The organism is Cryobacterium roopkundense, assembly GCF_014200405.1.
In the GTDB taxonomy this organism is placed as follows: domain Bacteria; phylum Actinomycetota; class Actinomycetes; order Actinomycetales; family Microbacteriaceae; genus Cryobacterium; species Cryobacterium roopkundense.
On sequence record NZ_JACHBQ010000001.1, the window covers coordinates 1,026,638 to 1,084,308 of the forward strand.

The window sequence follows — 57,671 nt, forward strand, 5'->3', positions numbered from 1 at the left end:
GAGGGCCTGGGCGTTTTGCCGTTTCAGGTCTGTCGTGAGGCTGGCGGCCCAGCTGTGCATGGACGCGACTTCGGCGATGCTGAAGGGGCGCCGACGATTGGCATGGGGCGTGGGGAAGCGTGTGATGGTGTTTTCAGCGAGGGCTTCGGCGATGGTGCCGAGTTGGCGTGCAACGCCCCAGCGGTGAGTTTCGGAGTGTTTGGGAAGGCGTTCCTGCAGGTAGCGATACACGTTGTTCTGCGTGTACACGCGCTCGACGGTGAGTGTTGTTCCGGCGGTCGCCCACACCCAGGCGTTGAAGCGGCCAGTCATCGTCATCATCCGCCGCACGGTCTCGAACGTGCGCGGCTTCATGTTGATGGCAGTGATGATCGTGAACTCGCGCACGGCATCCCACTGCTGGGCAGAGAGCTGCGGCCGGAATCGGATGATCACTTCCCAGACGTGGTCGGGAAGTTCGGGGTCCGCAGTGCGCAGGTGGGCGTACGTGCGGGAGTCGGCGCGGGAGATGTCGTTGAGTCGGTCTTTTCGGGTCATGCAGAGTGTGTGTGCGGCGGAATTTTGGAGCCTGGCTCAAAATCCGCCCAATTGCCCTATCCTCGATGATCACGGCGCACCAAAGCCCTGATCAGACCTTGTTAATATTTCTTTGAGAAATCTTTGGGCGAACCGCCGTTCCGGGCACGAAGACGGCCAGTTTGTCGAGGGCTGCCAGATTCTTGAGGCCGGAGATTCGCAGGAGTTCCCGGGGTGGTGTGCCGTCGCGGAGGTGCTCCACGAGCCATGTCGCGCGCATTCGACTGGGTCGAACGTCCAGGTCGGTGCGGGCGCGCAGGAGAAAATCCGTGACTTGCCCAGAGGTTGCGCTGATCCGGCCGGGACGAAAGAGCCAGTCGTTGGGTTTGAGGTCTCCGAGGATCCGCCGGAGGGGCCGGTCCCATTGTGGGCTGAGGGGTACGACGCGTGGCCGGCTTTCCCGGACGATCACGTGGATGTCATCGGTTGTGGTGTCGAGGTCTCGGACGCGAACTCCGAGGATCTCTCTCGCTGCCAGGCCGGCCCCGAGTCCGAGGGCGAGGAGGGCAACCGCGTCGCGGCGCCGGTGTTCGGTTCCTTGGGAGGTGGCCCAGCTGTAGAGCGTGGCAACCTCCGACGACGAATACGGTTTCGTCGGCGCTGAACGGGCGATCGGCCGGTGCTCGGTCCTATCGGCTGGGTTCAGAGTGTCGACCATGAGCCAGAGTGTCGCCCGGTGCGTGGCTCTGCTGCCCTGGGCATATTTCTTCATCGCAAGGTGGATGAATTCTTCAACCGTGCTGCGGCGAAAGATGCGCTTACGTTCCAGAGGCGTGCCTCTGCTTTGCCAGCACCAGAGGACGAAGGCGACCGTTGCCGGGTAGAGGGAGCGTTCGTCGCGGTTCGTGGCTGTAGCGGTGTCGGCGACTGCAGAGGTGATGAAGTCTCCAATCGTGTTCCAATAGGGCAGCGCGTTGATGGGGCGGTAATCGTAGGGGTGAGCTGCGGTGGTGGTCATGACCAACCGCGGATTTCCGGTACCGGGTCGATGCGGATGATCGGGGTGGATTCGCGCGTGGTAATTAAGATGCCGGGCAGGTGCAGATTGATCAGGAGCAGCAGCGGCCGGCCTCGGCGGCACTCGACGATCTCTTCGAGGATGAGGTCTTCGCCGTCGCCCCGAAGCCGGAGCGCGGACTCGTTTTCCGGGCTGGGCACGCGGCGGACCAAGCGTCGGTCGCAGTGGATCCAGTACCGAGTGTCAGATTCTGTGCTGACGACGTAGCAGCCGACGGAGTCGTCGGTGAGGGCCTCCAGCGAGGGCTGTCCCTCTGGCACGTAGCGCATCGCTTCACCTCTCGGGGTCCGGTCGCGCGTTGATATCCCGGTCGGGACCATCGTCGACGATGGGGTCGATTGCCTGGATGGTGCTGGAGAGGTGCCAGTAATGCTTGACGTATTCCGACTCATCGGCCTCCGGACTCATGAGCCAGTAGCCTCGGGCTCCGACGGTGCAGTGCACGATCTCAATCAGGGGACGCGTTTGATCGTTCAGAGTTGCCGCAGCATCCGTGCCAGGGATACGGGTGACAGTCATCGCATCCAGATCAAATCTGTGGCTGGACGCGATGGTTGTGACAATCCAGCGGCCACCCTCGGCGCCAGTCAGCGTGTCGGTCATCATTCTGGGCTCTCCGTGTGAACTGCGGGGACCGGTTGAATGCTGACGACGCGGCTGGAGCGTTGCCAGTAGTGCTCGATGGTCTCGCGGTCGGCGCCTTCGGCTTCGAGGAGCCAGTAGCCGGTCTTTCCGACCCGGCACTGCACGAGTTCCTTGAGCGGGTGGCGGGGCCCGTTTTCCCTCGAAATGATGAGAGGGTCCGGGAATCGAAACCGGAAACGGTCGACGGTCATGGCATCCAGATCGATTCGATAGATGGAATCTTCTGTCGTGATTAGCCAGCATCCGCCTTCGATACCCCACAGGTAGTCCGGTCCCGCTTCCGGGTCCTCGCCTATTGGGTCGTGAGCCGTGTCAACCATTTCGCACCCCGATTCTTAGCGGTCGGGTGTCCCTCTGTTGGACCTCTCCGGCCTGGTGAAATCCCAATGTACGAAAGTTCCTATTTTCAAACCACCGACTCAACGACAAACTTGGCGTCGTTCCGCCGTGACGGGAGATCATCGAGTGTTCGGCGGTTACGGTCCATGTTGAAGAGGCAGACCGCCCGGAGAAAGGCGGATCATGACGACGTCAGAGTCAGCTGCGGAGCCGGACCAAGCCGCTGTTCCCAACGGAAGTAGTCGGCGACGCAAACCAGCGACGTCTCCGAGCGCCGACGTCATCTCGGATGAATTGGCGTCGAGTGTGCAGGCAACCCAGGATGCCTGGGTGCGCATTGAGGTGGAGTTCGGGTTGTTGACCAGCAGCCAGGTCGCAGAAGTCCTGGGAGCCAAACCGTCAAACCGCATGCTGGCGTCGAGGAAACACGCCGCGCATCTCATCGCTGGCCTCATAAGACGGAACGCTGTTCTTTATCCCGGATTCCAATTCGACCGGGTTCACGGAACTATCCTCCCGCTGATGGCGCGACTCATCGGGTTGGCAGTGGCGAACGGCTGGACTGAACACGACCTGTTGTTGTGGCTCTGTGGGCCGACGACATCCTTTGAGGAAGAAGACCGTCCCGTCGACCACTTTCACGATCCTGATTCTGTGATTGCCGCCGCCACGAACGAGTTCGAGACCCAATGGTGACGAGGCCGACCCAAGAAAGCCCGGAAGCGCACTGACGAAGAAGTGCAGGGCCCGCATCGCATTGTTCGCCATCTCGAGATATTGGACCTCCGGTGGGCTGATCCGGGCCGAGAGACCGACGCCGCCGAGCTTGCCGGGTTCTACTCCGCCAGGTGAGGTCGATGGGCTGGCAGGTGAGACTGTCGTCGCTCGCCCTTTGTAAACGGCCGCTTGACCGACAACCGCAGGAGACGGTGGCGATTCGATTCACCGAGCCACAGAAGAAGTACCGCGAGTAAGCGAAGAAGCACATGCGCCTCTGCCGCGCATGACCTCATCGAGGCCGCCACTCGGGTGGCCACGATTGGCCACTTATGCCCGGCACGAATCCGCACGACCACCTCGCTTCCAGAGCCGAAGTTCTCTGGCTCAAAGAACCCGATCCGGATCCACGCTCTGCGCGATACGCAGCAGCCGACAAGAATCGCGCCTACCGCGACTCCCCGCAGCCAGCGAACGCCAGGCGTCCTGCCAACTGGATCTCCGCCCTTTCCGGCTATGAAGAATTCTGGCGCGAAAACGGACGGACTCCACGGGAGAACACCCGTGATCTCGCAACTCTCCCCGCCGAGGAACGCCGAAAAGGCGGCTGGGCCGGCTATCAACGTAAGTTCGAGGAGAAGCTCTGCCGGTACCAGATCATCCGCCTCGACCTCTCGCCGGCCTTTGAATGGGATCCGCAGGAACACATCTGGCAGAAGAACTTCGCTGCGTACCGTCATCACCTGGAGCTGACGGGGACCCCGCCCTACCTCAACGGCGCAGACCCGGCCGAGTTCGCGCTGGCCCGATGGTTCAACCGCCAACTCCGGCAACTCCAAATAGGCGCGCAGCCCAAGGGCAGAGCCGACCAAATCGCCATACTTCTGGCACTTCGGAGCACAACGGGTGGATCCAACCACCCATGCTGAGAATGGGATCCACCAGAACCCCGACTCATCGACATCAGTCACCGCGGACGCTGCCAGCAGGAGAGCTCAACATAGTCTGATGACATGTGTCAGCTGGCTCTGAACCGATCCAAACCGAATTGTTCCGCGCTGGGTGATCACCGAGGGCGGAACAAGTCGGTGAGTGCCCTGTGACCGGGGAGACGCCGCGGGACACGCTGTCCGCGGCAAGTCGCATCGGATTCCTCGGCGACACCCACGGCGACATGCACCACATTCTGACCGTGGCACGCACTATGGCGGCCCGTGGCATCGAATACCTCGTGGTCTTGGGTGATTTCGGGTTTGTGTGGCCGGGGCACAACTGGAGCATCGACATCGACAAGCTCAGCAGGCGGCTGAAGACGACTGGCCAGACGCTCGCCTTCGTTGACGGCAATCACGAGGCCTTCGACCTCCTCTACAAGTTCCCGGTCACCGATGACGGGCTGCGCTGGCTTCGACCGAACATCGTGCACATCCCGCGCGGATCCAGAACCGCACTTGCCAGCGGCGCCACCCTCGCAGCTCTCGGCGGAGCAAACTCGGTGGATATCGGCCATCGAGTCCCCGGACGTTCCGTCTGGGCAGAAGAATCAATCACCGAGGCGGACCTGACGGTGCTCGGGCACGAAGAGGCCGACGTGCTCATCGGACACGATGCACCTTTGCACCTCCCGACTCTGGACGCGTGGCTGGCAGCAACGGACCACGGGTGGCCACCAGACGGCCTCAAGTACTCCGCTGAAGGACGGGCCATGTTTCATCGAGGGTTCCTGCAAGTGCGGCCCCGGCTCTACCTCGGTGGCCACTACCACCGGCACATCGATGAATCGGTCACCTACACGACCGGCGAAACGGAATTCCAGACACGCGTCGTGATCCTGGACGAAGGCGGCTCAGCCTCCGGGACCAGCCAAGGCATCCTCGACGTGCAGACCCTCGAATTGGAATTCATAACGCGGGACGGTGTCCAAGTCGGATCCGCGTAGACGAACACACACCTGGGCAAACCTCCTGCGCGAAAGTACCTCCACGTGATTTCGATGCCACTGGCAAATCCAGTCCTAGCGATTTCTCCTAGGAGCGTGTGTCAGTAACGCCTATTCGACCTTGGTGTGAGGAATTGCCGTTCAGGACCGTCTGTGCGGTCGGGGGTTTCTTGTCCGGTGGTTGAGTCGTTCGGGTTGGCGTTGTTCGTGTGCCGACTGAAAATAGGGCCAGTGCTGCGTTGACGGCGCAGGCCGGGGCCGTTGCCGCCCGCCGGGGCAGTCCCGCCTTGATGTTTAGGTGGCCGTTCGGGCTGTTAGGGCGCTTGGCGCGGCCAGCAGCGCTTTAGTTTGCATGGTGTGTAGCTTCATCAGGTTGTGGCAGGCCGCGATCAGGTCCCATTCGTGGGCGGCTTGCTCCAACCCGCGCAGCAACACGAATTTGCCTTGCCGAGTGTGGATCTGACCGAACACGGGCTCCACGATCGCTTTGCGCCGCGCATAAACGGCGCGGCCTTTCTTCGTCTTGAGCTTCCGCGCCATGCGTTCCCGCAGCGTCGCATTGGCCGGGATCCGGCCCCGAGGAACTTCAGGAACACGCTCGCCGTGCTTGACCCGGCCGGTCGCGATGAAAAACTCGGTCCGGCCGTCGCTGCCATCTTCAACAGTCTTCGCGTAGTCCAGATTTGTTGCGGAACAATACCCGGCATCCGCCAGGACCTGCCGGGGCAGGACGCCGGTCGTGGCGTGGAGTTTCTCGACCAGCGGCACGACCTGTTCAACATCCACGCCAATATTCGTCAGCGTCGTCGCGACGATGATCTGATGGTCGGCATCAACGATGGCCTGTGCGTTGTAGGCGTAGTGGAACGATCCGTCGGCGGTCTTCATGATCCGTGAATCCGGGTCGGTGAAGTTGCGTTGAGCCTTCGGAGCAACAACGGCGTTCTTCGCCGCGTCGTCACCCTTCTGCGCCACAGTATCGTCATCGTCGCCCTTGTCCCTGGCCTTCTTCTCCGCGTCTTTCCGCGCCCGCGCCGCTGCAGCTGCCTCCAAGCCAGCGCGCGCTTCGGCCAGTTTCACCAAGCGTGACTCCCGCCGGGCAAGCTCCGGCGGCAACTCATCACCGCGTTTGTCCTTTCCGAAACGAGCGTCCTCCGCGTCATCGATCGCGTCCGCCTCCGCCAGCAGCGCAGAGACTTCGTCGGCGAGGACTTTCTGCTTCTCCGTCAGGCGGGCGTAACTCATCGCCTTGCGCCGAGAGGCATTCGCGCGCACTTTCGTGCCGTCCAACGCGACCTGCCCGAGCGAGACCATTCCGGCCGCACGGCACAGTTCCAACGCCTGCAAGAACACGTTCCCCAGACTGGAGAGGTGGCGTTTTCGGAACCGGGCGATGGAACGAAAATCAGGTGCCTGCTGCGCCGCCAACCAGCGAAACGCGACCACGTCCACGCACACCCGCTCCAACTCCCGTGACGAGCGAACTCCGACACAATACCCGTAAAGGAGCACCCGGACCATCAACCGTGGGTCATAGGGCGGCTGCCCCTTCGACTTCGCGTAAGAGGCGTAGAACTTCTTCAGATCCAGCTGAGTTTCAACGATATCCGCGATGAACCGAGACAGGTGATTCTGCGGCAACCACTCATCCAACGACGGCGGCACCAACATCACCGCCGCCGGCTCAAATGCCCGGAACCGTTTGTTCACACCGGCCCCCGCCTCAACACCGTCATCCACGACCACGTCAACGTGCTCAAGTTCCGTCGCGGGGAAGAGGCCATCAGAATCGCTCATACGCAATTTTCCCAGACCAACACCCCAAGCCCGGGAAATCGACCGGCGTTTTAAACTTTGGTGTTACTGACCCACGCTCCTAGAGAATACGGTAGCTCGTGACCTCCATACGTTCGGAGCGTTCCTTGGGGACGCTGATGGCCATTGCCCGAACCAGAGTGGGTGCGGACAAGAAAACGGGAGCGACAACCCCACGCGGGATCCGCGCCCTGGCCGAGATCGCTGACGAGAGCTCGGTGACCGTGACAAGTGAGTCGCGTCTAGAAATGTTTGACGAAGAAAGGCCCGAGCTCTCGGATGACGTTTAGGAGCAACTGGATGTGCTCGGTCGGGCCGCCGGTCTAAAAACGGCGCTCCTGTCCCATGAATGTAGCTTGGGCACTCGGTCTAGTGCACTGGCGGCTCTGATAAGTAGGGCACGCGTGCTTTGAAGCCGTGCTCGCTTCGGCCCATATTCGAACCCGCTGGTCAGATCATGCGCCGGGATACGGCCTCAAACCACTTCGTCACGGCGATGAACCCTCTTCCGGCGCAAGTCCGACGCGGTCTGACACGGTGGTTGTCCCTTCGAGAGCGTCACGGCCTACGTTGAGAGCTCTACCAGAACCGACGAGATGTGCAACCTTTTGCCCTCCACACTGCTCAGGAGTGTCCCGTATGCCGTCGCTGCTGGCTTTCGAATGCGTACAGGCGCGGTTCGCTGTGCCTTTGCGGCCGCAACCTCCGGCCCGACAACAAGCCAGCGTCGCACGATGCCAATAGAGTCAAAGGTGGGCCGCTGCCCGCGACGCCAATTTCAGGGGACGCACGACCAATGCAAATGTCACAGCAGAACAATGCCAACTTCATCTGGTCGATCGCAGACCTCCTTCGCGGCCCGTACAAGCCGCACCAATACGGTGCCATTGTGCTGCCCTTCACCATCCTGCGCCGACTCGACGCCGTGCTCGAGCCGACCAAGCAGGCCGTGCTCGACGAGGCAACGAAGCGCGGCGACGCAGCCTCCGCGAGCGTGTTCCTAGCAAAGGCATCCGGCACCGGCTTCTACAACACGTCCGCCTTCACCTTGCAGGCGTTGATGGGTGACCCCGCCAGCATCAAGGCGAACATGGTCGATTACATTCACGGATTCTCCGAGAACGTGCGCGACATCTTCGACCGTTTCGAATTTGAGAAGCAGGTTGAAAAGCTCGATGCCGAGAACCTTCTTTACTTGGTGACCAAAGGGTTCGCGGCCGTCGATCTGCACCCGAACAAGGTCAGCAACATCGAGATGGGCCTCATGTTCGAGGAACTCATCCGCAAGTTCGCTGAGACTTCCAACGAAACCGCAGGCGAGCATTTCACCCCGCGCGAGGTCATCAGGCTCATGGTGAGCCTGCTCTTCATCGCCGATGATGAGGCTCTCAACCAGAAGGGCGTCGTGCGCTCGATCTATGACCCCACCGCTGGTACTGGCGGCATGCTCTCGGTCGCCGACGAATACCTGCTGGAACACAACCCAGATGCGCGGCTCGTCATGTACGGGCAGGAGATAAATGGCGAGTCCTACGCCGTCTGCAAGGCCGACCTCGTGATCAAGGGCCAGGACATCAATCACATCGTGCACGGCGATACCCTCACTGACGACGGCCTCACCGGGGAGACCTTCGACTACTGCCTCTCCAACCCGCCCTTTGGCGTCGACTGGAGCAAGCAGAAGCCCACCGTGCTCAAGGAGCATGAGCAGCAGGGATTCAATGGGCGCTTCGGCCCCGGCCTGCCCCGCGTCTCCGACGGCTCACTGCTCTTCCTGCTTCACCTAGTCAAGAAGCTGCGCCCGAAGGTAAAAGGCGGTGGTCGCGCAGGTATTGTTCTCAACGGCTCGCCAATGTTTACCGGAGGGGCAGGTTCGGGGGAGTCTGAGATTCGCCGCTACCTGCTCGAGAATGACTTGCTCGAGGCGATCGTCGCGCTGCCGACCGACATGTTCTATAACACCGGCATCGCCACATACGTGTGGATCATCGACAACGACAAGCGCCTCGAGCGCCGCGGCACCGTTCAGCTCATCGACGGTACCGGCTTCTCACGCAAGATGCGCAAGTCCCTCGGCTCCAAGCGCAAGGAACTCGGCGCCGACGACATCGCCCGAATCGTACAGCTCTATGGCGATGCCGATCAAACGGATGTCTCCAAAACGTTCAAAAATGAAGACTTCGGCTACCGCACCATCACGGTGGAGCGACCGCTGCGCCTGAACTGGGCTCTCACGTTTGAGAGGCTGAATTCCGCCGTTGAGCAGAAGACCATCGCCAAGCTGGGCATCGACTGGTACAGCTTTGCGTCAACGACCGTCGCGAACGACTACGTGCCGACCAGCGACATCAAACTATTCACCAAAGAGGTCGTGCAGCGTCTAGACAAGGCTGGCATCACTCTCACGGCGGCACAGCTAAAGACATTCATCGCCGGACTCTCGGATCGCGATGAGAACGCCCCCGTCGTCACTGATGCTAGGGGCAGGCCCCTGCCTGATAGCGACGCCCGTGACACCGAGAACGTGCCGCTCAGCGAGGACATACCAGAGTACGTTGCCCGCGAGGTGTTGCCGCATGCTCCGGATGCCTGGATCGATGAATCCAAGACCAAGGTCGGCTACGAGATCCCCTTTACTCGCCACTTCTACCAGTACGTGCCGCCGCGCCCGCTTGAAGAAATCGACGCCGACCTCAACAAGCTCGTCCGCGAAATCACGGAGCTGCTGAGCGAGGTCAAGGCGTGACGGTCTCGAAATACCCGAAGTACAAGGATTCGGGGACTACCTGGCTGGGCGCCGTGCCACACACATGGGCGGTCGAGCGGCTCAAGCGCGGCTTTGAACTCAAGAAACGCCCTGTTCTTTCAACCGACGGCAACGTGACTGCCTTCAGGGACGGACAAGTCACGCTTCGAGTGCACCGACGCATCGGAATTTGTCAAGGTGGATGAGGCCAGTGGGAGTTTAGGCGGCTAGTTCGAGCCCTTCATTCTCGATAGGTTTGGGGGCTGGTTTATTGATCCATGCCGTCTTGGGAATGGACAGGATCTGCGGCGCCTTGTTGGTGCTGAATCGCTCTGGGAAGCGTGCGCGTGCCGCGTCCAGCGTCGCTGCCCGTTCGATGGCCTTCGCCTCGGCGAGGCCGTAATGAACGTCTGCTGGCGTGTTGAGGCCGATCCCGGAGTGGCGATGCTCGTGGTTGTAGCCGTCGACGAACGAGGCCATGAACGTCTTCGCGTCGGCAAGGGAGCCGAAGCGTTCGGGGAACGTCGGAGCGAACTTCAGGGTCTTGAACCAGGCCTCGCTGTAGGGATTATCGTTACTCACCCGAGGCCTCGAGTGCGATTTGGTGACCTCCAAGTCAGACAACAGCGCCGCGACGGTCTTGGATGTCATCGACGTGCCGCGGTCGGCGTGAACGACCTGAGGGACGCCGTGAATGCCGAAGATCTCCTTCATCATCTCCACCGCCAGCTCGCCGGATTCCGACGCGTGAACATAGGCGCCGACGATGTAGCGGGAGTAAATATCGATCATCACGTAAGCATCGAAGTACTTGCCCTTGATCGGGCCGGCGAGTTTCGTAATATCCCAGCTGAGTACCTGGCCGGGTCCCGTCGCCGTCAGTTCCGGGATCGCCCGGGCAGGATGGCGCGCCTGGCGGCGGCGGTCCTTGACCTGCTGATTCTCGTTCAACACCCGATACATCGTTGATATGGAGCACAAGTACGTGTCCGCGTCGAGCAGTTGGGCGTAGATCTGGATCGGTGGCAGGTCAACGAACGGCTGTGAATTGACGACGTCAAGGATCTCGCGGCGGCCGGTGTCGCCGATCTTGTTCGCCGGAATCAGCGCCGGCCGGGCCACGGGAATGCGTCGTTTCCTTGTGGCTGTCGCTCGAGGGATCCCGACCAGGTCGGCCGCGACGCGAGTCGAGATCCCTCGACTGGCCAGTTCGCGGTACGCGGTCATTACGGCAACGCGCACGGTGTTTCGTCCCGCGAGCTCTTCGAAAGACTTTCGAGTAGCTCGTGCATTTTTGACATGATCTCCAACGCCACCCCCGTCGTTTCCAACCGCTGCTCGGTCTTGCTCAACTGGCGGCGCAGCCGGGCGATTTCAGCCTGCTCCGGAGTTAACCGGCCAATCTTCTCGCCGGGCTTCTTCCCCGCGAGGACGCCCGCGTCGCGCAGTTTTCGCCATTCCGTGATCTGCGAGGAGTAGAGCCCTTCGGTGCGCAGATAAGTGCCGCCCTCGTTGTTCTTGATGGCCGTGTCATACGCGGCGAGGTAGGCAAGCTTCTGCGCTGGGGTGAATGACCTTCTCGAGGTCGGGCCACCAGCTCGGGGTCCGGGACTACTCATATGACTATCGTCGCGCACTGCGCTCAAAGACGGACTGGACATGGTGATGATTCCTGATTCTCGCCCTACGTCAAACGGCGGACTTGCTCTGAGGTACTGGCCTCACCCAACCCTGACACGTAGGGAGCCCGTACCGTCGCACGAAGCCTACGCTCGCTTCTCAAGCAGTGACGGTAGTGAGACTTGGAAGACTTTGTACCAGGCGACTGGGCCAAACTTGAACTGCCTCTTGCCAGCGATCTGCGCATCGGAGAACATCAACAAGTCTGTGTCGGGATAGCAGATTTATGGAGGCCGGAAGTAGACATCTAATGCACACAGAGCGCCGCTGGATCGCCACATGTTTAATTGTGGGTTTCGCTGGCTGCATTCCGGTTTTTATTGCTGGGATTTTCGGAAGCTTTCAGATCTTCGGGTCTGCGGTTGCATCCGTTGTCGCTCTTGTTCTAATTCCCGCCCTGGTTACAGCTCCGCGCCTTGCTTTGATCCAAGGAGATCCAGAGCAAGGCGCGGATGCCCCAATAAGCGGCTCGTTTCCGTCGTCGGTGCTGTGCGCAGCCCTCATCGCGGGATGGGGCCTCGTGTTAGATGTAGTAGTTCCCGCGCAGTATTGGGTTGACGGAGTTGGCCTTCTGGTCGGGGGATCAGTGCTCGTTTTTTCTACATACGTAGTAAAGTGAATATTGGCTTCCGAGGGAGCCGGGGGTGGTGCCTGTGAAGGCCGCTGTACCAAACCATGAATCGTGTCGTTCAGAGCCACAGTTGGTGTTGTTGAGAGCCACCTGAAAAGCTCCTTCCATCACGTGAGGGCCACGTGGTGGAAGGAGTACCGGTAATGGTACGGAAGATCAAGGCGAAACTCGTCTTGCAGTTACGCAACCAAGGCTTGTCGGGCAGAGCGATCGCGTCGGCGCAGGGCATCGCCCGCAATAGCGTCCAGACCGTGCTCGAGACGGCGGACAGGCTCGGCCTCGGCTGGGACGACGTCGAGGAGATGCCGGAGGCCGAGGTCTATACGGTGTTGTTTCCCGGCCGTGGAGTGCACGAGTCCGTGTTCGCGCAGCCGGATTGGGGGCGGGTGCACACCGAACTAGCCCGGGTCGGGGTGACGTTGAAGCTGCTGCACCAAGAGTACGTCGACACATCGGGTCAGGCGCAGGCGGTGATGAGCTATGACCGGTTCTGTCGGCTCTATGGCGACTTCGCTGCCGTCTCGGGCGCGACGTCGCGCGTGGGTCACAAGGCCGGCCGCAGCATCGAGGTTGACTGGTCTGGGCCCACGATGCAGCTGCTGGACCCGACGACGGGCGAGATCTCAAAGGTGTATTTGTTCGTCGCGTGCCTGCCGTTCAGCCGATACGCCTTCGTGGAGGCCACGTTGGATATGCGGCAGGAGTCGTGGCTGCGCGCCCACGTGGCGATGTTTTCCTTCTTCGGCGGCAGCGTCCCGCGCCTGGTCCCCGACAACCTGAAGACTGGGGTGATCTCTCACCCTCGAGAGGGAGAGGTCGTTCTCAACGACGCCTACCGTGAGATGGCTGCGCACTACTCTGCCGCGGTGCTGCCGGGCCGCGTCCGGGCACCTAAGGACAAGGCGAGCGTTGAGAACACAGTTTCGCATGTCGCGACCTGGGTCATCGCTAGCCTCAGGCAGGAGCAGTTCACATCCCTGCCCGAGCTGCGGGTCCGGATCTACGAGCAAATCGATGCTTACAACCGCCAGCCGTTCCAGAAACGGGACGGGTCCCGGTTGAGTGTCTTCACCGCCGAGGAGAAGCCGTTGATGCAACCGTTACCGGCGGCCCCGTTCGAGATCAGCACGTGGACCTACAAGCGCAAAGTGAACAAGAACGCTCACGTGGTCTGGGCGAGGAACTTCTACTCCGTTCCGTTCCGCCACATCGGCGCTCAGGTCGACCTTCGCGTCACGGACACGATGCTGGAGGTCTATCGCAACGACGAACGCTTGACCAGTCACCTGCTGCTGCCAGCAAGCACGACGAACCAGCATCAGACAAACGACGCGGACCTGCCCGAGGGCCGCAGCTTTCAGGCCTGGGATCGGACCCGGATCGACGAGTGGGCGGCCCGGATGGGACCTGCCACGGTCACAGTGATCGGGAAGATCTTTGAAGCTGCGTCGATCGAGGAGGCCGGTTACGACCCGGCGTTGGCAGTGTTGCGGCTGTCACGCCGGTTCTCGCCGACTCGGGTCGAGGCCGCCTGCGCACTGGCCTTGCGAGGTCCGATCCGCTCGCCGAGGTATGCGCACCTTCGGCCGATCCTCGACACCGGACAAGACAAAACTGGCCACGTCCCTGACAAGCCGGAACCCGATGACGGTGGCTACGTCCGCGGCAGCGCCTACTACGCCGGAGGCACCCGATGAGTCCGCTGGACACAGAGACCAAGCGCAAGCTGCGGGAGATGAATGCTGGCGAGTTGCTCGCGGCGATCGACACCCAAGACGAGACGCTGAGCATCAGTTTGTCGTTTGAAGAGCGGGTCCGGTTGGTCGTCGATGACGCCTACTCCGCCTTCACGCACTCGAAGGTCGCCGGGCTGATCCGGCGGGCGGGGTTGCGTTATCCCAACGCGGATCTCCGCCGCATCGACCTGCTCGACGAGCGGGGCTTGAACCGGCAGCTGCTGGCCCAGCTCGGGACGTGTTCGTTCGTTGCCCGGCAGCAGAACGTTGTGTTTCAGGGGTTCACCGGATCGGGGAAGTCGTATTTGGGCTGCGCGATCGCCAAACGCGCTTGCGAGCATCGCATCCGCGCTCATTACGTCCGCATGCCCGACCTCGAGGAAGCCTGGGTGGCCGCCCAAGACACCACCGGCGGCAGCGGGAAGTTCTTGCGCAAATATGCTTCCTTCACCCTGCTCGTCATTGATGAATGGTTGCTTGACCGCCCGACGGAATCGATGCGCGGCATGCTGCTTGAGCTGATGGAACGTCGCTATGGCGAGAGCTCGACGGTGTTCTGCACCCAGTATCAGCAGAAGGACTGGCACCAGCGACTCGGCTCCGGGGTTCACGCCGACGCGATCATGGACCGCATCATCCACAACACTGTCTGGGTCGAGACCGGCACCTACAACATGAGAGAGCAAGCGGCCCTCACCAGCGCCTAACGAACCGGCGAAGAGAGCCAGTGGCTCCCAGCCGGACCACCACTGGCTCTCTTCCGCACGAACGGTGGCTCTGAACCGCACGATCGGGTGGCTCTCAAGGCATCAAATACTCAGTAAAGCAAGGCTTCACCAAGCCAGGGTCAGCAATCGCGACAATTTTTCTGTTCGTCGTGACAAGCTGCTTATACGTGGGCAGTCTTGCTATAACCAGTCTCTCTGATGGTTGAAGCGGTCGCTTCCCGTTTGAACTCAGCGCCGTAGCGGTTTTTTCGACTGCAACACGAAGGAATCCCCATGACAGTCTCATTTGAAAGCGTGACAACTGCGCGGTGTTCACCTGAGGAAATGTTTGATCGAGCGCGCGACATTGCCGAGCACATTTCTTCTCAAGTTGCTTCAGGCGAGAGAGCGGTCGCTGGTGTAGTTGAGGGTCGCATCGGTCTCGGCGAGAGCGTTACCTGGCGGGCAAGACATTTTGGGCTCGCGTTTTCTCTCACCAGCAAGGTAACGTCTTTCAGCCCGGGTCGTTACTTTGTAGATGAACAGACCCAAGGTCCATTTAGGAAATTCCGTCATGAACATTGGTTTGAGCCGGACGGGGAGGGTGTCATTATGATTGATCGAGTCACTTTCTCAGCACCCTTCGGAGTCTTCGGACGTATGGCTGAACGTCTAGTTTTGGCAAAGTACCTGCGCCGCCTAATCGAGGAGCGTGGGAGGTTTTTGTCAGGGCTTTGCTGATCAATTCCGGCTTTCTGGCGGCTGTCCCGTCAGACGCAATTCCATACAAACGCCGAGCGCATGCATTGCGGAATGGTACATTTTCTCGTTCCAGCGAAGTCAGTTGCCAGTGAAGGTCGGATTCGGCTCATGGTCACGTCCCGCTGTGTGATTCGTCGCCGCCGCGCCAAGCAATTGTGGGATGCCTACCGTTTACCTACCTATATCAATCGGGAATGACCAAGAACGTCCGGATATGATCGGGGGGTAGTGAACTGTTCGGTTTGCTGCAAAGACATGGGAACCCTTGAGGTTCCGAGACATTCGGTGACGACCACAACTGCTCTGGTTTGGCAGGGGGCCGCAGGTTCGAATCCTGTCAGCCCGACGGAAGTGAAAAAGCCCTGGTGAGAGATCGTTTCTCACCGGGGCTTGTCTGTGCCCAAAAAGGCGTGTGGGTTCTATGGTGGGAAAACCAACCGGCACCAACCTGGGCCAACCAAGATGTCGGCAATGCGCAGCGAGAAGATCATTTGTCCCGCAAACGTCTGGGGGAGTGGGCGCTGTTTGGTGCCCGGTGTGACTTCGGGAGTGGAATCCCTCGCCTGGACCGAGAAGTAGCCGCCCGCGGGACGGACTTGGGGCTGCACTCGGTGATCGCGTACCTGGGCCGGAGACCGGCCGACATACCGTCTCTTATCGGGCGCCCAATCAGCCGGGGTCGGCTCCTCGCCTCTGTTGATGCCAACTGAAAATGGGGGCATTTCTGCCAGGTGTTTTTGGCCCTGACTTCAGTTGGCGTTAACAGGCCCAATAAGTATCCAAGCCGCCAACAAAACGGCGGCATGAAACCCGGGACGGTTCAATATGCGAGGAAAACTATACCGGTGGAATGTTCATCTGATCGGCCATTAATCGTTGACCGCTGCGCTAAAACTCTCTAGTGTGAAGCGCAAGGGCACTCGCGAGTCGTGCAGTTTCCCCACCATTTGCGCAATCGGGGGACAGCGAAATGACTAGCGATACGGGAGTTCGGGGAGGGAATGGCGCTTTTGTGCGCCGATCAGGTGGTGCTTGACAGCGCCACACGGACCCACGACATCGCCTATCTATATACGAAATCGAAGACGACAACACAGGGGTGGTTCAGAGATGAGCAAAATAGGCAGGGTAATCATGGGGATTTCAGTCAGCGCAACTCTCGTGCTGGCAGGAACTCTCACGAGCACGGCTGTAGTCGCCGCAGAGCCCGCACCGATCAGTGCTGCACCAGCTGCGGTGATCATGAAGAAAGATGCTCACGCACCGCTAGATGGAGAAACCCTCTTCCGAGCTGTCGTGTTTGGTCAGGGAGCTGCCGCAGAGCGGTTCTCTGATCTGACGAAACCGGTTGAGAAGACCGAAGAGATCAACAGCGAGATAAACCGGGTCGTGGCCGCAATCGACACCGCTGACCCTGCCTACTTCGATAACTTTGCTGATTTGGCGCAGAGCGGTAATGTTCTCAAGGTTGAGGAGGCCTTCCGGATTACAGGCCCCGTTCTGAATAGTGCACTCACCACGCTTGGATATGGCACAGAAGCAAACAAAGACATTGTTTCGCCGCAGTGCATCCAGGTCATCCTCTTCGCTGTCGCCGTTCTGGTTTACGCCGCGGCAGGAATCCTCCAGGTCGCGGCCGTGGCTGTGTCCGTCTGGTACGAACCTAGCGATTCCAGCAGCCGTCTGAGCGCACCTTTGTCGAAAGATAAGTGGATCGCGGCCGCCACAAAAGCTCTCAAGTAACGGACATGAATTCTCGACAGGATTACGCTCCTGCCGAGGAGGTTCGCGCGACGCCGGCGGTGTCCCTGAGCGGCGCTGCCGGCGCACCGCGGTCTCTTGGCATCTTCGCTCTTGCGATCGCAGTGACGTGGGCGGCGTTAGGCGCCTTTGCCTTTCATACCAATCAGCCTGAGAACGTCCTTACTGCCGAGTGGCAGGTTGACGTCAAGGCGACAGTGCAGGCTGTACTACCGGAGCAGTGGGGGTTCTTTACCAGATCGCCTCGTGAGGACGTCTTGGTTCCGTACCGCTTCCATGAACAAGGCGGGTGGACTTCGGCTGCACTTTACCCCCATAGTCAAGTGCAATATATTTTCGGGTGGAACAGAATTTCCCGCGCTCAAGGCGTCGAGGTGGGCCTCATCTACACGGTAATCCCCGAAACGAATTGGATCGCGTGTGAGACGGGGGCGGGCCCAGTGGATTGCTTGGACTCGACCGGCGATAGCTCAAACGTCTGGCAGCCGGTGGAAAATACCTCGCCGTCCCCGACGTTGTGCGGGCAAGGTTCATTGGCAAGATCACGAATCGCTCCGTGGGCGTATTCGAATATCGGACAATCTCAGACGACATATTCGATCGCGTTGGTTGACGTCCTATGCTGATCCGTCTGTCCGAGTGGACGCTGCGGATGATCACGCGCCCGGCCTGGACGCAGAATGTCGGTATTGCACGGACATTCCTGGCTCTTTGTGGTTTGGGAACGCTCGTTTTTTCAAGCGTTGACACACTGATTCGCCCTGCTTCTGGCGTCCCAGAACTTGTGTGCGCAGGTCCGTCGGCTTGGGGCCTGTGGTGTCTCGTTCCGCCCGACACTCATCAGCTGGCACAGATTCTCGCGATCACGATTCTCATCGTCGCGGCATCCGGATGGCGTCCCCGCTTCACGGCTATACCGATGTGGTGGGTGTTGTTCAGCAACCAGTCGTCATTCACCATTGTTGACGGCGGGGATCAGATTGCGGCCGTTCTTGCGCTTCTGTTCATCCCACTTTCTCTCACCGATACGCGCGTCTGGCACTGGACGGCGCCTGACGTAGACGACTCCCTCCGGCGACCCCACGCAGCGGTGATTGCACACACGACTCTCCTGATCCTCAAAATTCAAGTCGCTTTCGTCTATATAAACGCTTGCCTTTCCAAACTCGGGGTTGATGAATGGCTAGACGGGACGGCTGTCTACTACTGGCTCCGCGATCCCATGTTCGGCCCCTCCGGCCCCCTACGGGACCTTACCGATGCGTTGATGGTTCACCCGATCCCGGTCGCGACCGCGAGTTGGGGGACCCTGTTTCTCGAATTCTTTTTGGGGATAGCAATTTTCCTCCCCAGAAGGTTCAAACTACAGATCCTGCCAGTGGGTATCTTCTTTCATCTCGGAATCGCAGTCACAATGGGGCTGTGGAGCTTCGGTTTCGCGATGTGGGCGGCACTTCTCATCGCCTTGTGGCCAGACGGCGCAGCGGTAGCGCAAACCGTAGCCCTTTGGAGGCGAAGAGGAACGCGGCCACGGAGACCGACAGAATTACTACAGACACGCTAGGTATTGATGGATTGTTATAGTATTCTTGCACCATGTTAGTTCGGGTTGACCAGATGTCGCAGCAACCGCTGTCCAAGCAAATAGCAGCGCAACTTCGTGCCGGAGTAACCAGCGGCGACATCGTGGCCGGTGAAAGACTGCCCCCCGCGAGAGAATTTGCGGCGGCTTTGGGTGTAAATATGCACACTGTGGTGCGAGCCTACGCAGCACTCCGTGACGACGGGTTACTGGAGATGCGACAGGGCCGCGGCGCGCGAATAACGGCCACCGCCGGGCAATCAACCGTTCGACTCGCTGAACTTGCTCGAGAGATCGTGGACGTAGCGGACACCGCGGGAATTTCACGAACAGAACTGCTCCGCATTATCGAAAGGATCTGACCATGCCGGTACAGGGTACGAAAAATCAGGGACCGGGCAACCTACCAGCAGGCCTCCTCTCCCTCATCCCCTTCCTCGTTGTTCTCATGTCGTGGCTCATCTGGCGCCAACAACTTCCCGACCAACTCACGACGCAGTGGTCTGGCAGCGAGCCCACCACTGAGCAGCCAACCGTCGTCGTCGTCATCGTGTGCCTCGGTGTGACGCTCGTGGCGGGTCTGATCGCGCTGATATCTGGATTCGCGCCGGTGAACGAATCGGATTCGGCCCGTCCGTTTCTCATCGGTGGCATGATTTCTGGCATCGTAACGGGGGCATGGTTCGTGCTCGCTTCTCTGGGACTTGCGGGCGAGAGCGCGATTGGACGTCCGGTGGGCTGGGGGCTTCTTGCTTTGCTCGCTGCCGGTTTTGGGTTCCTGCCGTTCTTCGTCGCCCACAAGGCGATCACAGACGAAACCGACGACACATACGAGATAAATGCGGCCTCGGTGGGTGCCACTGAGGCGATCGCCTGGAGCGGTCGCACCGTCGCACCCACGTTCATTGTCATTGCAATAGGTGCCATCGGTGGCGCCGCAGCCCTCGCGGGCATTTCGGGTGCCGGAGGATGGGATGGTGCAGCACTGTCGAGCGTTGTAGTCCTGGGCGTACTGGCTGTCTTCTCCGTGATCTTCGCAGCGGTCCGGGTGAGTGTTGACCGGCGCGGAATCCGAGTTGTATCCCTCACCACTGGAATCCCACTCAAGACGATTACTCCAAACCGAGTCGCGCAGGTGCACGTAACTAACGTCAATCCGTTATCGTGGGGAGGCTGGGGCTACCGGCTAATGCCCGGAAAGTCCGCGATCATCATTCGAGGCGGAGAGGGCATATCCGTCACGCTCACGAACGACAAAGAGTTTGTCGTGACGGTAACCGATGCGGACACAGGCGCGGAAGTCCTCGCCGGACTGGTGGGCGCAGGACGGTCGTGACGAGGCCGGAGTGCATTCAGCCCCACCAACCCAGTGACAGATCACAATCGAGCTAGTTCGATAGTTTCCACGTCGCCGGCGGAATATTCACTGGCACGGCGGGTCCGGTTTCTTTAGTGTCGGCGAGGTGTCCGCGGGTGCGGTCGCAGAATCGAAATGGTCCTGCTTGGGGATCGAAGAGGATTGCTGCGTGCCGGTCCCAATGGTTGGTCCACCAGGAGGATAGGTCACGTCCCGCCGGGTGGTGTGATTCGTCCCCACCGCGCAAATCAATGTCGGAATGCCCACCATTTACTTACCTGAATCAACCGTGATCGTCCAAGGACGTCCGGCTATGATCAAAGGTAGTGAACCGCCCGGTTTGCTGCAAAGACGTGGGAATCCTTGAGGTTCCGAGACATTCGGTGACGACCACAACTGCTCCGGTTTGGCAGGGGGTCGCAGGTTCAAATCCTGTCAGCCCGACAAAAAGTCCCGGTAAATCGATAGATTTGCCGGGACTTTTCGGTTGAATTTGACTGTCCCCACCTTTTTGCCCATCTTTTTGACGCGTGTACTTCAGACTCATGTTCTGTTTCGACGAGGACTCCGCGGCCTGAAAGTTAGCACGTATCTCTGATCGAGCTTTTGTTTTAGCTGGTCAGAGCAATTTCTGCAGTTGCGTTCAAACGGATTCGTCGTCATCCGTGGATCTGAATTGAGTCGCCGTGTCGCAGGTTCAAATCCCGTCGGGTCCGAGAAGAAGTCCTGGTGAATAGCAAGATTTGCCGAGGACGTTCGGTTCGATTTGACTGGCCGCGTCCTGTAGGCCATCTTTTGACGTGATTCCGGACGCGCGCGCTTTGGTTTGTCCGCGTTGGTTCTCGCTTTCATTGGTCAGTGCGGAATCCCATTGGTGTGTGCAGGTACGGACGGACCCGGTGGCCTGCCGCCGTGTTGATTGTTGCCTGTCTACAGTCACCTCTTGGGCACGATTGCGAGGAGCCAGTGCGAGCTGACCTCCGGGGGATCACCGCGAGACGTGAACAGGAGCATCCACTCAACGGGACGTGACCAGAGTCAGGCTACGGATTTGGACGAAGCAGTGGGCCGTGCCCGGGGGCGACGGAGCCCTGCAGAATGAGAGCGGATGCTCCGATCGCGGCTGAATCGCGGGGGTTTGTCGAGAGTTCCACTGATATCTGGTGTGCGCGCCGCGAAAAAGCCGATTTGCTAAGGCGGTCGCGCATAGCGCGTGCATAGATAGAGCCCGCAAACGCCATAGCTGGCCCCGTGAGTACTATGTGATCGAGGTCGAGCAGATTGCTGAGGGTCACGGCGGCCGAGGCGACTTGCGCCGCCGAGGTTTCGACTAACGCGCGGGCCGGCTTGAAATCGACCACAGCAGCCCGGCATAGAAGGTCGAAATCGCGCATGATCGAGGTTGCTTCAAAAGTGAGCCCGAGCTCGGCGAACTCCGGGTGAGATCTTTTGGCCGTCTCTAATACGGCACTCGGTGAGGCGTACCGCTCGAGGCATCCATCGTTACCGCAAAAGCAAGGCTCCCCGTCTCGCTCGATCGAAATATGGCCGATCTCCCCGGAGTTTGATCCGGCTCCGCGATACAGCGCGCCGTCAATGACGATTCCCGCACCGATTCCCGAACCCATGTAGATGCTGGCGAAGGTGGTGCTACGGGAGACGCGCCGACTCCAGAATTCTCCGACTGCTGCGGCCGCGGCGTCGTTGTCGACGATTACCGGTACATCGATCTTCGCTTGGAGGACTCCGAGCAAGCCAAACTCGACCCAGCTCGGAAGCATCGGCGGCCCCAACACGAAGCCTTGACGCAAGTTGATCGGTCCCGGAGCGACGACCGCGACTCCTGCGATCGTCTGCGTATCGAGACCTAGACCACGCACAAACCGGTGATAGGCACGAATCATGCGCTGCGTGACGTCCTCGGGTTCGTCGAGCCCCGCCCCGTCGATCTGCTCGCGTCCAGTGACTCCGCCTGTGACGTCGGTAGCGACGAGTGTGATCGACTCGAAGCCAAGCTGGATTCCGATTGCGTACAGCGCGCGAGGGTTGATCTCTAGCAGCACGCGGGGCTTGCCGCCGGTCGACGCTTTCAGCCCGGTCTCGCGCACAATGCCATCCGAAACCAGCTTGCGCACAATCTGGGAAATGGCTGGCTGGGTCAGTCCGGTTGCCGTGGTGAGTTCGACGCGACTAATGGGACCGGATGACCGGATCAGGTCGACGACGACGGCACGGCTGCCGGGAGTTGTTGGTGTTGACTCACGCCGGGCCATGTTGTCCTTTCGCGAAACCTCGCTCGTAGCCTAACGCGGCGGCGATGGCGAGTATCGTTGGCACGTCGCGGTTCTACCGTACGGCCTCAGGGAGTCACAGGTGCGACTCACGAGCAGCACAGCGAGGAGAGCACGCATGGCTGAAAGCCGCTTACGTACCGCGAACATGGTCGGCATGACCTTTGTTCGTGCCACCGAGATCATGGGCGCAGAGCCCTACTTTCATGATTTCGCAGCCGGACTCGAGTCCGTACTTAGACCTCACGGTTATTCCGTTATCACTCTCGTCCTGCCCACGATCGAGGAGGAGATCGCGACCTTCCGGCGCTGGAAGGCGCAGGGTGACGTGGGGGCGATCGTGCTCGTAGACCTCGCGATCGACGACGCCCGCCTGCCCGTTCTGCGCGAACTCGAACTGCCCGTCGTGGTCGTGGGTAACCCCGCGACCGCCGACGAATTTCCGGCCGTGTGGACCAACGACGACGCTGCCATGCGCGACGCCGTCGCGTTTCTGCTGGCCCGCGGGCACCGCTCGCTCGCACACGTCACCGGCCCACACCGCATGGCCCACACCCGCACGCGCATGACCGCCTTCGCCGCCGAGTGCGCGACGGCGGGCGTCAGCGCAGCGTCGATCGCCGGCGACTACTCGCTGGGTTCCGGCGCGCGCGCCACCGCGCAGCTGCTGAACCGCACGGACCGCCCCACGGCGATCATCTTCGACAATGACCTCATGGCCCTCGGCGGGCTTGAGGCAGCAGATGCCGCCGGCGTCGCCGTTCCCGCCGAACTGGCCCTGCTGGCCTGGGACGACTCCGCCCAGTGCCAGCTGTCCACGCCGCCCCTGTCGGCCGTCAGCCACGACGTTCCGGCGATCGGGGCGCTCACGGGGGACACCTTGCTCGCGGTCTTCGCCGGATCCGCGCTCGAAGCGGTCGAGGCACCACCCGTGTCGATCGTGTCACGCGGCACCACCGCAAATCATAAATTATTTATCTAAGTTCTTGACTTCGCGTCGTCGGCACACCAGTGTGGAGGTAGCAGCAGCCGCGGATGCGGCGTCAGTACCTGCCTGAAGGTCGGCAAAGGAGCCACGCCTCGTGAAAGACTCCCTTCCCCCGTCTACCCGCCCCGACCGAGCGAAACGCGTGACGGGAGCGGTCGTCACGACGGCTCTCGCGGCATCCGTTCTTGTGGGCGGCGCCATTCCCACGGCCGCCCTCGCGGCACCGCAGGACTGGACCAGCCTCAACAGTGCCTTCGTCGAACGCGACGGCACCACCCTCACGCTCGACGGCGTGGACTTTCGCATGAGCGGCGCGAACGCCTACTGGCTGGGTCTCGACGAAAACGTGGGTGGCATCGACTACCCCACCTACTTCCGTATCAAAGATGCCCTCGACACCGCCTCGCAGATGGGTGTCACTGCGGTGCGGTCCCACATGATGACCTCGACCGGCCAGAACGACGCCAATCCGCTCGCGATCATGCCCAGCCTCGGCAGCTACAACGACGACGCCTTTGCGACGATCGACTTCGCCATCGCCTACGCGGGCAGCCTGGGCATCCGCCTGCTGCTGCCGCTGACCGACGAGTGGGAGTACTACCACGGCGGTCACCGCGACTTCACGGCGCCGCTCGGCCTCGAATCCGCCGATTTCTACACCGACCCTGCGGCGATCGCCGCTTTCGACGAATACATCGGTGTGATTCTCGATCGCACCAACGCGATCACCGGTGTGCGCTACGTGGACGACCCCACCATTCTGGCCTGGGAACTCGGCAACGAGCTCGAAGGTATGACCGTGGACTGGATCGGCGCCCGCGTTGACCTGATCAAGTCGCTCGCTCCCGCCCAGCTGGTGGCGGCCGGCGGACGGTTCGGGGTGAGCGAGGCCGCACTTCACGCCCCCGACCTCGATATCGTTGACGCGCACTATTACCCGCCGACGGTCGATCGGGTGGCGTCCGACGCCGCCAGCGTGGTCGCCGCAGGCAAGGTGTACGTCGCCGGCGAATACGGTTCACCCGCCGCCACGACCGCGCTACTCTACCCGCTCGCGGCCAACCCCGACGTCACCGGGATGTTCTTCTGGTCGCTGTTCCCGAACAACGACCGCGGCGGCTTTGTGCCGCACGACGACGGCTTCACGGTGCACTATCCCGGCGAAACCGCGCAGTCCCAGGCCGAGGTCGACGCGATCGTCGGCTACGGCGCAGCCCTTTCCGGCGCGGCACCCGCGACCGACCTCGAGCCGGCCCTGGTGACCGCGATCGACCGCGAGAACGGTATCAACCGCGTCGCCTGGCGCGGCACCGCTGGCGCGACTGGCTACACGGTGCAGAGCTCCACCGACGGAACCACCTGGACCGACATCACCGCACCGGTCTCCGCCGCTGCGTCACCGATCACCGACTATACCTCGGCGCCGGGCACGAGCTACCGCGTGCTCGCCCTCGGCGGGCTTGCCGGTTCAGTCTCTGAGCCTGTTACCGCAAGCGGTCAGACCAGCGTGCTCGTCGACCCCTTGCAGAGCTTCCTGCTCACGAGCGATCGCGCATACGTGACCCTCGCGGCTATGCCGATGGGGGCGATCGCCACGGGCACGGCCGGCTCGCCCGCCCAGCTCACCTGGCCGGTCAGCGACCTCACGAGCGCTGAGTTTCTCGTCTCTGACGCCATCGGCATGACGGTGTCGAGCAGCGCAGACGGGAACACCTGGGTCGTCGTCGCCACGAGCATCACCACCCGCAACGGCCACAGCGTGCTGCGCGCCGACGACCTCGTCGGCGAGCACCTGCGCCTTGACTGGGCGAACGGTGCCACGGTCACCCGCGCCACGATCGCCAGTGCACCGGCTGGCGACACTGCGGTCGCCTTGCCCGGCGGCTTTGCCCTCGATACGCCGGCCGACGGCACCACCGGCGTACGCTCCACGCCCACATTCACCTGGGCCGTCGCCGACCAGGCCGCGTTCTACCGGTTCACGCTGTCGCTGAACGCCGACCTCTCCGAGCCGCTGCAGACCCAGACCGGCATCACGGCGACCGAGTTCGCCCCTGGACGCACGCTCGCCCCGGGCACCGCGCACTACTGGAGCGTCGAGGCAGTGAACGGTGCCGGGGCCACCGGGTCGACACCGCCCCTCGCGACGTTCACCACCGCCGACCTGCCCAGCGAACCGCTCGTGGTCGACGACTTCGAGGGCTACCCCACCGATCAGGCGCTGACGGATGCCTACCTCCCCAACAGCGGCGGCGGCGCGGTCACATCGACCCTGGTAGCAAACCCTGGCACCGGCAGCGCCGCGGCCAGCTTCGACTACGACCTCGCCGGCGAGGGCTACGCGGGAATCGTGCGCACCCTTGAGACCCCCCAGGACTGGTGGGGCTACTCCGGGCTCAGCTTCTGGGTTGACGCCGACACCGGCCATACCCTCTCGGTGCAGTTCGCCGCCAGCGGCTCGTTCTGGGAGACCGACGTGGTGCTCACCACCGATGGCTGGCAGCAGGTCGAGGTCGACTTCACCGACTTCGCCACGCCACCCTGGGCCGGGCAGGCGACCCTGAACCTATCGTCGGTCACCGAACACGCCTTCTACCTCGGCGGTTCCGGCTCCGGAACCCTCCTGATCGATGACTTGAGCACCGTTTTAGCGGATGTCCCGACCGCCGTCGATCCGACCCCGACGCCGGTCATCACCCCGGCCCTGCCCGACGCCGGTGACCCGGCCGTCTCCGCCGATGGCGGCACTGCGTCCACCGCGGGAACGGGGACGGCTGGCGGGCTCGCCCTAACCGGCACCACCGGTGTCAGGCCGCTCACACTCGCCGCGATTGTGCTGCTGGTGCTCGGCGCGGCACTGCGAACCAGACGGAGAACCGTCTGACGGCCCGGCCCTTCCACACCGCCCCGCCCTTCCACACACCGCACCTCCCGCAGCAGCACTCGTCCGCAGGGCGAGCCCGCGTCACCGTCGACCAAGGAGTTCCCATGAAACCCAGAACGTCCCGCAAACTGTCCACCGTCATTGCCCTCGCGGCGGCGTCCACCCTCGTGTTCACCGGCTGCTCGAGCGCCTCCGGAGGCAACGACACCGGTGAACCGTCCGGTGAGATCACGGTGCTTACCAACCGTACCGACATCGTCGACACTGTGTTCCAGGACTATGTCGCACAGTTCCAGGAGACCTACCCCGACGTCACTGTGACGTTCGAGGCGATCACCGACTACGAGGGGGACACCCGCATCCGCTTGAACAGCAGCGACTACGGGGACGTGCTGCTGATCCCTAGCTCCAACCTCGGCAAGGACCAGTTCTCCCAGTTCTTTGAGCCGCTCGGCACCTCCGACGAGATGACCGAGAAGTATCGCTTCATCAACGAGGGCAGCTACGAGGGCAATGTCTACGGCCTGTCGACCTTCGGATCCGCCATGGGCTACGTCTTCAACCGTGACGTCTGGGCTGAGGCCGGCATCACTACGCCGCCGGAGACCGAAGCCGAGTACCTCGACGCGCTCGAGGCGGTCAAGGCGACCGGATCCACCCCCACCTACACGAACTACCAGGACGGCTGGCCGCTCGCCTCCCTCGTAGGCAACATGGGCAGCATCACCGGCCCGGCCGCCCGCATCGACATGGCGCAGACCGACTCGCCGTGGACCGCCGGCACCGACATCTACGCCATCGACAGCCTGCTGTATGACACCGTCGCCGCTGGACTAAGCGAAGCCGACCCGGTCACCACCAACTGGGAAGAGTCCAAGAACCTCCTCGCCAGCGGTGAAGTCGGCTCGATGATCCTCGGCTCCTGGGCTATCGCGCAGATGCAGGACGCCGCGGAGCAGGCGGGCAAGCCGCGCGACACCATCGGCTTCTGGCCGATGCCGTGGCAGACCGACGGAGCATTTACCTCGGTTACCGCCTCCGACAAGTTGCTCGCCGTGAGCGCCAACTCCGACAACAAGAACGCCGCACAGGCCTGGGTGACCTGGTTCATCGACGAGTCCGGATTCGCCGCCAGCCAGGGCGCCATCAGCCCGGTGATCAGCGACCCGACCCCCGACACCCTCGCCGACTTCGCCGACCTCGGCGTGCAATACCTCGAGCTGGACGCCGACCCGGCCGGAGACGAGAGCCTGCTGCAGGACATCGCCAACGAGAGCGAGATCACCGTGCTCGGCGAGGCGTACCGCCAGCAGCTCATCGACGTGGCCCGCGGCGCGCAGACCGGAAGCAAAGAGGCCTTCTTCGCCGACCTCAATGAACGCTGGGCCGAGGCCCGCGCCACGATCGGCTAACCGCAGCCTCAGCCGCAGCCGGGGAGCGGATGCCGTCGGCAACCGTTCCCCAACCGGGTCGCTGCCCGCCCCGTTCGCGAACTGCCCGAACCGCCCCTGTTCTGCCGGCCTGCCCTACCCCGCCCCCGAGAAAGTCGAGTGCCATGTCCACCGCCACCCCATCCCGTACGGCGGCCCGCACACCGGGCACACGCCCGCCGACCAACCCCCGGGCGCCGCGCAAACGGGCCGGAATTTTCGGCGGCCGTATGACACCGTGGCTGTTCCTGATCGTGCCGCTGGCCTTTCTCATCGTGCTGACCTACGTACCCGTGGCCAACATGTTCTGGTACAGCGTGACCTCCTGGGACGGCCTGGACGAGGAGAAGGAATTCGTGGGGCTGGCCAACTACATCGAAATCTTCACCCGGCCCGAACTGTTCCAGGTGTTCTTCGTGAGCCTGTACTACCTCGCCGGGGCGATCGCCCAGCTCGTAATCGCATTGTTCTTCGCCACCCTGCTCAGCTTCAAGACCCGGTTTCGCAACCTCTTCAAGGGCATCATTTTCTTCCCGTACCTCATCAATGGGGTCGCCATCGGGCTGATGTTTTTGTATTTCTTCCGCCCCGACGGCACCCTCGACGCGCTGCTCGCGGCGCTCGGCGTGACGGACACCCCGCAGTGGCTCGGCGATTCCTCGGTCGTGAACTCCTCCCTCGCGGCGACCTCGGTCTGGCGTTACATGGGGCTGAACTTCGTGCTGTTCCTCGGCGCGATCCAGTCCGTGCCGGTGGAGCAATACGAAGCGGCCGACCTCGACGGCGCCAACTCGTGGCACAAGTTTCGGTTCATCATCGTGCCGAGCATCCGTCGCATTCTCGGACTGTCGTTCATTCTCGCGATCGCCGGGGCACTGTCGGCGTTCGAGATGCCGTACATCATGACCGGCGGTGCCAACGGCTCGGAGACCTTCGTGATTCAAACCGTCGACACCGCGTTCCGCTTCGCGAAGGTCGGCCTCGCGTCGGCGATGGCCGTGGTGCTGCTCGTGATCGTGCTCGTGATCACCGCCGTGCAGCGGGCGTTCTTCCCCGACGAAAAGAAGGGCCTCTCATGAGCCTGACCCGCACGCGGCCCGGCGCGGCTGCCTCTGCCGATGCCGCGACCCTCACGCCGCGACGAGGCTTCCACACTCACCGCAGCCCGGTCAGCAGGCTCGGCACGGCGCTGAAATACCTGGCGCTGGTGTTCGCGAGCCTGTGCGCGATCGTGCCGATTCTGAGCATCGTCATGCTCGCCTTCAAAACCAATCAGGAGTACCGCAACACCGGCCCGCTCGACCCGCCCGGCAACTGGTTCAACTTCGACAACTTCGTGACGGCCTTCACGGAGGGCGGCATGATCACTGGGTTTCTCAACACCGGCATCATTCTGGTCGTCTCAGTGACCGGCACGATTCTGATCGGCACGATGACCGCGTATGCGCTGGACCGGTTTCGGTTTCGCGGCCGCGTGCTGGTGCTTGGACTGTTCCTGCTCGCCACTCTTGTGCCCGCCGTGACGACACAGGTCGCCACGTTCCAGGTGATCAGCTTCCTAGACCTGTTCAACACCCGCGGCGCCGCGATCCTGCTCTTCATGGGCACCGACATCATCGCGATCTACATCTTCTTGCAGTTCATGCAGTCGATCCCGGTCTCGCTCGACGAAGCCGCCATGCTCGACGGGGCCAGCCGCTGGACCATCTACTGGCGCATCATTCTGCCGCTGCTCAAACCCGCCATCGCGACAGTGATCATCATCAAGGGCATCGCCGTCTACAACGAGTTCTACATTCCCTTTCTCTATATGCCCTCCCGGGACCTCGGCGTCATCTCGACCTCATTGTTTCGGTTCACGGGACCGTTCGGCGCGCAGTGGGAAGTCATCGCCGCCGGCACCCTGCTCGTGATCATCCCGACCCTCATCGCCTTTCTTTTTCTGCAGCGATTCATCTACAACGGCCTCACCTCTGGAGCTACCAAATGACCCCTCACACACCCCACGGCATCCGTACCCTGCACGACGGGTGGACCCTGCGCGCCGGGGCCGGCCCGGTGCCGGCCGACATCGCCCAGGCCGTCGTGGCCGCGACCGTTCCGGGCTCGGTGCACACCGACCTGCTGGCCGCCGGGCTGATTCCCGACCCGTACCTCGACGAGAACGAGCGGCGGGTCAGCTGGGTCGGGCAGGCGGACTGGGAGTACTCGACTCGGTTCGAGTGGGCGCCCGACGGGGAAGACCGACACGACCTGGTCTTCGAGGGCCTCGACACGGTCGCTACGGTGAGCCTGAACGGGCGGGTGATCGCCAGCACCCGCAACCAGCACCGCCGCTACCGCGTGGCCGTCGACGAACACCTGCGCGCAGGAACGAACGAGCTCACGGTGCACTTCGCGTCGCCGGTGAAATACGCCGACGCGCAAAGCCTCGAGCTGGGCTACCGGCCGCACGTCAACTCCCACCCGTACAACGCGATCCGCAAATCTGCCTGCAACTTCGGTTGGGACTGGGGCCTCGACGTGGCGACCAGCGGCATCTGGAAGCCCGTCTCGCTGCACTCCTGGTCGGGCGCCCGGCTTGAGAGCGTGCGGCCCACCGCCACGGTCGACGGCGTGGTCAACGGCAGCGCGGGCATGGTCACCGTCGAGGTGCAGATCGAGCGGGCGGATGCCGACGGCGGCCCAGTCACGATCGCGGGCTCGATCGGCGCTCCGGGCTTCGGGCCGGTCGCCGACCTCGGACAAGCCGTAGCGGGCACCGGCGCGACCGGCGCCGGGCCGGGTTCCGCCGGAGCAACGGGCTCGGTCGCCGTCGCCGCAGGGCAGACGACGGCGACCCTCAGCATCCCGGTCGCCGAGGTGGCCCTGTGGTGGCCGCGCGGGTTCGGTGAGCAGCCGCTCTACCCACTTGAGGTCACCGTGGCCACGTCGCAGGTCACCGACCTCTGGGCCAGCCGGCTCGGGTTTCGCACCGTCGCCGTCGAGCTTGAACCGGACGTCGACGGCACCAGTTTTCGCTTCGTCGTCAACGGGCAGCCGATCTGGGCGCGCGGTGCCAACTGGATTCCCGACGACGCCTTTCTGCACCGCGTAGACCGACCCCGCTACGCCCGCCGCCTCGACCAGGCCGAGTTCGCCAACATCAACCTGCTGCGAGTCTGGGGCGGCGGTGTCTTCGAGTCCGACGACTTCTTCGACCTGTGTGACGAGCGCGGAATTCTCACCTGGCAGGACTTTCTCTTCGCGTGCGCCGGGTACTCCGAGGAGGAGCCGCTGCGCGGGGAAGTCGAGGCCGAGGTGCGCGACAACGTGGAACGGTTGATGCCGCATGCGAGCCTCGTGCTGTGGAACGGCAACAACGAGAACATCTGGGGCTACCAGGAATGGGGCTGGGAGAAACGCCTGCAGGGCAAAACCTGGGGGCTGGGGTACTACCTCGACCTGCTGCCGCGGCTCGTTACCGAGCTGGACCCGTCGCGCGCCTACACGCCGGGCAGCCCCTGGTCGGGAGACCCCGACATATTCGCCAACGCTGTCGAGCACGGTTCGGTGCACCTGTGGGAGCACTGGAACCGGGAGGACTACCCCGGCTACCGCGACGTGAACCCCCGGTTCGTCGCCGAATTCGGCTGGCAGGGTCCGGCGAGCTGGTCCACGATCACGCGCGCCATTTCCGATGACCCGCTCACCCCAGAATCCCCGGGCATGCTGCTGCACCAGAAGGCCAGCGACGGCAACGACAAACTCACCGACGGCCTCGTGGCGCACCTGCCGTTGCCCGACCACACCGAGGACTGGCACTGGGCGATGTCGCTCACCCAGGCCACCGCGATCGCGGTCGGCATCTCGTACTGGCGGTCTCTGGCGCCGAAGAACATGGGCACCGTGGTGTGGCAGCTCAATGACTGCTGGCCGGTCACGTCGTGGGCGGCCGTGGACGGCGATGGCACCGCGAAACCGTTGCTGTATGCGCTCAAGCACGTCTACGCCGATCAACTGCTCACCATCCAGCCGCACGACGGAGTGCTCGTCGCCGCGGTGATCAACGACTCCGCCGTGGCGTGGACCGAGACGCTCGTGCTGACACGGCACGGTTTCGACGGCTCCGAGCGGGCATCCGTGTCAATCGAGGTCGACGTTCCGGCGCGCTCCACCCGGGTCGTGCCGATTCCGGCGGCAGTAGCCACACCCACGAACGAGGCCGGCGAACTGCTCGCGGCCACGCTCGGCACCGAGCGGGCGCACTGGTTCTTCGCCGAGTACCGCGACTCCGAGCTCGCGGCGGCCGAGCTGAGCAGCCACGTCACCGACACGCCGACCGGCTGCGCCGTCACGGTGACCGCGCACACACTGGTGCGCGACCTCACCCTGCTGGTCGACAAAGTGGATGCCTCGGCGGTCGTCTCCGACATGCTCGTGACCCTGCTTCCCGGCGAAACGGTGACGTTCGAGGTGACATCGGCCCGGCCGTTGGACGCGGCGGAGCTGACGTCACTGCGGGTGCTGCGCACGGCGAACCAGCTCGTGGCGGACTGGGCGCGCTGACCATGGCGCCGCAGGCATCCGTTCTGGCCGTCGACCTCGGTGGTACCAAGGTGGCGGCTGCCCTGGTCGGCCCGCACGGTGACCTGCTCGGCGAGGTGTATCGGGCGCCGACCGGGCCAGCGGCGTCGCGGGCGGAGCTGATCTCGGCCCTCGACGGCGTCGTGCGGCGCGCGCTCGCCGGCGGGGGGATGGCGGTGACGGCGGTCGGCATCGGATCGGCCGGTCCGGTGACCCTGGCCGCGGGCACGATCAGCCCGAAGAACCTGCCGCGCTTGGCCGGGTTCGCGGTGCGGGAGCATGTGGAGCGCCTGGTGCCGGGGGCGCGGGTGACACTGCGCCTCGACGGCACCTGCATTGCGCTCGCAGAACACTGGATGGGCGCGACCCGCGGCTACGCCAACTCGATGAGCATGGTCGTGTCGACCGGCGTCGGCGGTGGCCTGATTCTGCACGATGCGCTGATCGCCGGCGGTACCGGCAACGCCGGGCACGTCGGGCAGATGCAGATCAGGTCGCGGAAGCTGGGCTCAGCGCGCGGCGCTTCGACGCTCGAGGCCATCGCCTCGGGCCCGAGCGCCGTCGCCTGGGCGCGTCGACGCGGCTGGGCGGGCAGCACGGGGGAGGACCTCGCTGTCGACTGCCGCGCAGGCAACCGCGTGGCCCAGGATGCCGTGCGCCGCTCCGCGACCGCGGTCGGCGAAGCGATTGCCAGCGTCTCGATGCTGCTAGACCTCGAGATCGTCGCGATCGGCGGCGGTTTTGTGCTCGTTGCCGACGACTACCTCGACCTTGTGCGTGCGGCGATCGCCGATAGCATCCTCTTCGACTATGCGCAGGTCACGGTGGTGCCGTCGGCGCTGAACGGGCGCGGGCCACTGATCGGCGCCGGCGGGCTGGTGCATCGCGGCGATCTTCTCGACGCCACACGTGCCAGGCCCCGCGAGGAGGGGCTCGACGTCGGCAGACGCATGCCGCGCCCAGCGTTGCTCAGCCCCGTCTGACTGTTCGGGTGGCGGCATCCGCGTCACCGCCCCGGCTCAGGACTGAGCTTTCATGACTGCCCACACTGCAGGACCGATAGAAGGAGTAGGACCAACAATGACGTTGAAACTTCGAGGCACGCGCACGCTCATCGGGGTGGTGGCGGTGGTGGGATTACTGGCCGCGGGCAGCTCGAACCCTCCCGAGGCCGAGGCGTTCGCGCCGGCGAACGAGGGCTCGGTGGTTAACTACCTGCATTCGATCACCGGGTCTAAGGTCGTGAGCGGTCAGCACAATAAGGAACCGGCGGCCCAACCGGGGCATTACACGCAGCGGGTGCATGACATCACCGGCGTGTACCCGGGGCTCTGGGGCGGGGATTTTCTGTTCGGTGCGAACGATGTGGCCAACCGCCAGAGTGTCGTGAATCAGGCCCGAACCGAGTGGCAGAACGGGTCGTTGGTCGTGCTGAGCTGGCATGTCTGCCCGCCGACCGGGGCGTCGTCGTGCACGTGGGAGCAGATCAACGGCGACCTCACCGATTGGCAGTGGTCGCAACTCATCACCAATGGCACGGCCCTGAACACGGCCTGGAAGTCCCGGCTCGACGAGATTGTGCCGTCGTTGCAGCAGCTTGAGGACGCTGGGGTTCCGGCGATCTTCCGGCCGCTGCACGAAATGAATGAGACCTGGCCGTGGTGGGGTGGGCGTTCCGGAACGGATGGTTCGTTGCGTCTGTACCAGATCACCCACGACTATCTCGTGCAGGCCAAGGGGCTGACTAATCTGGCCTGGGCGTGGAACGTGCAGGACAACCCCAACGGTAATCTGGCGGGCTACTATCCGGGGGCGAGGTACACCGATGTGGTGACCCTCGACGCCTGGTACAAGGACTTTCCGAGCCAGGGGGAGTACGCCGCGCTGCAGAACATTGCCGCCGGCAAACCGATCGCGCTTGGTGAGATTGGGCGGATGCCGTCCGAGTGGCAGTTGGCGAGTCAGCCCAACTGGAGCTACTTTATGCACTGGTCGGAGCAGCTCGAGTCCAATAACTCGCATCAGGCGATCAAAGACATTTACTACAACCCACGTGTGCTTCACCAAGGGGACCTGACGATTCCATAATCAGCGATCGCACGCCGCGGGTCACGTCGCGTCGTAGGGCGGCCTCCAACCCCATGACGATCCTCTGAAGCAATCATGTATTCTCCGCTCATCGGCGCGATCACAATGGTCGTATGTCCAAGTCACGTCCCCCTGAGTGGTGTAATTCCCGGGGTTTGATCGTTGGATTATCAACGTAACGAACCACCGTGTGATGGTCGGTGAGAACCGTTCAAAGTTCCTCACAGAAAGACACATCTCACGATGGCTCTAGACCAGTCTGCCTTGCTTGCGCTCCTCTCGGAACTCAAGCTCACCAATGTCACCGATCGAATCGGAATGGTGACCGAAACGCTCTACCAAGAACTCATCAACGCGGAAGCCACCGCCCACATCGGTGCGGCCCCGTTTGAGCGTTCTGACGATCGCACCAACCAGCGCAATGGGACCCGCCCGCGCGTCTTGACGACCACGGCCGGGGACCTGAATCTGAAGATCCCCAAGCTGCGCCAAGGGTCATTCTTCCCTGCCCTCCTCGAGCGTCGCCGACGCGTTGACCAAGCCCTATTCGCCGTCGTAATGGAGGCTTACCTCCACGGCGTCTCCAAGTCCGAAGTGTCGCGCATTTGCGCGGATCTTGACGGGGAAGTCGCTACGTTCCGTGGTCGTGACCTCGGCGTCACGGGCTACCCCTACGTGTTCCTCGACGCCACGTATTGCAAGGCCCGCGTCAACCACCGCGTCATCTCCCAAGCGATGGTCGTCGCCATCGGCGTGGCCGCTGACGGCCGGCGTGAGGTCCTCGGTTTCGACGTCGGCGACAGCGAGAATGAGATCTTCTGGACCGAGTTCCTGCGGTCCTTGAAGGCCCGTGGGCTGGACGGCGTCAAACTCGTCATCTCCGACGCTCACTCAGGGTTGAAGAAGGCCATCAGCACCGTTTTCCAAGGCGCCGCGTGGCAACGCTGCAGGGTCCACTTCATGAGAAACGTGCTCTCCATCGTCCCGCGCGCCAGCCAGGACATGGTCGCAGCGGTCATCCGCACCTTCTTCGCCCAGCCCGACGCGACACACGTTCAGGCCCAGTTCGACGAGGTCACCCGCATGCTCGAACGCTCTCACCCAAAAGTCGCCAGAATGCTCCACTGGCGAGTAGCGCTTGTAGGTAGCGGTAGTCCAGCGACTCGGTAGCAGGATTCCGGGAACACGGTAGCGCTGGCGCTAATGAACTGCTGGGCTGTGGAAGGACAACGCGCAAGGCGTTGTCGTTCCATTGTTAAGGGCGGGTCATGGCGGATTATCGGAAAATATTGGGGTTGTTGCTCGAGGGGCGGAGCTACCGCGAAGTCGTAGAGATCGCTGGGTGCTCGCATCGCGACGTCGCCCGGGTCCGGCAAGAGGTCCAGGAACGAGGTGTCACCTCGGCGGTCGCGGTCAGCGACGCCGAGCTGACGGAATGGTTCCCCGACGGGCGCCGGAAAGTGTCGGCGGAGTATGACCAGCCCGACTTGTCTCGGGTTCTGGCATCAATGAAGGCGAACCGGCACTTCACGTTGCTGCTGGCGTGGCGTCGGTACGTCGACGCCAAGGACGCCGGGAAAAAGTACGGGTACTCGCAGTTCTGCGCCCTGTTCACCGGCTACCTCCGCACCCACGATCTCGTCGCGGTGCTGCGCCATGAGCCGGGTCGGGCGATGCTGGTCGACTGGGCCGGCGACACGATGGACATCGTTGACACGATCACCGGCGAGGTGGTCCGAGCGATCTTGTTCGTCGCGGTGTTGCCGTTTTCAGGGCTTCTGTTCTGCCGAGCTTACGCGGATATGAAGTCCCCGGCGTGGCTCGATGCGCACGTTCGAGCGTTCGCATTCTTCGGCGGCGTGACGCAGATCGTCGTGCCGGACAACCCGACGACCTCCACTCACCAGACACATAAGGGCGATGCGGAGCGGGTCGTCAACGCGAGGTATCAGCAGCTCGCGGATCACTACCAGACCGCGATTGTCCCGGCCCGAGTGAAGAAACCCCGCGATAAGGCGGCTGCGGAGAACGCGGTGAACGTGGTCAACAAACGAGTCATCGGCTACCTCGAGGACGACGTCTTCACGACGCTGAGCGAGTTGAATACGGCGATCGAAGAGCGCGTGCGTGAGATCAACCATGACATCCGCCGCGCCGACGACACGACCAGGTGGGAACGCTTCGACATGGAGGAGCGCGAGTTGCTCGGCCCTTTGCCCGATGCCGGGTTCGAGGATGTGCAGTGGAAGGAGCTGAAGGCGGCCCGGAATTACCACGTCACCGCGGACACGCAACGGTATTCCGTGCCCTTCGGGTTGGCGGGCAAGCTGCTGCGGGTTCGGCTGACGTCGTCCCTGGTGACGGTCTTCGACGGGCACGAGAGCATCTGCGAACATCCTCGGCTGACGGGGAGGAAAGGCCAGTACTCGACTCTTCCGGACCACGTCCCGCCGCAGCACCGCGATATCGACGGGTTGTGGTCAAGGCGGTGGTTCATCGACCGGGCGCGCAGCGTTGGGCCGGCCACCGTCACGGTGATCGAGCACATCCTCGACAGCCAGGTGATCGAGGCGCAGGGCTACCTGGCCTGCCAGAACATCCTCGACGGGCTCGGTAAGAACAACCGGGAACGGCTGGAGGCGGCCTGCCAGGCACTCGTGAACCGAGGCACCCATCCGACGTATTCGACGCTGAAACGGTTGATGGCGGCGATCGATAGTGACGCGAAGAAGCCCCGGCCGGTGACCCCGGCAGCCTCGACAGGCAAACGCAGCAACACGGTCGTGTTCCGCGACACCATCTCGGACGTTTACGTCCGCGATGCCTCCCACTACGCAGGCGACGAGGAGGGGAAGTGATGTTCACCAGCATCGATTACGACAAGTTCCGGGCCCTGCGCGTGACCCACGTCGCGACGCGCCTGGAGGAACTCATCCAAGACGAAGGCAACGACACCCTCACCCCCGAGCAGCTGTTCCTGACCGCGGTCGACGACGCGTTGGAGTCCCGTCGTATCAACAAGGTCGACAAGCTCATCCGCCAAGCTGCTTTCCCGATCCCGGGGGCCACGGTCGCGGAGGTCGACTACCGCGACGGGCGCGGGATCACCCCAGTCAGAATGCGACGCTATGCCGCCCATGACTGGCGCTCCGATGCGACGAACCTCCTCATTATTTCGCCCACCGGAGGCGGGAAGACCTACCTCGCCTGCGCGCTGGCCATCGGCGCCTGCCAGAGTGAGCACTCCGTTCTCTACTTCCGGATGGACGACCTCGCCCGAAGGCTTGTCATCGCCCGCGGCGACGGAATCGCCCATCAGAAGCTGTTGAACGAGCTCTCCAACATCGACCTGCTCATCATCGACGACTTCCTCACAGTCGGCATCGACAGCGACGCCGCCAGCGACTTGTTCGCGATCCTCGCGAACAGGGAACACCGACTACCCACGATGATCGCCTCGCAGACCGGGCCAAAGCACTGGGTCGCCGAGCTGCCCGACCGGGTCGCCGCGGACTCGATCGTGAACCGCCTCGCCAACAACGCCCGGATCATCAACCTCGGCCAGATTGACATGCGCCGGCACCGCAACGACCAAGCCCGCGCCCACGAGACCTACTGGGAGTGACCGAAGCGGCCCGGGCGCAAAACCCGGGCCGCTACCGGCTCTTCAGAACTGCGCTACCAGGTGCCTGGACTACCGCTACCATCAAGCGCCACTCGCCACTCCACGACGCCCGCGCCGACATCCTCGCCTTCTGCGGATTCCCGCCCAAACACTGGCGATAGGTGTGGTCCACAAACCCACTCGAACGATTAAATAAGGAAATCAAGCGCAGGACCGATGTCGTCGGTGTGTTCCCCAACCCAGCCGCCCTGCTCCGCCTCGCAGGCGCCGTGCTGGTCGAGCAACACGACGAGTGGGAGGCCGGCTCCCGCCGCTACCTCTCCGAGGACTCCATGCGCCAGCTGACCGCCTTCAACGCCGCCCTCACCCTCCCCAACGCGAGCGCCTCGACGGGGGTGAATCCCGTTCCCGAGCTCATTGCCGCATAATCAAATCAGCTGACCCGCACGGTGACGATGAATTACACCACCCGGCGGGACATGACCGATTTGGTTAGGTGTGTGACATCACCAGCCCACCGACACGCGCTAACAAAACGACGAAGCTGCGGTTCACCGAAGGATGTTGAGCCAACAACTGACTCAGGTCTCCAACAGAGAGGTCGACGACGTGTCTGTCAGCCTCAGGTTCTTGGCGACCCGTCGGTCATGTATCCCAGCGACTCCCGCGGCCAGGAAATAGAGAAGGATCATCGGAATTGCCAACATAAACATGGAGACGATGTCGGCGGCGGGCGTGGCGACGGCCGTGAAGAGCACAATCGCCAGAAGGGCTAAGCGCCAGGATTTGATGATGGACGCTGCACTCAGAATCCCGATGAAATTAAGCAAGACGATAAATACCGGGAGGACAAAAGCGATCCCGATAGCGAGGACTAGCTTCAGTACGAAGTCGTAGTAGAGCTTGGCCTCGATGAATGCGGCATCTTGAGCGGGCGCAAAACTTGTCATGAGTGCAACGATTTGTGGCAGAACAAACCAGCCTGCGCTGCACCCGGCCAGGAACAGAGGCACGGCCGTGAAGAAAAAACCGAGCGTGTAGCGCTTCTCCCTATTTGTTAAACCCGGAACCAGAAAGGCAAATATCTGAAAAAGCCAGATCGGGCTGGAGACCACGGCGCCGACGGTGAGTGCAATTTGCAGCTTGAGATCGAAAGCGCTCGTTATGTCAGCGAAGTTCAGCGTGGCAGAACGGTTTTGAGCCGTTGCGATGAGACTCACCGGCACTCGCAGGCTGTCCATCACGAAATCGGAAAGAATCCAGCCCGCTGCGGCGCCCCCGAGGAGCCCGAAGGCTGATTTGAAGAGCCTTTTGCGCAGTTCGATGAGGTGATGGGCAAGTGACATTCGACCTTTTTCGGCCGTGGTCTCTGGCTTGTCTGTGTTCATGTGTTGTCTGTGTTCATGCGTGAAATTTAGTCGGCTCGGCGAGGGGATGCCAAGTTTGGAGAAATGTGCACGCTCTTAGACAAGAGTGGAATTATTGCTCGGGGACGCGGATGCCTCGGTCGATGAGGTTGCGGGCAGTTCGTCGTCGGCACGTTTGGCGTCTGGCTTGATCTCGTTCTTGAAGATTTTCATCGACTGCCCAAGGCTGCGCGCCAGCATCGGAATTTTCGGAGCACCGAAGAGGAGCAGAACGACGGCGAGGATGATGACGGCGTGCCATCCGTTGAGATTTGCAAGCATGAGCTGGACCCTTCGATCGTTTTGAGCGCTGTGTGCGGTGACGTCGAGACTATCTGTTCTGGTGATCTGATGTCTAGTGGTCTGCGTGTTATGGTGTCACCATGTTTGGATTAACCTTCGACAAATTAGTCATCATTGGCGTGATCGCCGCGTTCCTCATCGGGCCGGAACGGCTGCCGCTTTACACGGCCAATCTTGCTCAGCTGGTCAAGCGAGGAAGGTCGATGGCCAATGGTGCCAAGGATCGATTAGCCGAAGAGCTGGGGGAGGATGCCCAGGATCTCGATTGGAAAAAGCTCGATCCGCGCCAGTATGACCCGCGCCGCATCGTGCGTGACGCTCTGGATCCGCGTGATCCGTCGTGAACTTTGAAAAATAGTTTGACTGATTCGTCTGAACTGTGTCATAGTTCAGACCACCAGACCATTAGATAACCTACCTCGGTAGTATCTCGGATAGAAAAGAGACAATGTTGTCCTCGCTTGATTTCACCTACGAGAACATTGACAAAGTAGTTAGCCGGTCCACGTGGGTTTCTCCCACGGTCGACCCGAAGAAGACGATGCTGCTTGTGCTCGACATGCAGAAGGCGTGTGCCGAGGTTGGCGGTGCCATGTACATCGAGAGCGTTGGCGGCGCTCCGGAGGGCAAAGACACGGTGCAGCCGGTCGTGAACGTGCTTAATGCTTGCCGGGAAGCGGGCATCCCCGTCGTCTGGTCCCTCTGGGGTTTGCGTGGCGATGGAAAAGACGCCGGGTACGCGGATGTCAAGTGGGGCCTCGAAGGCCAGCTTGCAGGCTTCCCCGGATCATGGGGAAATGGTGGCGACGAACTCGTCGACGAACTCGTTCCGGCTCCCGACGAGCCTGTGATGCGCAAGCACCGCTTTTCTTCCTTCTTCGGTACTCCGCTGAACGAGTACATGCGCCGCGCGGGAGCAGACACGCTCGTCGTGGCCGGCCTGTCCAGCGGAAACTGTCAGATTGCAACGGCCATTGATGGCGCCAACCAGGACTACAAGATCATCGTCCTGGCAGACACAACCGCAGCTATCCCGTCTGGTCAGGACGACCCGCTGGGCTACGGCCAGCACTGGGAGGCTCTGCGCAATATTCAGGCCAATCACGGTGACGTGCGCACGAGCATCGAGTTTCTCGAGATGCTGGCCAAATAAGGCGCCAGCCTCTCACCCTGTGTGACCCCACAACTCACGATAAAAAGGACTCCCAGAAATGACACTTTCCGGAAAAAAAGTTGCCCTGCTGATCGAGGACGAATACCAGATCCTCGAAGGCTGGTACCCCAAACTCCGCCTCGAAGAGGCCGGGGCCACCGTTGTCGTCGTCGGCAGCGGAACCAAGAAGAGCTATGACTCCAAAGAGCACTACCCCATGGATGTCGACGCAGACGCCGCTGACGTGACGTCGGCAGATTTCGACGCCGTCGTCGTGCCGGGCGGATTTGCGCCCGATAATATGCGACTGCACCCCGAGATGATCTCCCTAGTTCGTGGCGCCCACGAGTCGGGCAAGCTGGTTGCCGCCATCTGCCACGGTGGCTGGGTCCTCGCGTCAGCCGGAGTGCTCAAAAACGGTCGTAAGGTTACCGGTTACCTGCCGATCAAAGACGATGTGGAAAACGCAGGCGGGGTCTGGGTTGACGAAGCAGTCGTCGTTGACGGCAACGTAATCACCTCCCGAACTCCGATCGATCTGCCTGCCTTCGGAGCGGCTCTCGTTACGTACCTCGAGACCCACTAGGCGCGCACTTGGGACGCTGAGTTGCCGGTTCGATCATTCCGCCGGCAACTCAGCGTCTGGTCAACACCAGACAACACTTCCGCGTGGATCACTGACGACGCGGTAAAAAGTGATCAAGAAGTTCACAAAACCGTCTCAAGGAAGAGAAAAACATGCTGAATCGGAAGAAGCCCGAGCCTGTAGACGTGATCGTCGTGGGACTCGGCGCCAACGGTGGCACCGCTGTCAAGGTGCTGGCCGAGGCAGGACTGAAGGTAGTGGGCTTTGACCGTGGCCCGTGGCTGCGACCCCTCGAACACTATTCCGGCGATGAACTCAAGTTCGTCAACCGTGACTACATGTGGCCGGACCCGAAAATGTTCCCCCGAACCGTACGATACGACGAAAACGCCGTGGCGGAAAGATTCCCCTTTTCTCCGACCCCGCAGATGGTCGGTGGAGGAACAAACCACTGGGCCGGCTGGGTGCCGCGCCCGCGTGAGTCTGACTTCATGATGCGCTCCCTCCACGGCGAGATCGAAGGCGCAAGTCTCGCCGACTGGCCCTTCCGCTACGAACACCTGGAGCCCTACCTCACCAAGGTTGAGTGGGCCTTCGGCGTCTCCGGTATCGCGGGGGCCGACAAGTACGAACCGTATCGCAGCAAGGGCTATCCCAGCCCGCCGCTCCGACCGACCCAGTACGGCAAGCGTTTCTACGATGCCTGCAACAAAATGGGCATTAACGCCTTTCCTATTCCGCATGCCATGGTCACGAACAAACACAACGGTCGTGACCCCTTTAATCAGACCAGTTTCTGGAACCAGTATGGCGATCCCAGTGGCGCCCGCTCCAACACGTTGACCTCTTTTATCCCGGAAGCCGTGGCCACGGGAAACCTGGAAGTCCGCGCGGAATGCTTCGTGCAGTCGGTGAAGTTGGGTCATGACGGCAAGGCCACCGGTGTCGTCTACATCGACCCGGATGGAAACGAAGTAGAGCAGGATGCGCGCGTCGTGATTTTGACGCTTGGTGCCATTGAATCCGCGCGCCTCATGCTCATGTCCAAGTCGCCTCGGTTTCCCGATGGTCTGGCCAACGGTAGTGGCTTGGTCGGCAAGAACGCCACCTTCCACGAATACCTCTTTGCGGTGGGGTTGTTCGATAAAGACATCGACGAACCGCTGAACGGATTTGCCGGCAACTACATCAGCGGCGGATCGTTGGAATTCTATGAGACCGACGAAAACCGTGGTCACATCGGTGGTTCCATCATCTCCGCCTCGCAGACCTGTCACCCCATCAACTGGGTCTTTCCGGGCCGGCCGAGCTGGGGCGAGGCGTTGAAAGACGCAGACCGCAACTACTACAACTACGCCATGAAGATCGGCCTGATTCTGCACGACCTGCCGGTGGAATCCAATCGGGTAGATCTTGACCCCACGGTGAAAGATGCTTTTGGTCGGCCGGTTGCACGCATTACACACAGTCCACACCGCAACGACATCGCTATGGGTAAATGGCAAGTAGACAAGAACGTTGAGATTCTAGAGGCGGCCGGGGCACGCAAGACCGTCCCTGTCTATCTGGACAAGATGACCGGCAACACGTGCCACCAGCACGGCACTGCGCGCATGGGCACCGACCCGGCCAAGAGCGTGCTGAATGAGTGGGGTCAGGCCCACGAAGTGGACAATCTCTTCGTTCTCGACGGCTCCGGCTTCCCGACGGCGACTGGTGTCAACCCGACGTTGACCATGATGGCCAACGCCTGGCGGTGCAGTGAATACATTGCCCAGGTCTATTCCAAGGGACGCGAAGAACGTCTCATTCTTTCGAACACCAAGCGCTGAGCCAGGCAGGAAGACACTCATGACTCTGAAATCAGAATGGGAGATCGTTGGCGCTCCGGTAGATCCGGACACCACTGAACGACTCTTCTTTACCGACGCCGAATGGGACACGGTCGAGGCCGCGACTGCGCGGATCATGCCGACCGATCAGGACCCAGGTGCCCGCGAGGCACGGGTGGTGGTTTTCATCGACCGTTACCTCTCCGGCATTGACTATGTATACGCAGCCGCCGACGGCAGCGGGTTCCTGAAAATGTCGGGAAAATATGCGGATGCTTGGCGTGCTCGAATGGATGAGATGCAAAATGTGTACCGACACGGGCTCGTCCGGCTCGATGAATTGGCACATTCTGAGTCAGGCCGAAGGTTTGCTGATCTCAGCGACGCAGAAGCCGACCACTTGCTGGAGCTTCTCTCCGGAGCGCCAAAGCCTGGTCAGGTAACTCTCGGCACCAAAGAGCCGGTGACGACGTTCTTGCAGGGGTCTTTCGATGAGGGGCTGGACTTTTTTAGTGCTCTCTGTCTGCACACCCGTCAAGGATTTTACTGTGACCCGGTCTACGGCGGTAACAAGGAACAGATGGGTTGGAAGTTCATTGGATTCCCTGGCCCGAAGTCGCTCAAGGACACCATGGACGGCACCTACAGCACCGCTGAGTACTTCTATCAGGGTGAGTTTGAGTGGGAAGACCTGATTCCGCAGTTGAAGGCCTACCGCGACGCGGGCGGCACGCTCTAAGGAGCCTCACCACGGCGGTCCTCGGGAAACCGGTGGCCGCTGGTCACTAGACGAAGGAAAACAATGAAGATCACTGAGGTCAGAGCCTTCCCGGTGGGAGTCGCTCTCGATGAGCCCCTGCGCTGGGGCGCCATGGAGGTCAATTCCAAGGGCGGAATTGTGGTGCGTATTCGCACTGATGAGGGTTTCGAGGGAATCGGCGAAGCCGGGTTCTCATCGGAGTATTTCAGCACCGTTGGGCCCATCATTAATAATCAACTGGGTCCCATGCTTATCGGTCGGGACCCCCAGGATATTGCCGCGCTCTGGCAAGAGATGCTGGATGCGACACACATGTGGGGCAGACGAGGCATCGAAACTTATGCACTGAGTGGGGTCGACATTGCCCTCTGGGACCTGCTCGGCAAGGTGAGCGGTCAACCTGTGTATCGCCTGCTGGGAGCAGCCAAGTCGAAGGTTCGCGCTTATTTCGCGCCCTCGTTGAAAGCCCCCCATCTGGTGGTGGAAGAGGCCATCCAGGCCGTTGAACAGGGCTTCACGGCCATGAAACTTCGGCACGGTCCTGATCTCAAGGCTGGGATCGACATGGTGGCCGACGTACGCGACGCTGTGGGTCCGAACATTGACATCATGGTCGATGCCAACATGGCCTTTGATCGACGGGAAGCGTTGACGTTGGCCCGGGAACTCGAGCAGCTTCAGATTGCCTGGCTCGAAGAGCCAATTCTGTCTCGCAGCCTGACCCAGTACATCGATGAGCACACCTGGCTCTCGGACCGAGTGTCCATGAACCTGGCCGGCGGAGAATCTCTCCTGACCCGATTTGAATACCTTGACCTGCTCAAACGTAAAACTTTTGACATTCTCCAGCCTGATTGCACCAGTGTAGGGGGAATTTCGGAGGCCAAGAGGGTCGCCGACATGGCCAGTTCGTGGAACATTGACTGTGTTCCGCACATCGCCTGTTCCTCGGGGACCGGTATCGCACTGGCTGCCGGACTCCACCTCATCCTTGCCTGTGAGAACGCGCCGATGATCGAATATGATGCCTACGGTGGTCCCGGTTGGGACGGTCTCTTGGCCTCTGCTCCGCTGTTGAAGAACGGTTTCCTCGAGGCGACGGATGCCCCCGGTCTGGGAATCGAATTGACCACGGATGCCTACGGTCGGTTCGCGCTTCAGGCACTTCCCGCTTTGTTGTGATCAGCGTGTCATCACGTCCGCGACGGTGAGAGGTCACTAAACTTGAGACTTCATATCTTCAGACCACCAATAGGTGAACCGCACCTTTTTTCTAAACGATTTTATCTTGACCAGGGAGGCCCGCGATGAGTGCCGACAATATGATCGAACGCGTACCGCGGGTCAAGTTGGCAGACGCCGTGGCTCTCCAACTTGAGCGGCTCATTATTGAGGGTGAATACAAGATCGGCGAGAAGCTTCCCCCGGAACGCCTTCTGGCCGAGAACTTCGGTGTGGGGCGCAGCTCCATGCGCGAAGCCCTGCGCATGGTGGAGGCGGGCGGCCTGCTCAGGACTGACCACGGTGTGGGTGTCTTCGTCGTGAGTAACGAGAAAACGACGTTACTGCCCTCGGACATGATTCTGACGGGTGATTACACCGTTCCGGACCTCTTTGAAGCGCGGTTGGCTCTGGAACGGGAAGGTGCCTCACTCGCTGCAAAAAAAATCTCCGCAGAACAAGTGGCAAATTTGCACGCAATTCTTGAGCGCGCCGCGGCTCCGGGCATCACCGACTACGAATTCATCAATCTGGACGGTCAACTGCATCAGGCGATTTCAGCCGCTAGTGGAAATCAGCTTCTGGTTGACCTGTCCAAGAGCATTGAGCACTTGTTCGTGGTCTATTCTCATCGGGTGATTCGCTTGCCTGGCCGCCGGAAAACAGCCCATGCCGGCCACGTGCTCATTGTGGAAGCTGTGGCCGGGGGAGACTCGGCCGCCGCTGAAATTGCCGTGGCCAACCATCTGGCCGAAGTTCAGAAAGACATTGAAGTGCACCTTGAGGCTGTCCTGTAAGAGTCCTGTCTAATCATTTTCCGCCGATGTAATGTGGCGGTTCACAGTCCTTCAACATGCCTTGAATTCTCTTGACAGTGGAGAATTTTAATGTAAGAGTTCAGACCACCTGATTTCCGACTAACCTGAACACCTTCAGGTGGTACGAAACCGTGACGGCACCCGTCGTCCTGACAGACATGCAAAGGAGCATGAATGTTTCCCTCCAACGTGACAGCAGCCACACAGGTCGGCCTCTCTGCCGAGGCGCCAATTGTGGAAGCTCGCCGACTGGGCAAGCGTTACCCTGGAGTCATCGCCCTCGACGACGTGAGTTTGTCGCTCCGCGCAGGAGAGATCCATGCTCTCCTCGGAGAAAATGGGGCGGGGAAATCCACCCTGATTGGTCTGCTCTCTGGTCTCTCGAACCCAGATAGTGGCGAGTTGCTGGTCGACAATAAGACGCGCAACTTCACCAGCCCGCGACACGCTCAGGACTTGGGAATCAGCACGATTTACCAGGAGCAGACCCTCGCACCGCACCTGACGGTGATTGAGAACGTCTACTTCGGTCGCGAATTGAAGCGCGGTCCGTTCCTAGACGAGCGAGCCATGCGGCGCCGTGTTGAATCGCTCTGCGAAGAATTCGGATTGAGCAAAACAGATTTGGATTTACCGACGGGCAGCCTCGGTGCCCTCAAACAGCACGTGGTGCAGATTCTCAAAGCGCTGGCCTTCGACGCACGCGTCGTCATTCTCGATGAGCCGACATCCGGTCTGGAAGACAGCGAACGGCAGATGCTTTTTGATCACATGAGGCGTATGCGGGAACGAGGGGTGGCCCTGCTCTGGGTGACTCACCGGCTCGACGAACTTTTCGGCCTGGCAGACGTGATTACTGTCCTCCGCGACAGCCGCTGGGTCGCTCATGTGGCTCCGACGGACCAGACGCCCGACTCGCTGGTGCGACTGATGGTGGGGCGCGGCCGTAATCTGGCCGAGTCGTCCACTGTGCACGATGGCCGCCCAGTGTTGTCGGATACAGAACAGCCAGAGGTTCTTAAACTGACCGGGGTTACCCGACTGCCTTTGCTGCGGGACATCTCGGTCACCGTGCGACAGGGAGAAATTCTCGGCATTGCCGGGATCGCCGGAGCCGGCCGCACCGAATTGGCTCGGGTCATTCTGGGGGCCGACCGCACTGACAGCGGCGAGGTCTTTGTTCGAGGCCGCAGAGTACTGATTAGAAATCCCCGTCAGGCCACCAAACTCGGAATCTCGCTCGTTCCTGAAGAGCGAAAGACTCAGGCCATTCTGGGCTCCATGTCGATCGCCCAAAACATCTCCATTTCCAGCCTGGACGAGGTCTCCACCGGCACCGTCGTGTTAAACAACCGCAAGGAAAAAGCCGCAGCCAATCGTTTTGTCACCGAACTGCGCATTCGATGCAGTGGTGTAACGCAGAAAATCGGCACTCTCAGTGGCGGAAACCAGCAAAAAGTGGTTATAGCCCGAGCCCTCTTTAATATGCCTTCACTGCTCATATTTGATGAGCCCACTCAGGGGATCGACGTCGCCGCCAAGACCGAAATTTACCGCCTGATCTACAATTTCGTCGATAAGGGTGGGGCGGCGATTGTGATCTCCTCTGAATTGCCTGAACTGGTGAACCTCAGCGATCGCATTGTCGTGATGCGTGAGGGACGCCTGGTGGGAGAACTCACTGGACAGCGCAGGAATACGACTGGCGGCACCGACAACGAGCTGGCGGAAAAAATTATGGCCATGGTGGCTGGAGTAGCAGAGCAGAGCCGAGTAGCGGAGGAAACACCATGAGCGTGCGTACGCGATTGACCCAGGCACTAGCGATTGACGGGCTGCCGGTCGCGGCCGCTCTGGCGCTGGCTGTGGTCTTTTTTTCTCTGGCCTCACCGTTCTTTCTCACCCAGGAGAACATCTCAAATCTGCTGACGCAGTCACTGTTCGTCATCATTCTCGCGGCGGGCATGACCTTTGTCCTTATCGTCGGCGGTTTTGACCTCTCCGTCGGCGCAGCCACAGGACTGAGTGCTGCGATGACGATGATGGTTCTGATGAACGGCGGGGCGCTGCCGCTGGGTATTCTGGCGGGCATCGCCACGGGTATCGCATTTGGAATTATTAACGGCTTTTTCATCGCGGTGATGGAGATCAACGCATTCATCGTGACGTTGGCGACGCTCAGCATCGGAGCCGGCGCCCTTCAGGTCATCACGACAGGAACCCAGCTCACCGGCGTGTCACTGCCAGCGTTTGCCTGGCTCACCAAGGGGAGCATCCTCGGAATCCCCACCGGGGTGGTGATCACTCTGTTGATCGTGGCTGCGCTGGAGTGGGTGCTTCTATTCACGACGTTTGGCCGAACGATCTTCGCCGTGGGGACAAATCCTCGGGCTGCCTTTTTGGCGGGAACGCCGGTCCGGCGCCTAACTTTCACCGTCTACCTGTTGTCCGGAACGATTGCCGGCCTGGCCGGCGTTCTCCTGGCTTCTCATCTGAACTCCGTGCAGCCAGGCCTCGGCCAGGGATATGAACTCAGCGCGATCGCGGCCGCGGTTTTGGGTGGCGTATCGCTCGCCGGAGGCCGTGGCAGTGTCTGGCGCGCGGTGATCGGTGCACTCTTCCTGGCGACCATGGCCCAAGGGCTGCAGCTCATCGGGGTGGATCCGCTCTGGTTCAGCATCGTGACCGGCGCCAGCATCGTCATCGCCGTTGCGTTCGACCGTGCGGTGCAGATATGGGTGATCAAACAGCTGGCGGCAGCCACCACCAAGCGTCAGATTTTCGATGACCCGGATGCCTCAGCGTCTGTGTCTTCCGACGCGCCCACAACATCCGCTACTCGTTCGTCTGTGAGGAACACGAAATGACCGCCATAACTGCCCCGAGCCAGCGGTTCAGCCGTCTTCTGGCCAACCCGAGTGCGGGAGCCTTTCTCCTGCTGGTCATTCTGATCGCGGCCATGTCGGTGGCGTTCCCCAACTTCTTTACCGGGACCAATGCCGGCAACGTCTCCAACCAGTTGGTGTTCGTGCTGCTGCTGGCGCTGGGGATGACCGTGGTGCTGATTACCGGCGGGATCGATTTGTCGGTCGGGTCCGTGATGGGCTTGAGCGCCGGCGTCGGTGCGTACACGATCACCAGCGGCGCCCCCCTGGTGGTGGGTCTGCTGACGACGATGGCGGTCGGTGCATTTCTCGGCCTTATCAACGGGATCATGATCACCAAGTTGGGTTTGCCTGATTTCATCGCCACTCTGGCAATGCTAGGAGTTGCCCGCGGTGCTCTATTTTTGTGGACCGGCGGGGTGCCGATTATCGGCTACATGCTGCCGGAGTACTACGTCATCAGCGGCCTCAGTCAGCCATTTGGCTTCATCACCGTTCCCATTCTTATTGCCATTGTTGCGGTTGTCGCGGTGGCCGTCGTGCTGAAGTTCACGAGTTACGGACGGCACGCTTACGGTCTCGGCAGTAGCCCCCATGCAGCTGTGCTCTCCGGGGTACCAGTTGCCCGCATCAAGGTGATCGCATACATGATCAGTGGGTTGATGGCTGGCGTGGCCGGAATGATTATGGCCGGTCGAAACACCACCGTCGCCCCGACCATGGGACTCGGCTACGAGGTCGCAGCCATCGCCGCTGCGATCATCGGGGGCGCCGCACTCGGCGGGGGCCGTGGATCTGCCGTCGGGGCGGTCATCGGGGCGCTGGTGCTCAGTATTACTGCGAATGCCATCAATATCGCCGGGGTGAGTTCGAGTTGGCAACAAGTTGTGACCGGAGGAGTTCTTCTCCTGGCCGTCGTCTTCGACCGAGTGAGCTCGCTCATCAGAGCTCGCTCGGTCCGACTCGCGACCAGGCTGGCACACGCCTGATCTTCACCGGTACACCGACCCGTCAAAGATGACGAGCGGAAATTCAATCAACACAGCGAAAGGTAAAAAATGTCTGACACAGCAATCATTTCAGAGGTCAAGAAAAACGGAGTTTCTCGCCGCAGCCTGCTCACTTCGATGGGACTGGGCGCGGGAGTCATCGCCACAACCGGTCTTTTGTCGGCTTGCTCGACTGTGGCCCCCACCGGATCAGCCGCCGCAACGGGCGGCGCTGCCGCTGCCGGCAGCGTCGGCGGCTCCGTTTACGACGCTGAAATTAAGAAGCTCGTTGCTGGTCGAGAGCTTCAGGTTGGCTGGACGCCTCCGATTCTATCGGAGTTTTTCAACCAGATGGAAAATGCCGCCTTCGGCCGGATGGCAGAACTTGAGGCAGCCTATGGGGTGAAGTGGAAGTGGGAACGCTCTTCGCCCACGGGAAACTTTGATGCCGTCGAGCAGCAGATTAGCACCGTACGGGGCTGGACCACCCGTAAATTCGATGCAGTTTTGGTATGCACCGGGGCAAACTTCGCCACGATGCAGGATGTCTATACGGAAGCGGCCGACAGCGGGACGTCGGTCTTCCAGTTCAATCAGCCGGTAGAAATTTACGAGCCCGACCAGATCGGCACCGTCTCCAACATTGGGTATGACAACCGCTCGCAGTCAGGTTACCTGGCTGGCAAGTTCATCGCCGACACACTCGGTGGCAAGGGCAAGGTCATTCAGATTATGGGACCGTCCGGTTCGGACTGGACGAAGGCTCGCCTGATTGGTTTCGCCAAGGCTATGGCAGAAAACCCGGGCATGAAGGTTGTCGGCAGTGCTGACGGCGGCTACGTTCGTGAAAAGGGTCTGAACGCTGCTCAGGATCTGCTCACTCGTTTCCGTGACGTGAACGCCATTTACGGCGAAAACGAGGACATGGCTCTAGGCGCGCTGCAGGCGGTGGAGGCTGCCGGCCTCAAGTTGTGGGATGGCACCGACGGCATCGTCATTATCGGCGCCGACGGTTTGATCTCGGGCATGGACTCAATCGTTGCGGGCAAACTCACTGCCACCATTGACGTGGGATCGGTAGACCAGGGCCGCACCTTCATCGACACGATCTTCCACAACGTCGTGCTGGGCGAATCGGTGGGCAAGTTTATTGAGGTGCCCACCCGTGTTGTGACTAAGACGAACGTCGCGGCAGCCCAGGCCTACATCAACAATGCGCTGAAGCCCGCCAAGACCTACTGATCCTCCGGATTCGATCGGTCTGGCTGTTTGAGCTGGTCCGAAGAATCATTCTGTCACTGACATCAAAGGAAACACGACACTATGGTGCTTCGGGCCAGCTCTCCAGCAACTCCTCCCTCTACTAATCTTCTTGAGTCGCCTCTCATCGCTGTTTTGAGAGCACGGCAGGCTCACGACTACGATCCCGTTGTAAAAATTCTTGTTGATGCGGGCATCCGGTCTCTTGAATTTACGCTGAGCACTCCGGGAACTCTCGAACACTTTTCCGCGCTCCGCCAGATCGTTCCGACCACGGTCGACCTCGGCGTGGGAACCGTTACCGATCTCGAACAGGCCGAATTCGCACTGGATGCCGGCGCCGAGTTTCTGGTGACACCCACCACGAACCTCGAGATTGTCGCGCTGGCCTTCCGTCGTGGTGTGCCGATTTACCCAGGCGGGCTCACCCCGACAGAGCTGCACGCTGGCTGGACTGCGGGCGCCACGGCCGTGAAGATTTTTCCTGCCTCGACGGTGGGCGTGACTTATCTGTCCCAGTTTCGTGGGCCCTTTCCTGATATTCAGGTCATTCCGTCGGGCGGGGTCGAGATGGCCGATGTGGAGCCCTGGCTTCAGGCCGGAGCGCTGGCAGTTTCGCTGGGTGGACCGCTGATCGGCAATGCGTTCTCCGGCGGCAGCATGACCGAATTGGCAGAACGCGCTGAACACGCCGTGAACCTGGTGAGCGGTTTCAGGAGTGAGTCATGACTGCCGGCGCGACACCGGGAGGAGTACTGACCTTCGGCGAGACGATGGGGCTTTTTCGAGACCCGCAACCCGGCATGCTGGCCCTCAGCCGCAGCGTGCAGCTAGGGATGGGGGGTGCGGAGAGCAATGTGGCGATTGCCCTGAAGCGTCTGGGTACCCCGGTGACCTGGGTCGGTCGGGTGGGCCGCGATAGCCTGGGAGACCTCATTCAGCGGGAGCTGGCCGCCGAAGGGGTGAACGCGATCATCACCGTTGACGAGGACGCCCCCACTGGACTCATGATCAAGGAACGACGGATGGCCACCGCTACCCGGGTCTGGTATTACCGGGCCGGAAGCGCCGGTTCTCGGCTTGAGCCGTCAGACATTCCGGCTGACGTCATTCGTCAGGCGAGCTTGCTGCATGTCACCGGTATCACTCCGGCGCTCTCGGAATCAGCGGCACAGGCCACCCGTCATGCCATGTCTCTGGCGCGGGACGCCGGAGTGCTCGTCTCCTCCGACCTGAACTATCGATCACGGTTGTGGAACGCCGAGGCGGCACGGCAGAGCTATCGCGACCTGATTGCCCTCGCCGACATCGTCTTCGCCGGTGAAGACGAAGCCGAGATCGCCGTGGGGCGTGCCGACAGCGTGGCTGAGACCGCCCGGCTCTTGGGCGAACTGGGTCCGCGGCAAGTGATCATTAAGTTGGGGGATCGTGGCTGCTTCGCCCTTGTTGACGGGGTCAGTTATGACCAGGTGGCCTTCACTGTCACAGTGGAAGACACCGTCGGTGCCGGCGACGGATTCGTCGCCGGTTACCTGTCTGAAGTTCATCGCGGCTCTCCTGTAACGCTGCGCCTGCAGACCGCGGTGTCTGTGGGTGCCTTCGCCTGCACGGTCGCCGGGGACTGGGAGGGTATGCCCCTCCGCAGTGAACTCGGTCTCCTCGCGGCAACCGAACCCGTCATTCGCTGAGGCCCGGTTGCTGAGCGCCAGCCGTGGCTCTAACCGGCGAACCGGTGCGGGGCTAGTCCTGTCACGTGTGGGTCGACGGCGAAGATCGCGCCGGCGAGTGGTTCGTCGTGCATGAGTTGTTCAGATGTCAACCCTGCACGGGCCGATGTGATGAACAGCTGATCTAAGCGAGCGCCGCCGAAGGCCACACTCGTGACGCGAGTGACCGGCAGGTCAACGACCGTCAACAGTTCACCCGCCGGGCTGTAGCGGAGCACGCTGCCGCCTTCCCACATAGCAACCCACAGGCAGCCTTCCGCGTCGACGGCCATGCCATCAGGGGTGGCCACGAGGCCGGGAGTCTTCACCAGGGTGCGACGCCTGCGGAGCGTTCCGGTGCCGGGTTCAAAGTCGTAAGCATCAATCTGTCGGGTCAGGGAGTCGACGTAATAGAAGGTCCGACCGTCCGGGCTCCAGTCCAGACCGTTGGAGATCGAAACCGGCGAAATCATGCGATCTGCGGCCAGATCTGCAGAGACGCGGTACAGACTGCCTGCCCCCGGAACTAAATCAGCATTCATGGTGCCGACCCAGAGCCGGCCGTTTGCATCACAGGCACCGTCGTTCATCCGGTTCGATGCTCGGTCTGCTTCGACGGGGGCAACGAGTTCGAACGCACCCGTTTCCAAGTCTGCGTAGCCGATCCCATCGCGCACCGCACACACGACGCCGCCGGACCGGCGGCCGACCACGGTTCCCACCGGTTGCCCGACAGTGATGCTGTGGTCCGTTCCGGATGCCGGGTCAAAGTGGTGAATTTCACCCTTCGGGATGTCTACCCAGAGCAACTCGGCTCGTTCGGTGTCCCACCAGGGGCTTTCGGCCAGTTCGGCTGCGGCTTCGAGGGCAACTTCCACCCCGGCAGATGCCCGAGAAGCTCGAGTGTTTGCAGCGTGCACGGGTCAGCCCAGAGTTGTCATGGCGGCCCGAATGATCAGCGCCATCGACGTGGCCCCCGCATCGGCATACCCGATGGTTCGATCGCCGAGATAGCTCGCACGTCCTTTGCGGGCGGCCAGCGCCACCGTGCCGTCCCGCCCGGAGTCTGCTGCGGCAGATGCGCTGATCAATGCACGGGCCAGCGTGTCACCGGCCGCCAGCGCTTGGTCCAGGGCAGTGATGGCCGGAGCGAGAGAGTCGTAGAGCGTTTTATCGCCGACCTGGGCGGAGCCGCGATCCACAATTCCCTGCCCACCGGCGCGGAGCAGCTCAGCAAAACCGGCAGCATCCAACACGCCGTTCGGCCCGCTCGTCACAGCCATTCGCAGAAAAAAAGTGCCATAGAGGGCGCCGCTGGAACCGCCGACCACGTCAACGATTGTGGAGCCCACGTGTTTGAGGAGTTCCCGCGGTGAGTCCAGTTGGTCAAGGAGCCCGATCGCCATCACGGCAGTGAACCCGCGTTCGAGGTTGGAGCCGTGGTCGGCATCGCCAGCGGTCGCATCAAGGTCGTTCAGAGCGTCGGCGTGAACGTTGATCAGACGGGCACATTCGGTGACCCACGCGGTCAGCTGTGCCGTGGTGATTTGATCGTTCATGCTTCTGCTCCCCAGGTGATTGAGGCGGTGCGCACCGGCGCATCCCATAAAACTGTCAGGGCATCGTCGAGCTCCAGAATGGTCAGGGCAGCTCCGGCCTGATCGAGTGAGGTGACAAAATTTCCGACCAGACTGCGTACCGGCTCTAGTCCTCGAGCGCGAAGCAGCCGGTCGCACTCGCCGTACAGCAGGTACAGCTCGCTGAGCGGGGTCGCACCCATTCCGTTCACCAGGACGAGCAGCTGTGCGCCAGGGGAGGGCTGCAGATCGGTCACGACCTCAGAAACCATGGCGTCGGCTATCTGGTGTGCGTCTCTCATGGCCACTCGTTCCCGACCTGGTTCGCCGCTGATACCGATTCCGAATTCAATTTCGCCGTCGGGCAAATCGTAAATAGGTTTTCCGCGAAGTGGGGGTGTGCATGAGCTCAGGCCCACCCCGAACGTACGAGCGCGGTCAGTGACGCGGCGGGCGATTGCCGTGACAGAGGCAAGGTCGTCACCACGTTCGGCCGCTGCACCCGCGATCTTTTCGACCAGCACGGTCGCGCCGAGTCCTCGTCGTCCGGCAGTTCCGGGCATCTGCGGGATGGAGACGTCATCGGTGACGAGCACTGAGTCGACTGCGATGCCTTCAAAGGCGAGCAGCTCTGTGGCCATGCCGAAGTTCATCACCTCTCCACTGAAATTCTTGATGACATGCAACACCCCGGCACCACTGTCAGCGGCCAGCGTGGCGGCGACAATTTGCTTGGGAACTGGGGACGTGAATATTTCACCGGGGCAGGCGGCGTCGAGCATGCCGTGGCCTACGAACCCCGTGTGCAGCGGTTCACAGCCGGAGCCGCCGCCGGCCACCAGACCGACCTTGCCTGCTCTGGCGCGCGTGGTTCTCACAACAATGCGTCGCTCGGCATCGAAAGTCACTGTCGTCGGGTGAGCTGCAGCCAAGCCGACAAGATAATCGGTTACTGCATCTGCGGGATCGTTCATAAACTTTTTCATCGAAGTGTGCCTTCGTTTCAAGGTGTTGCTCACGAGTCAATCCGAGGCAGTCCGGGTGATGCCGCGATTCTAGGTTGTAAAGCAGGTGATCAGGTGGTCTGAACAGTACGCAAAAACGAGGACGATGTCAAGTGCCGCTGGTTTCGAAGAAACAGTATCTCTCTCCCGACGCCGCCGAGCCGGGGGAGGGTGACAACGCCAGTGGTGGAGAAACCCTCGCCGCCGAGCGGCTCTCTAACTCGTTGAAAGCCGCACCTTCGCCTTGGGAGGCGTCTACTTTTGGCATCGGGCGTACGTACACGGAGGTCACGTCCCGCCGGGTGGTGTAATTCGTCGACACCGCGTCAATCAGGGGTTCGATGCCCACCATTTACCTACCTCAATCAACCGTGATGGACCAAAGGCGCCCGGCTATGATCGGGAGTAGTGAACCGTTCGGTTTGCTGCAAAGGCATGGGAACCCCTGAGGTTCCGAGACATTCGGTGTCGACCACAACTGTGCTGGTTTGGCAGGGGTGTGGGGCTGCCCCATCAGCCCTGGTTGCTGAACACCGCGTCAAACGAAGTCGACGCTGGCGTCCAGAGCAGTGTCCGAATAAAAGCAAGCGCTTCCGGGGCACCGCGAAGTCGGTCCATACCGGAATCTTCCCATTCGATGGAGATAGGACCGGTGTAGCCGATCGTGTTCAGGGCGCGAAAACTTGCTTCCCAATCCACGCTGCCGTGACCGGCCGAGACGAAGTCCCATGAGCGTTTCGGGTCACCCCACGGTAAATGCGAGGAAAGTCGCCCCCGACGGCCGTCCTTGGGCAGCAAAGTGGTGTCCTTGCAATCCACGTGATAAATCCGATCGGCGAAGTTATGGATGAACGCCGCAGGGTCGATGTCCTGCCACATCAAATGTGAAGGGTCCCAGTTCAGGCCAAACGCTGGACGGTGTCCGATGGCTTCAAGCGTCTTCTCCGTCGTGTACCAGTCATAGGCAATTTCGCTGGGGTGAACTTCAAGGGCGAACCGCACACCATTGTCATCGAAGACATCCATAATCGGATTCCAGCGGTCAGCGAAATCTTCATAACCCGCCTCGATGACATGCTCCGGTACCGGCGGGAACATTGCAACATAGGGCCATATTTTTGAGCCCGTGAAACCCACCACGGTGTCAACGCCAAGCCTGCGAGCGGCGATGCCGGTGAGTTTGAGCTCCTGGGCGGCGCGCTGGCGAACACCCTCGGCTTCACCGTCTCCCCAGACTCGCGAACCAACGATGGCCTGATGGCGAAAATCGATGGGATCATCGCAGACGGCCTGACCCTTGAGGTGGTTGGAAATCGCAAAGAGTTTCAGGTTGTGGCGCTTGAGAATATCGAGGCGGTCCTGAAGGTAGGCATCATCTTCTGCGGCACGCCAGACGTCGAGGTGTTCGCCTGAACAGGCGATTTCCAGGCCGTCGTAGCCCCACTCGCTGGCATACTTCGCGACCTGCTCAAGCGGCAGGTCAGCCCATTGACCGGTGAAGAGGGTGACGGGTCGAGACATGTGTTACTCCTTGGTGGTCAGTATGAATCTACTGAGTTGGGGCTGCGTCGAGAACCCCGCGGCTGTTGTGTGGCACCGCAGGAATTCCGTCGGTGGGACTCGCCACGTCGATCCACCGGCCGGACTGTGCGGACGTCAACACTGCATCGGTGATGATCGCGGCCCGTAAACCGTCGACAAAGGTGGGTAGGCCGTCGACGGATTGGCCCTGAAAAGAAGAATAGGCATCCGCTGTGAAAGCGTTGAACGCATCTTGATATCCCCTCGGGTGCCCAGCAGGAAGATGCGCCAGACTCTGGGACGACCGGGCAGCCAGCTCTGCGGAGCCCGGGTAGATTGTGGTCTCAATACTCTGGTTGGAGGCCGTGAACTTTCCCGGGCGCTCCTGGTTCCATCGATAAGATTCCAGCTCCCCATCGAAGGAAAAGTGGAGTCGGTTCTTGCGCCCATGGGTGATTTGACTTGCGATGAGCGTGCCCGATGCGCCTCGATCTGTCTCAAACAGGATGGACGCGGCGTCTTCGGTCGCCCCGCGTTCAGGATGCGATCGTGAGAGCGCTGACACCAGTCGGGTAATGCGGTGCCCTGTCACAAACTCCATCAGGTCGCACCAGTGCACGCCGATGTCAGCGAAGGCGCGCGATGAGCCGCCGACCGTTTCATCGACCCGCCAGTTTGTGGCGGTGGGCAGTGCGAGCCAATCCTGGAGGTACGAGCCGTGAAGCAGATGCATCTCTCCCGCCGAACCGTCTGAGATCCGCGATCGA

51 protein-coding genes and 2 pseudogenes (2 of these 53 running past the window's edge) are annotated in these 57,671 nt (G+C 61.5%); 37 read left to right on the forward strand and 16 right to left on the reverse strand.

All coding sequences use genetic code 11. The annotated features are described in order from the left end of the window. The 5 genes from BJ997_RS04830 to BJ997_RS04850 form a co-directional block, all read right to left on the reverse strand. Positions 1–537, reverse strand: partial view of a tyrosine-type recombinase/integrase gene (locus tag BJ997_RS04830; protein ID WP_035838125.1) — the 5' portion only. 462 nt of this gene lie to the left of the window's left edge; only the first 537 of its 999 coding nucleotides appear in the window; its start codon is at positions 535–537; its stop codon lies off the left edge, out of view. 91 nt (positions 538–628) lie between these two features. Next, entirely contained in the window at positions 629–1,534 is a 906-nt protein-coding gene (locus tag BJ997_RS04835; RefSeq protein WP_035838123.1) for a site-specific integrase, read from the reverse strand. Then, positions 1,531–1,863 carry a hypothetical protein gene (locus tag BJ997_RS04840; RefSeq protein ID WP_035838121.1) on the reverse strand — a complete coding sequence of 111 codons (333 nt, stop codon included), beginning with the start codon at positions 1,861–1,863 and terminating at the stop codon, positions 1,531–1,533. Before BJ997_RS04840 ends, BJ997_RS04835 begins: the two co-directional genes overlap by 4 nt. A 4-nt stretch (positions 1,864–1,867) precedes the next feature. After that, entirely contained in the window at positions 1,868–2,200 is a 333-nt protein-coding gene (locus tag BJ997_RS04845) for a hypothetical protein (protein ID WP_152602286.1), read from the reverse strand. Next, positions 2,197–2,559: a hypothetical protein gene (locus tag BJ997_RS04850; protein ID WP_035838117.1), complete on the reverse strand. Its 363-nt coding sequence runs from the start codon at positions 2,557–2,559 to the stop codon at positions 2,197–2,199. The genes BJ997_RS04845 and BJ997_RS04850 overlap by 4 nt, the downstream gene beginning before the upstream one ends. A 202-nt stretch (positions 2,560–2,761) precedes the next feature. On the opposite strand from BJ997_RS04850, the gene BJ997_RS04855 reads away from it, so the two are divergent. From BJ997_RS04855 to BJ997_RS04865, 3 genes are all read left to right on the forward strand, one after another. Continuing rightward, a complete protein-coding gene (locus BJ997_RS04855; protein ID WP_152602285.1) occupies positions 2,762–3,274 on the forward strand; it encodes a hypothetical protein in 513 nt (170 codons plus the stop codon). Between the two features lie 353 nt (positions 3,275–3,627). Continuing rightward, on the forward strand, positions 3,628–4,224 hold the full coding sequence (locus BJ997_RS04860) for a hypothetical protein (RefSeq protein WP_035838115.1): 597 nt from the start codon (positions 3,628–3,630) through the stop codon (positions 4,222–4,224). Positions 4,225–4,394: 170 nt separating this feature from the next. Then, the gene (locus BJ997_RS04865; RefSeq protein ID WP_052542491.1) at positions 4,395–5,234 is read left to right on the forward strand and encodes a metallophosphoesterase family protein; all 840 of its coding nucleotides are present in this window, start codon (positions 4,395–4,397) and stop codon (positions 5,232–5,234) included. A 294-nt stretch (positions 5,235–5,528) separates the two neighbouring features. Here the strand turns inward: BJ997_RS04865 and BJ997_RS04870 are convergent, their stop codons facing one another. Beyond that, positions 5,529–6,944 carry an IS1182 family transposase gene (locus tag BJ997_RS04870; RefSeq protein WP_152602377.1) on the reverse strand — a complete coding sequence of 472 codons (1,416 nt, stop codon included), beginning with the start codon at positions 6,942–6,944 and terminating at the stop codon, positions 5,529–5,531. A 901-nt stretch (positions 6,945–7,845) separates the two neighbouring features. Here BJ997_RS04870 and BJ997_RS04875 point away from each other — a divergent pair. Then, positions 7,846–9,795, forward strand: a complete 1,950-nt coding sequence (locus BJ997_RS04875; RefSeq protein ID WP_338080918.1) for a type I restriction-modification system subunit M — start codon at positions 7,846–7,848, stop codon at positions 9,793–9,795. 219 nt (positions 9,796–10,014) lie between these two features. Here the strand turns inward: BJ997_RS04875 and BJ997_RS04880 are convergent. Next, positions 10,015–11,414, reverse strand: a protein-coding gene (locus BJ997_RS04880) for an IS3 family transposase (protein WP_183323757.1) whose coding sequence is annotated in 2 segments (ribosomal slippage) — positions 10,015–11,093 and positions 11,093–11,414 — 1,401 coding nt in all. Because the reading frame shifts where the segments join, the coding sequence is not laid out codon by codon here. 835 nt (positions 11,415–12,249) lie between these two features. On the opposite strand from BJ997_RS04880, the gene istA (BJ997_RS04885) reads away from it, so the two are divergent. From istA (BJ997_RS04885) to BJ997_RS04920, 8 genes are all read left to right on the forward strand, one after another. Next, positions 12,250–13,803 carry an IS21 family transposase gene (istA, locus tag BJ997_RS04885; protein ID WP_183323206.1) on the forward strand — a complete coding sequence of 518 codons (1,554 nt, stop codon included), beginning with the start codon at positions 12,250–12,252 and terminating at the stop codon, positions 13,801–13,803. After that, entirely contained in the window at positions 13,800–14,549 is a 750-nt protein-coding gene (locus BJ997_RS04890; protein ID WP_035840942.1) for an ATP-binding protein, read from the forward strand. Before istA (BJ997_RS04885) ends, BJ997_RS04890 begins: the two co-directional genes overlap by 4 nt. 294 nt (positions 14,550–14,843) lie before the next feature. Further along, positions 14,844–15,290, forward strand: a complete 447-nt coding sequence (locus BJ997_RS04895; protein ID WP_084141798.1) for an SRPBCC family protein — start codon at positions 14,844–14,846, stop codon at positions 15,288–15,290. Between the two features lie 1,155 nt (positions 15,291–16,445). Beyond that, positions 16,446–17,054 (forward strand): sporulation delaying protein family toxin, encoded by a 609-nt coding sequence (locus tag BJ997_RS04900; RefSeq protein ID WP_035840441.1) that lies wholly within the window; start codon positions 16,446–16,448, stop codon positions 17,052–17,054. 5 nt (positions 17,055–17,059) lie between these two features. Then, on the forward strand, positions 17,060–17,698 hold the full coding sequence (locus BJ997_RS22040; RefSeq protein WP_035840444.1) for an SdpA family antimicrobial peptide system protein: 639 nt from the start codon (positions 17,060–17,062) through the stop codon (positions 17,696–17,698). Further along, on the forward strand, positions 17,692–18,636 hold the full coding sequence (locus BJ997_RS04910; RefSeq protein WP_052542775.1) for a sporulation-delaying protein SdpB family protein: 945 nt from the start codon (positions 17,692–17,694) through the stop codon (positions 18,634–18,636). Before BJ997_RS22040 ends, BJ997_RS04910 begins: the two co-directional genes overlap by 7 nt. Before the next feature lie 53 nt (positions 18,637–18,689). After that, on the forward strand, positions 18,690–19,016 hold the full coding sequence (locus BJ997_RS04915; protein WP_236629164.1) for a GntR family transcriptional regulator: 327 nt from the start codon (positions 18,690–18,692) through the stop codon (positions 19,014–19,016). A 2-nt stretch (positions 19,017–19,018) separates the two neighbouring features. After that, positions 19,019–19,990, forward strand: coding sequence for a hypothetical protein (locus tag BJ997_RS04920; RefSeq protein WP_035840467.1), 972 nt, complete (start codon positions 19,019–19,021; stop codon positions 19,988–19,990). 52 nt (positions 19,991–20,042) lie between these two features. Here BJ997_RS04920 and BJ997_RS22045 read toward each other — a convergent pair whose 3' ends face one another. Then, a complete protein-coding gene (locus BJ997_RS22045) occupies positions 20,043–20,258 on the reverse strand; it encodes a DUF4913 domain-containing protein (RefSeq protein ID WP_160175927.1) in 216 nt (71 codons plus the stop codon). 796 nt (positions 20,259–21,054) lie between these two features. Then, complete coding sequence (locus BJ997_RS04930) at positions 21,055–22,284, reverse strand: ROK family transcriptional regulator (RefSeq protein WP_035839318.1); 1,230 nt, start codon at positions 22,282–22,284, stop codon at positions 21,055–21,057. A gap of 136 nt (positions 22,285–22,420) precedes the next feature. Between BJ997_RS04930 and BJ997_RS04935 the strand changes: the two genes are divergently transcribed. The 12 genes and pseudogenes from BJ997_RS04935 to BJ997_RS04990 all read left to right on the forward strand — a co-directional run. After that, positions 22,421–23,284 (forward strand): LacI family DNA-binding transcriptional regulator, encoded by an 864-nt coding sequence (locus tag BJ997_RS04935; protein WP_084141653.1) that lies wholly within the window; start codon positions 22,421–22,423, stop codon positions 23,282–23,284. 100 nt (positions 23,285–23,384) lie between these two features. Beyond that, entirely contained in the window at positions 23,385–26,174 is a 2,790-nt protein-coding gene (locus BJ997_RS04940) for a carbohydrate binding domain-containing protein (RefSeq protein ID WP_183323269.1), read from the forward strand. A gap of 104 nt (positions 26,175–26,278) precedes the next feature. After that, entirely contained in the window at positions 26,279–27,586 is a 1,308-nt protein-coding gene (locus tag BJ997_RS04945; protein ID WP_052542618.1) for an ABC transporter substrate-binding protein, read from the forward strand. A gap of 143 nt (positions 27,587–27,729) precedes the next feature. After that, positions 27,730–28,683 carry a carbohydrate ABC transporter permease gene (locus BJ997_RS04950; RefSeq protein ID WP_035839327.1) on the forward strand — a complete coding sequence of 318 codons (954 nt, stop codon included), beginning with the start codon at positions 27,730–27,732 and terminating at the stop codon, positions 28,681–28,683. Next, a complete protein-coding gene (locus BJ997_RS04955; RefSeq protein ID WP_052542619.1) occupies positions 28,680–29,594 on the forward strand; it encodes a carbohydrate ABC transporter permease in 915 nt (304 codons plus the stop codon). The genes BJ997_RS04950 and BJ997_RS04955 overlap by 4 nt, the downstream gene beginning before the upstream one ends. Beyond that, a complete protein-coding gene (locus BJ997_RS04960; RefSeq protein WP_035839332.1) occupies positions 29,591–32,152 on the forward strand; it encodes a glycoside hydrolase family 2 protein in 2,562 nt (853 codons plus the stop codon). Before BJ997_RS04955 ends, BJ997_RS04960 begins: the two co-directional genes overlap by 4 nt. 2 nt (positions 32,153–32,154) lie before the next feature. Continuing rightward, the gene (locus BJ997_RS04965) at positions 32,155–33,153 is read left to right on the forward strand and encodes an ROK family protein (RefSeq protein WP_084141656.1); all 999 of its coding nucleotides are present in this window, start codon (positions 32,155–32,157) and stop codon (positions 33,151–33,153) included. Between the two features lie 97 nt (positions 33,154–33,250). After that, the gene (locus BJ997_RS04970; protein WP_035839335.1) at positions 33,251–34,258 is read left to right on the forward strand and encodes a glycoside hydrolase family 26 protein; all 1,008 of its coding nucleotides are present in this window, start codon (positions 33,251–33,253) and stop codon (positions 34,256–34,258) included. Positions 34,259–34,501: 243 nt separating this feature from the next. Then, positions 34,502–35,380: pseudogene (locus tag BJ997_RS04975) on the forward strand (IS256 family transposase); the annotation flags it as partial. Positions 35,381–35,526: 146 nt separating this feature from the next. Further along, positions 35,527–37,116 carry an IS21 family transposase gene (gene istA / locus BJ997_RS04980; RefSeq protein ID WP_035840902.1) on the forward strand — a complete coding sequence of 530 codons (1,590 nt, stop codon included), beginning with the start codon at positions 35,527–35,529 and terminating at the stop codon, positions 37,114–37,116. Further along, positions 37,116–37,883 carry an ATP-binding protein gene (locus tag BJ997_RS04985; protein WP_035840905.1) on the forward strand — a complete coding sequence of 256 codons (768 nt, stop codon included), beginning with the start codon at positions 37,116–37,118 and terminating at the stop codon, positions 37,881–37,883. Before istA (BJ997_RS04980) ends, BJ997_RS04985 begins: the two co-directional genes overlap by 1 nt. Before the next feature lie 113 nt (positions 37,884–37,996). Beyond that, positions 37,997–38,311: pseudogene (locus tag BJ997_RS04990) on the forward strand (transposase); the annotation flags it as partial. A 153-nt stretch (positions 38,312–38,464) separates the two neighbouring features. Here BJ997_RS04990 and tatC read toward each other — a convergent pair. Further along, a complete protein-coding gene (gene tatC, locus BJ997_RS04995) occupies positions 38,465–39,229 on the reverse strand; it encodes a twin-arginine translocase subunit TatC (RefSeq protein ID WP_035836856.1) in 765 nt (254 codons plus the stop codon). A gap of 117 nt (positions 39,230–39,346) precedes the next feature. After that, the gene (gene tatA / locus BJ997_RS05000) at positions 39,347–39,571 is read right to left on the reverse strand and encodes a twin-arginine translocase TatA/TatE family subunit (RefSeq protein ID WP_035836855.1); all 225 of its coding nucleotides are present in this window, start codon (positions 39,569–39,571) and stop codon (positions 39,347–39,349) included. A gap of 101 nt (positions 39,572–39,672) precedes the next feature. Between tatA and BJ997_RS05005 the strand changes: the two genes are divergently transcribed. The 13 genes from BJ997_RS05005 to BJ997_RS05065 all read left to right on the forward strand — a co-directional run bounded on the left by BJ997_RS05005 (position 39,673) and on the right by BJ997_RS05065 (position 52,784). Continuing rightward, positions 39,673–39,936, forward strand: coding sequence for a twin-arginine translocase TatA/TatE family subunit (locus BJ997_RS05005; RefSeq protein WP_183323271.1), 264 nt, complete (start codon positions 39,673–39,675; stop codon positions 39,934–39,936). Positions 39,937–40,040: 104 nt separating this feature from the next. Continuing rightward, positions 40,041–40,745 (forward strand): cysteine hydrolase family protein, encoded by a 705-nt coding sequence (locus tag BJ997_RS05010; RefSeq protein ID WP_035836854.1) that lies wholly within the window; start codon positions 40,041–40,043, stop codon positions 40,743–40,745. Between the two features lie 58 nt (positions 40,746–40,803). Continuing rightward, positions 40,804–41,331 (forward strand): type 1 glutamine amidotransferase domain-containing protein, encoded by a 528-nt coding sequence (locus BJ997_RS05015; protein WP_035836853.1) that lies wholly within the window; start codon positions 40,804–40,806, stop codon positions 41,329–41,331. A 152-nt stretch (positions 41,332–41,483) separates the two neighbouring features. Continuing rightward, complete coding sequence (locus BJ997_RS05020; protein ID WP_035836852.1) at positions 41,484–43,163, forward strand: GMC family oxidoreductase; 1,680 nt, start codon at positions 41,484–41,486, stop codon at positions 43,161–43,163. 19 nt (positions 43,164–43,182) lie between these two features. Beyond that, the gene (locus BJ997_RS05025) at positions 43,183–43,902 is read left to right on the forward strand and encodes a gluconate 2-dehydrogenase subunit 3 family protein (RefSeq protein WP_035836851.1); all 720 of its coding nucleotides are present in this window, start codon (positions 43,183–43,185) and stop codon (positions 43,900–43,902) included. A 63-nt stretch (positions 43,903–43,965) separates the two neighbouring features. Then, entirely contained in the window at positions 43,966–45,105 is a 1,140-nt protein-coding gene (locus BJ997_RS05030) for a mandelate racemase/muconate lactonizing enzyme family protein (RefSeq protein WP_035836850.1), read from the forward strand. 125 nt (positions 45,106–45,230) lie between these two features. After that, the gene (locus tag BJ997_RS05035) at positions 45,231–45,941 is read left to right on the forward strand and encodes a FadR/GntR family transcriptional regulator (RefSeq protein ID WP_035836849.1); all 711 of its coding nucleotides are present in this window, start codon (positions 45,231–45,233) and stop codon (positions 45,939–45,941) included. Between the two features lie 195 nt (positions 45,942–46,136). Further along, the gene (locus BJ997_RS05040; RefSeq protein ID WP_183323273.1) at positions 46,137–47,756 is read left to right on the forward strand and encodes a sugar ABC transporter ATP-binding protein; all 1,620 of its coding nucleotides are present in this window, start codon (positions 46,137–46,139) and stop codon (positions 47,754–47,756) included. Further along, complete coding sequence (locus BJ997_RS05045; protein ID WP_052542280.1) at positions 47,753–48,829, forward strand: ABC transporter permease; 1,077 nt, start codon at positions 47,753–47,755, stop codon at positions 48,827–48,829. Before BJ997_RS05040 ends, BJ997_RS05045 begins: the two co-directional genes overlap by 4 nt. Then, on the forward strand, positions 48,826–49,836 hold the full coding sequence (locus BJ997_RS05050; protein ID WP_052542279.1) for an ABC transporter permease: 1,011 nt from the start codon (positions 48,826–48,828) through the stop codon (positions 49,834–49,836). Before BJ997_RS05045 ends, BJ997_RS05050 begins: the two co-directional genes overlap by 4 nt. A gap of 69 nt (positions 49,837–49,905) precedes the next feature. Further along, the gene (locus tag BJ997_RS05055) at positions 49,906–51,078 is read left to right on the forward strand and encodes a sugar ABC transporter substrate-binding protein (RefSeq protein WP_035836848.1); all 1,173 of its coding nucleotides are present in this window, start codon (positions 49,906–49,908) and stop codon (positions 51,076–51,078) included. Between the two features lie 81 nt (positions 51,079–51,159). After that, positions 51,160–51,825: a bifunctional 4-hydroxy-2-oxoglutarate aldolase/2-dehydro-3-deoxy-phosphogluconate aldolase gene (locus BJ997_RS05060; RefSeq protein ID WP_052542278.1), complete on the forward strand. Its 666-nt coding sequence runs from the start codon at positions 51,160–51,162 to the stop codon at positions 51,823–51,825. Next, positions 51,822–52,784, forward strand: a complete 963-nt coding sequence (locus tag BJ997_RS05065) for a sugar kinase (protein ID WP_035836847.1) — start codon at positions 51,822–51,824, stop codon at positions 52,782–52,784. The genes BJ997_RS05060 and BJ997_RS05065 overlap by 4 nt, the downstream gene beginning before the upstream one ends. Positions 52,785–52,813: 29 nt before the next feature. Here the strand turns inward: BJ997_RS05065 and BJ997_RS05070 are convergent, their stop codons facing one another. The 5 genes from BJ997_RS05070 to BJ997_RS05090 form a co-directional block, all read right to left on the reverse strand. Beyond that, positions 52,814–53,722, reverse strand: a complete 909-nt coding sequence (locus BJ997_RS05070) for an SMP-30/gluconolactonase/LRE family protein (protein WP_084141233.1) — start codon at positions 53,720–53,722, stop codon at positions 52,814–52,816. Between the two features lie 3 nt (positions 53,723–53,725). Then, entirely contained in the window at positions 53,726–54,361 is a 636-nt protein-coding gene (gene dhaL, locus BJ997_RS05075; RefSeq protein WP_035836845.1) for a dihydroxyacetone kinase subunit DhaL, read from the reverse strand. After that, positions 54,358–55,365, reverse strand: coding sequence for a dihydroxyacetone kinase subunit DhaK (gene dhaK / locus BJ997_RS05080; protein WP_035836844.1), 1,008 nt, complete (start codon positions 55,363–55,365; stop codon positions 54,358–54,360). The genes dhaL and dhaK overlap by 4 nt, the downstream gene beginning before the upstream one ends. A 531-nt stretch (positions 55,366–55,896) precedes the next feature. Next, positions 55,897–56,904, reverse strand: coding sequence for a sugar phosphate isomerase/epimerase family protein (locus BJ997_RS05085; protein ID WP_035836843.1), 1,008 nt, complete (start codon positions 56,902–56,904; stop codon positions 55,897–55,899). 28 nt (positions 56,905–56,932) lie between these two features. Beyond that, positions 56,933–57,671: the 3' portion of a Gfo/Idh/MocA family protein gene (locus BJ997_RS05090; protein WP_035836842.1), read on the reverse strand. Its footprint extends 401 nt past the window's final position; 739 of the gene's 1,140 nt are visible here — the last part of the coding sequence; its start codon lies beyond the right edge, outside the window; the stop codon is at positions 56,933–56,935.

What these genes read in the sequence shown, in the direction of transcription:
- BJ997_RS04835 (WP_035838123.1), bottom strand. Translation starts at nt 1,534, where the DNA reads ATGACCACCACCGCAGCTCACCCCTACGATTACCGCCCCATCAACGCG.
- BJ997_RS04840 (WP_035838121.1), bottom strand. Translation starts at nt 1,863, where the DNA reads ATGCGCTACGTGCCAGAGGGACAGCCCTCGCTGGAGGCCCTCACCGAC.
- BJ997_RS04845 (WP_152602286.1), bottom strand. Translation starts at nt 2,200, where the DNA reads ATGATGACCGACACGCTGACTGGCGCCGAGGGTGGCCGCTGGATTGTC.
- BJ997_RS04850 (WP_035838117.1), bottom strand. Translation starts at nt 2,559, where the DNA reads ATGGTTGACACGGCTCACGACCCAATAGGCGAGGACCCGGAAGCGGGA.
- BJ997_RS04855 (WP_152602285.1), top strand. Translation starts at nt 2,762, where the DNA reads ATGACGACGTCAGAGTCAGCTGCGGAGCCGGACCAAGCCGCTGTTCCC.
- BJ997_RS04860 (WP_035838115.1), top strand. Translation starts at nt 3,628, where the DNA reads ATGCCCGGCACGAATCCGCACGACCACCTCGCTTCCAGAGCCGAAGTT.
- BJ997_RS04875 (WP_338080918.1), top strand. Translation starts at nt 7,846, where the DNA reads ATGCAAATGTCACAGCAGAACAATGCCAACTTCATCTGGTCGATCGCA.
- istA (WP_183323206.1), top strand. Translation starts at nt 12,250, where the DNA reads ATGGTACGGAAGATCAAGGCGAAACTCGTCTTGCAGTTACGCAACCAA.
- BJ997_RS04890 (WP_035840942.1), top strand. Translation starts at nt 13,800, where the DNA reads ATGAGTCCGCTGGACACAGAGACCAAGCGCAAGCTGCGGGAGATGAAT.
- BJ997_RS04895 (WP_084141798.1), top strand. Translation starts at nt 14,844, where the DNA reads ATGACAGTCTCATTTGAAAGCGTGACAACTGCGCGGTGTTCACCTGAG.
- BJ997_RS04900 (WP_035840441.1), top strand. Translation starts at nt 16,446, where the DNA reads ATGGGGATTTCAGTCAGCGCAACTCTCGTGCTGGCAGGAACTCTCACG.
- BJ997_RS22040 (WP_035840444.1), top strand. Translation starts at nt 17,060, where the DNA reads ATGAATTCTCGACAGGATTACGCTCCTGCCGAGGAGGTTCGCGCGACG.
- BJ997_RS04910 (WP_052542775.1), top strand. Translation starts at nt 17,692, where the DNA reads ATGCTGATCCGTCTGTCCGAGTGGACGCTGCGGATGATCACGCGCCCG.
- BJ997_RS04915 (WP_236629164.1), top strand. Translation starts at nt 18,690, where the DNA reads ATGTCGCAGCAACCGCTGTCCAAGCAAATAGCAGCGCAACTTCGTGCC.
- BJ997_RS04920 (WP_035840467.1), top strand. Translation starts at nt 19,019, where the DNA reads ATGCCGGTACAGGGTACGAAAAATCAGGGACCGGGCAACCTACCAGCA.
- BJ997_RS04930 (WP_035839318.1), bottom strand. Translation starts at nt 22,284, where the DNA reads ATGGCCCGGCGTGAGTCAACACCAACAACTCCCGGCAGCCGTGCCGTC.
- BJ997_RS04935 (WP_084141653.1), top strand. Translation starts at nt 22,421, where the DNA reads ATGGCTGAAAGCCGCTTACGTACCGCGAACATGGTCGGCATGACCTTT.
- BJ997_RS04945 (WP_052542618.1), top strand. Translation starts at nt 26,279, where the DNA reads ATGAAACCCAGAACGTCCCGCAAACTGTCCACCGTCATTGCCCTCGCG.
- BJ997_RS04950 (WP_035839327.1), top strand. Translation starts at nt 27,730, where the DNA reads ATGTCCACCGCCACCCCATCCCGTACGGCGGCCCGCACACCGGGCACA.
- BJ997_RS04955 (WP_052542619.1), top strand. Translation starts at nt 28,680, where the DNA reads ATGAGCCTGACCCGCACGCGGCCCGGCGCGGCTGCCTCTGCCGATGCC.
- BJ997_RS04960 (WP_035839332.1), top strand. Translation starts at nt 29,591, where the DNA reads ATGACCCCTCACACACCCCACGGCATCCGTACCCTGCACGACGGGTGG.
- BJ997_RS04965 (WP_084141656.1), top strand. Translation starts at nt 32,155, where the DNA reads ATGGCGCCGCAGGCATCCGTTCTGGCCGTCGACCTCGGTGGTACCAAG.
- BJ997_RS04970 (WP_035839335.1), top strand. Translation starts at nt 33,251, where the DNA reads ATGACGTTGAAACTTCGAGGCACGCGCACGCTCATCGGGGTGGTGGCG.
- istA (WP_035840902.1), top strand. Translation starts at nt 35,527, where the DNA reads ATGGCGGATTATCGGAAAATATTGGGGTTGTTGCTCGAGGGGCGGAGC.
- BJ997_RS04985 (WP_035840905.1), top strand. Translation starts at nt 37,116, where the DNA reads ATGTTCACCAGCATCGATTACGACAAGTTCCGGGCCCTGCGCGTGACC.
- tatC (WP_035836856.1), bottom strand. Translation starts at nt 39,229, where the DNA reads ATGTCACTTGCCCATCACCTCATCGAACTGCGCAAAAGGCTCTTCAAA.
- tatA (WP_035836855.1), bottom strand. Translation starts at nt 39,571, where the DNA reads ATGCTTGCAAATCTCAACGGATGGCACGCCGTCATCATCCTCGCCGTC.
- BJ997_RS05005 (WP_183323271.1), top strand. Translation starts at nt 39,673, where the DNA reads ATGTTTGGATTAACCTTCGACAAATTAGTCATCATTGGCGTGATCGCC.
- BJ997_RS05010 (WP_035836854.1), top strand. Translation starts at nt 40,041, where the DNA reads ATGTTGTCCTCGCTTGATTTCACCTACGAGAACATTGACAAAGTAGTT.
- BJ997_RS05015 (WP_035836853.1), top strand. Translation starts at nt 40,804, where the DNA reads ATGACACTTTCCGGAAAAAAAGTTGCCCTGCTGATCGAGGACGAATAC.
- BJ997_RS05020 (WP_035836852.1), top strand. Translation starts at nt 41,484, where the DNA reads ATGCTGAATCGGAAGAAGCCCGAGCCTGTAGACGTGATCGTCGTGGGA.
- BJ997_RS05025 (WP_035836851.1), top strand. Translation starts at nt 43,183, where the DNA reads ATGACTCTGAAATCAGAATGGGAGATCGTTGGCGCTCCGGTAGATCCG.
- BJ997_RS05030 (WP_035836850.1), top strand. Translation starts at nt 43,966, where the DNA reads ATGAAGATCACTGAGGTCAGAGCCTTCCCGGTGGGAGTCGCTCTCGAT.
- BJ997_RS05035 (WP_035836849.1), top strand. Translation starts at nt 45,231, where the DNA reads ATGAGTGCCGACAATATGATCGAACGCGTACCGCGGGTCAAGTTGGCA.
- BJ997_RS05040 (WP_183323273.1), top strand. Translation starts at nt 46,137, where the DNA reads ATGTTTCCCTCCAACGTGACAGCAGCCACACAGGTCGGCCTCTCTGCC.
- BJ997_RS05045 (WP_052542280.1), top strand. Translation starts at nt 47,753, where the DNA reads ATGAGCGTGCGTACGCGATTGACCCAGGCACTAGCGATTGACGGGCTG.
- BJ997_RS05050 (WP_052542279.1), top strand. Translation starts at nt 48,826, where the DNA reads ATGACCGCCATAACTGCCCCGAGCCAGCGGTTCAGCCGTCTTCTGGCC.
- BJ997_RS05055 (WP_035836848.1), top strand. Translation starts at nt 49,906, where the DNA reads ATGTCTGACACAGCAATCATTTCAGAGGTCAAGAAAAACGGAGTTTCT.
- BJ997_RS05060 (WP_052542278.1), top strand. Translation starts at nt 51,160, where the DNA reads ATGGTGCTTCGGGCCAGCTCTCCAGCAACTCCTCCCTCTACTAATCTT.
- BJ997_RS05065 (WP_035836847.1), top strand. Translation starts at nt 51,822, where the DNA reads ATGACTGCCGGCGCGACACCGGGAGGAGTACTGACCTTCGGCGAGACG.
- dhaL (WP_035836845.1), bottom strand. Translation starts at nt 54,361, where the DNA reads ATGAACGATCAAATCACCACGGCACAGCTGACCGCGTGGGTCACCGAA.
- dhaK (WP_035836844.1), bottom strand. Translation starts at nt 55,365, where the DNA reads ATGAAAAAGTTTATGAACGATCCCGCAGATGCAGTAACCGATTATCTT.
- BJ997_RS05085 (WP_035836843.1), bottom strand. Translation starts at nt 56,904, where the DNA reads ATGTCTCGACCCGTCACCCTCTTCACCGGTCAATGGGCTGACCTGCCG.